Origin of the sequence: Mesorhizobium cantuariense (assembly GCF_042647205.1) — a bacterium.
Taxonomy (GTDB): Bacteria; Pseudomonadota; Alphaproteobacteria; order Rhizobiales; family Rhizobiaceae; genus Mesorhizobium; species Mesorhizobium cantuariense.
The window spans coordinates 7,870,098-7,927,768 of the sequence record NZ_JBHRVD010000001.1 but is presented as its reverse complement, the minus strand read 5'-3'; the positions used below and the strand labels follow the sequence as shown (position 1 = coordinate 7,927,768).

Genomic DNA, 57,671 nt, shown 5'->3' with positions numbered 1-57,671 from the left:
TTGATTCGCTGCAGCGTGGCAGCGTTACGTGCACGTGAATTGCGATTTTTCGGCTTTGCTCTTCACACATTCATCCAAATCTTTCTGATAATTCCGGTGAAAATCTACGCGCTGTGTACGTTGAGCAATAGTGATTGGTTGTCACGCAAAATTGGCACTGTGCAAAACAGGAGAAACAGGCAATTCATCGTGCAAATCACGATTGCTGTATCAAAGACTACAGCACGTCTCGCAATTACTGGGTCAACTGACAGGGAAGATCCTTCGCAATGCTCTGCGGGGCTGGCGACGTGTGGCGGCATTTGCCGCGACGAGTAAGACTAGAAGCTCTGACCCCAGACGAGCCGAGCTTCTCATCGAGCATGCGGAGCTCACAGGCCGAATAGCTTTTCGAAGGCTGACGTAAGCGCATGTCTAAATTTGCAATGGAACTCACCGGGGTAAAGAAGTCGTACGGCGACAAAATCGTTGTCGACGGGCTGTCGTTCACCGTTGCACCGGGAGAGTGCTTCGGCCTTCTGGGACCGAATGGCGCGGGCAAAAGCACGATCGCGCGTATGGTCCTCGGCATGATACCGCCAGACGCGGGCAAGATCACGGTTCTTGGTGAACCTGTGCCGTCACGCGCTCGCTGGGCCCGCATGCGCGTCGGCGTGGTCCCTCAATTCGACAACCTTGATCTCGAGTTTACAGCGCGCGAGAACCTGCTGGTCTTCGGACGCTATTTTGGCAAGAGCGCTCGCGAGCTTGAAGCGGTGATCCCATCGCTCCTCGAGTTTGCCCGCCTTGAGAGCAAGGCGAATGCACGTGTGGCCGAGCTATCCGGCGGTATGAAGCGGCGCCTAACGCTGGCACGTGCGTTGATCAACGACCCGCAGCTGCTCGTATTGGATGAGCCGACCACCGGCTTGGACCCGCACGCGCGCCACCTGATCTGGGAGCGCCTGCGTATCCTGCTGGCGCGCGGCAAGACGATTATTTTAACGACCCACTTCATGGAGGAGGCTGAGCGGCTTTGCGATCGGTTGTGCGTACTCGAGCATGGACGCAATATCGCCGAGGGCAGCCCTCACGCCCTGATCGATAAGCATATCGGGTGCCATGTGATCGAGATCTTCGGTGGCAATCCGCGGGAGTTGAGTTCGCTGATCAGGCCTTACGTTCAGCACATCGAGATGAGCGGCGAAACACTCTATTGCTATGCGCCCGATCCGGAACAGGTGCGGGTGCAGCTACGCGAGCGCGCTGGTCTGCGGCTTCTGCAGCGTCCCCCTAATCTGGAGGACGTTTTCTTGCGGCTGACCGGGCGCGAGATGGAGAAGTGAATGATGGACGAAGGTTTTGCGGCGGCTCTACCCGCCAACGCGTGGAATTGGCTTGCCGTGTGGCGCCGCAATTATCTGGCATGGAAGAAGGTGGCACTTGCGTCAATTCTCGGCAACCTAGCCGATCCGATGATCTACTTTTTCGGACTAGGCTCTGGCCTCGGAATAATGGTCGGTCGCGTTGAAGGTACCTCGTACAGTGCTTTCCTGGCAGCCGGGATGATCGCGGCAAGCGCGATGACCGCTTCGACCTTCGAAACAATTTACGCGGCTTTCGCTCGCATGCGCGACCGGCGCATTTGGGAAGCGATCTTGTACACCCAGCTCACCCTCGGCGACATCATTCTCGGTGAGTTGGCGTGGGCAGCCACCAGGGCCTTCCTGGCCGGTACGGCAATTACAATTATTGCCGCCATGCTGGGCTATGCGGCTTGGCCGTCCGTGCTCTATACGCTGCCGGTCATCGCCCTCACTGGCCTAACCTTTGCGAGTTTGGCGATGGTCGTCACCGCCCTTGCGCCGAGCTACGACTATTTCGTGTTTTACCAGACGCTCGTGATCACGCCCATGCTGTTCCTGTCCGGCGCTGTCTTCCCAATCAACCAACTGCCTGGCGCCTTTCAGCAGGTAACACGCTTCTTGCCGCTGGCACATTCGATCGACCTCATTCGTCCGGCAATGCTCGGTCGCCCGGTTGTTGATGTCGGCGTGCATATCGGCGCTCTTTGCATTTACGCAGTAGTAGCATTCTTCTTGTCGTCTGCATTGCTTCGCCGACGTCTGCTGCGTTGATACTGCTTGCGACTTAAAGAAGGAGACACGGGTGCAGCATCGCTACAGCCTGGAGGTAAGCGTGCTCGGATTGGAAGAAGTGGCGCGAGCGGATATCGAAGGCCGAGGCGCCGGCGCAACTGACGCACAACACCACCAGCGAAGATGTCACCTGTTATAGAAGGTCCGGATGGAATCGGAGCAGGTGCTGAGCGCTACGGAGCAAAGCCACCCCCCAGTTTGAAGAGCCGGCGGTGCCAGGATTCTTTGCTGGATCCTTCGCAAATGTTAATCGGAAACGCACTCAATGACCCATCTCCGCACTTCTCCTGAGCCATTTGCAATCCTGGCGATGCCAAGGAGTGGCACGCACTACCTGGAAGAATTGCTAAACGAGCATCCGAATGTGTTAAGCAACGGTGAGTTGCTCAATACATATGATACGAATTGGCCCGATAAGGATCGCCTGCTACGCAGCGATCGCGAACTCCTGGAGCAGGCCTTCTTGCACTACCCGACGAGAAGCGACAAGAAGGTGACGCATGTTGGCTGCAAGATCAACGAACCTCAGTTTTACGAGCGTCCGGGCTTTTTTGGACAACTGGCCCGTTGGGAGGGCCTCAAGGTCATCCTTTTAATTCGCAGAAACACATTGGAATCGCTGAGATCGCTAGTGCAGGCAAGACAAACTCGCCAGTGGCTTAAGTTCAGTTCGGACAAGAATACCGCTCCACCGTCACCCGTGACATTGTCACTCGCCGCCTGTGAGGCCTACTTCAAAGCTGCCGATGATTTCCACGCTCGGGTCGTGAGCGCCTTCGGGTTAACTAACATGCTCGGAATCGAGTATGAGTGGCTTCTTCGCGATCCCGGCGCTTGCGTGGCAACTGTCTTGGATTTCCTTGGCGTTCCAGCGCTTCAGCTCCCTGGTAGCGGCGTCCTTGAGCGCCAAGAAACGCGCCCGTTGCACGAAACGGTATGGAATTTTGATGAGTTGCGGGCACACTTCGCACATGGTCCTTATGCGAAATTCTTTGAGCTCGGTGCCGCCTGACTGGCTCCTCGCAGCCACTGGCGCGCTTACTCCCAGCGTCACATTGCATGCTTGTTGACGTAGCATTCCTTTTGCGGGAAGAGGCGCTCCGCTCTATTGTGTCAGCGCTTCAAGGCATTTGTCGGCCCGGTCCCAGTCTGCTTGTAGTCACCTCGAGGTCCATGTCAGCGCGGTCGAAACAGTTGACCAAGACGACGCCGGCATCGATGTGACGGGTAAAGGCGTGGGCGTTCCCGATGTCGCGCATCCAGATGGATGCCGAGCGCGACGGTTTTGTCGCGAAGCAAGGCTTTCGTCCTGATCTTGACGCCGAATTCGGTCACTCCACCAGGACCGGCGTCGCCATGTTGCCCAAGGCTTTGTTGTGATTTACCGGAGCATTGCCGTTTAGCGGCGAGCGGTCATCCCTTTGGCCTCCCTCACGCTGCCTGGCTGGGCTTACGGGGCAACCCGGTCGAGAAAGACATCGAATGCGGCAGCAACAGCGCGAATCACAAAGCGATGCTCCTGCCGCACGCGGATGAAACCCTTTTCGATGTCCACTATCCCGTCCTCGGCCAGCATCGCCAAGCGTTCAGCTGAATCGAGAAAGCGGCTCGGATCAGATCTATGGGCGGCGCAGATTGCCGGCACATCGGCCTCGAGATCGCTCATCAGCCGCTCGATGATTGCGGCTCGCACGCGGTCTTCGTCGGTGAGGCGGTAGCCCTTTGACGTCGCCAGATGCCCAGCTGCGATGTGCCTGGTGTAGGAATCCCGTGTAACCTCGTTCTGGACGTACCCCTCGCCGACACGGCCGATAGCCGACGCGCCGAACCCGATCAGGGTTTTGCAGGTGTCGGCCGAATAGCCCAGCGAGTTACGCCGCAGGCGACCGGTTTTTTGTGCCAGCGCGAGTTCGTCGTCCGGCAAGGCGAAATGATCGAGCCCGATCTCTCGGTAGCCTGCGGCAACCAGCGTCTCGGCTACGGCCGCAGCATGTTCGGCGCGAGCAGCGCTGTCCGGCAGCGCTGCCTCGTCGATCAGGCGCTGATTCTTTATAAGGGACGGAATGTGCGCGTAGCCGAACACCGCAAGCCGGCTGGGGCGCATGGCGATCGCCGCCGTCGCGGTTTCGATGCAGGACCGCACCGTCTGATGCGGGAGGCCCAAGATGAGGTCGAAATTGATGCGGCTTACTCCATGTCGACGCAGCATTTCGACGGCAGCGGCCGTTTGCGCCTCACTCTGGACCCGGTTGATCTCTTTTTGAACAATGGGGTCGAAGGTCTGCACGCCGAGGCTCGCCCGGTTCACGCCGGCTGCTCCTAAGGCTTCGGCCATCTCGGCCGTGAACGTTCGTGGGTCGATCTCGACGGCGACCATAGCCGTTTTCCTCAACGCGAAACCGCGGCCCAGGAGTTCCATCATGGCCAAGAACTCCGCTGGCCCAATGAGGGTCGGCGTTCCACCGCCGAAATGCACGTCGCTCACGGGCAGCGGTTGCGGCACTTGCTCCAAGACCAACCGGATCTCGTCACGCAGCACCGCGAGATACTTGATGATCGGGGCATCCTGCCGGGTGATGGTGGTAGGGAAGCCGCAATACCAGCACAACGATCGGCAGAACGGAATGTGGAGATAGAGTGACACCGATTCCTCGGCCGGCAGGTCCCTCAGCCATTCCTTGTATGACTCGGCACCGACCGCCTCGGAGAACTCCGGCACAGTCGGATAGATGGTGTACCAAGGCAGGCGGGCCTTGTGATATTTTGTCAGGATCGAGGTCCGCAACGGTTTACCGTCCTATGCCGATAACTGTCATTCTTACCGCTGCGGCTCTCCTGTGTCTTTGCGCTAAGTCAAATCCGTTCCGCTTTCGCCGCGAAACCGGCGTTTCGGCAACCTGCAAGCTCGCGCAACCCAGGTAGAAGCTAATACCGGGAGCGACCAATCGGACAGCGAATTCATGGTCAGCCAACTCGTGTCGTAATTTCGGATTGAATCGTCATTGCGGTGTATAGGGAAGCATCTAGCGGCAGATTCCCAAATGCCCGTTGACAAAGAAGCTAGTTGGAACCTGCCTCTTCCAACTGATCAAGCAGAGTCTTTCGCATAGACGGCCGATCCTACTACGCACAATTCACTCCCGATTGCTGCATCGAAGGTCAGCGGCAAGTTTGGCGGAGTCGCGATGGCATTAAGGTCGTGAACGAATCTAAAACTCCTGAGCCATCATTCGTAAGCAGGTGCGGCGAGCGAATACGCATCTGCTTCAGAACGCCCAATGACGACCATTCGGAGTAACAAGAAATGGCGCTTTAGCTTCGCTCGATCCAATTTCGAGAAATTGAGCACCTTGCATCATGTCAAGTTTGCAGTTGAACGAAAAAACTGGCGACATCCTCGCCACCCTATCGCCCGGGGGCAAGGAAAGCTCTGTAAATGAGCCCGAGGAGTTCAGACGATCCGTTACCTGCGATCACCTGATCCTTGGAGACGCCGTAGGCATTGGAGGCCGCCTCCCTCAAGCTGATGTTGCCGTCTTCTGGATACAGTTATTGGCGTTCGATGGCTGCAACCGCACTTTCCATTATGCGTGCCGGCAATGGAAATGGGTTCTCATTTGTGTTTTAGTTTGACGCAACCTAAATCCGGTGCTGGTCCGTTGGACGGCAGAGCTTCTAATTGTCTCGTCACTTGCAAAAGGGACGGAAGAACACTTTGCAGTTTTGCATCGCCTTAACACCTTGGTCAGGGCCCGACCGCCGTGAGGTCGGTCGGGCTGTCCTCGATCGGATGGACTGTACGTCGCGGCCGATCGGGCCCTGGTCACGGTCAAGCGCGAGAAACGGCCTGACGTATCACGTCGCAGACATTGCCGTTCCAATTCCATCTGCCGGGAAATTTCTGATGGAATGCTATCATAGACGGCTGGTTTCCTTTCACAAATGAAAGAGAGTTCGATTGACTCTCCTCCCTCATTCCGGTCTCCTAAATCAACGGGTGGTTGTTGGGCGGCAGAAGCCAGACAGCCAAGAACGACGGCCGCGCGTCATGGAAGGAAGGTCTGCCCAGCGCCTCCGCGGTCCCCGGCACGCGCTGACGGCCGAGCGCATACGCCTATTGAAGTAATGGCGGAACAGGTTATCGCTGCCGACGAGACTGGTGGGCTCACTGGCGTTGCTTGCGGCAACCGCCATTCCCCTCGTCATTGATGACGGAGAAGATACAGCAGGCGGTTTCGCGTGCGACGGCACGAAGTCGTCGAGCGCGGCGTCCTTGGGAGCGCGACGACTGCGAAGCCTCTTTTGAACCGCACCATCGCGGGTCGGGAACCAGCGGTCTCTGCTTCTAGACGTCCTATTTCAAAGTGTCGATTGCAGCGCGAGCGCGGCAAGGACACGGTCGCGTAAGGAATACGCCCTTTGCTGGTGCCAACGATGCGGCTCGTCGCAAAGACGACAAAAGCGAGGGGCGAGCAAAACCGCAAGCCCAAGAGGTCGACCGACGGCCGATCTGCCAGGGAACAAAAAGACCTGCTTGAAGGCGCGCCCTTATCAATCTTATGCATTCTTCAGACCGACCGTTGGCGAATCTTCGTGCGAGATTCCGCTAGGGGTGAAGGCAGACTGTGCGATTATCCGCACAAGGCCGCTTGCGCGGCGTGACAAAAGCTCGGGAGAGGACGTTGTGACACAGGTCTTCCATTTGGCACGGCACTTGCGGCGAGATGGCAGCAGCGTTCGACCGGCGCCGCGATGGGAGAAGCCTGTGAAGGGCATGAACAGCCCGCCCCAATCCGGTCAGGGAGAGAAACAGTGTCAGCCCCACAAGTCCCCAGCGCGAGTCCCGCGCCCCGCAAACCCTTCTATGCCAGGCTTTACGCGCAGGTGCTTGCTGCCATCATCCTCGGCGTCGCAATTGGCCATTTCTATCCGGAACTCGGCGAGAGCCTGAAGCCGCTCGGCGATGCCTTCATCAAGCTCGTCAAGATGATCATCGCCCCTGTCATCTTCCTGACAATTGCGACCGGCATCGCCGGCATGAACGATCTCCAGCAGGTCGGCCGCGTTGTCGGCAAGGCGATGGTCTATTTCCTCACCTTTTCGACGCTCGCATTGATCGTCGGCCTTATCGTCGCCAATGTCGTTCAGCCTGGCGCCGGCCTCAACATCGATCCGGCCTCGCTCGATGTCCAGGCCGTGAATACCTATACCGCAAAAGCCCACGAGCAGTCCGTGACCGACTTCCTGATGAATATCATCCCGTCAACGATCGTCGGTGCCTTCACGGACGGCGACATCCTGCAGGTCCTGTTCTTCTCGGTTCTGTTCGGCATTGCTCTGGCGATGGCCGGAGAGACGGCCACGCCGGTCACTTGCTTTTTCCAGGCGCTGATCGCGCCCGTCTTCAAGCTGGTCGGCATTCTGATGAAGGCTGCGCCGATCGGCGCTTTCGGCGCCATGGCCTTCACGGTCGGCAAATATGGCGTCGGTTCGGTCGTGAACCTGGCGATGCTGGTCGGGACGTTCTATTTCACCGCCTTCCTCTTCGTGTTCGGGGTTCTCGGCGCGGTCTGCCGTTACAACGGCTTTTCGATCTTTTCTCTCATCCGCTACATCAAGGAAGAGCTGCTGCTTGTCCTGGGAACATCCTCCTCGGAGGCCGCGCTGCCCTCGCTCATTGAAAAGATGGAAAAGGCTGGCGCCAAGCGCTCCGTGGTTGGTCTGGTCATCCCGGCCGGATATTCCTTCAATCTGGACGGCACCAACATCTACATGACGCTTGCGGCCCTTTTCATCGCGCAGGCGACGAATACGGATCTCTCGATCGGCGATCAGGTCCTCCTGCTGCTCGTCGCGATGCTCTCCTCGAAGGGTGCTGCAGGTGTCACCGGCGCGGGCTTCATCACGCTAGCCGCTACGCTCTCCGTAGTACCGAGTGTTCCCGTTGCCGGCATGGCTCTGATCCTTGGCGTCGACCGCTTCATGTCCGAATGCCGGGCGCTCACGAATTTCGTCGGTAACGCAGTGGCATCGCTCGTCGTGGCCCGCTGGGAAGGCGAATTGGACCAAGTGCAGTTGCAAGCCGCCTTCCGCGGTCACCAGATTGTCGAGACATTAAACCGGCCAACCGATCAAACGCCCATCGACCTGTTAGGTCGTCGCACTCGTCACAAGAAATAAACATCGAACCGCAGGCTCCAAACGGCGCTTCGCGAGCTCATGGAATCAGAGCGCTAATGCGGTGAGCGCAAAATTATGAGTGCCACAAGCAAACGAATCGTATGTTGATAGGCGCCCGGCTACGCTTGCAGTCCTGTTTGTCGATCACGGAGCATGCGCACGCCTTCATTTTTGCCGCCCGTGATCGTGGCCGAGGCGCGCTGGTCGATAGAGAGCCAACGGCATAAAACAAATCAGAATTGGAACATGGCCAAGCGTCCCACAATTGCCGATCTTGCCCGCGAAGCCGGGGTCAGCGTCGCAACAGTCGATCGGGTGCTGAACGCCCGCCATCCCGTGCGAGAGGAAACCGCGCGGCGGGTCCACGAGGCCGCCCGCGCCATCGGCTATCATGCTGCCGGTCTCATCAAGCAACGCCTGCAGCGGGACTTGCCGCACTATCGGCTGGGCTTCATCTTGAGAAAACCCGCCCAGAAATTCTACCAAGACCTCGCGCGCGAGCTCGAAGCCTCGGTCAGCACGGCCCAGTCCTTCCATGGTATTCCGCTCATCGAATTCGCGCCGTCACATGTGCCGGGCGACCTGGTCGCGCTCCTCAAGGATTTGGGCGCACGCTGCCACGCCATCGCCATGGTGGCGCCGGACCACCCGAAGATTACGGCTGCGGTCGAGGAGCTCAAGGCAAAAGGCATTCCGGTTTTCTCACTGCTTTCCGATTTCGCCACCGGCGTGCGCCAGGGCTATATCGGCCTCAACAACCGTAAGGTGGGGCGGACGGCCGCTTGGATGTTTTCCAGGGTCGCAAAACGGCCCGGTAAGGTGGCGGTGTTTGTCGGCAGCCATCGTTTCCAGGGGCACGAGCTCCGCGATGTTGGCTTTCGCTCCTATTTCCGTGAGAACGCGCCGACATTCGAGGTGCTCGATACGTTCATGAACCTCGAGAAACGGCAGATCACCTACGAAGCAACGCTGGATCTCATGCAGAGGGAACCTGAACTCGCCGGCTTCTATCTGGCCGGCGGGGGCATGGAGGGCGCCATCTCCGCGCTTCGTGAAGAGGGCCAAGGTCAGGATCTCGTGGCGATCGTGAATGAAATCACGCCGGAGTCACGGGCGGCGCTCGCAGATAACATCATCACGATGGCGGTCGCCACGCCACTTAGCCGGCTTTGCCAGGAGCTGATGACATTGGTAGTCCGGGCCATCGAGACCGGCACCGCGGAGACACCGGGGCAGACATTTCTGCCGTTCGACATCTATCTGCGGGAAAATATATGACCTGATGGAATTCTATCATCTGAGCTTCCTTTCACAAATGAAAGAAAGGTCGATTGACTATCCTCATTGCGGTCTCGTGAACCAACGGGCGGTTGGGGCGCGGCACAAGCCCAGACAGCCGACAACGGCGGCCGCGCGTTATGGAAAGGAAGGCCGAGCCATGCGCCAGGCATCGCCCTGCCCTGCACCCGATCACATGGCGGCGCATTTTTCACACAGCAGATTCTCGAAATCTCGCGGATGTGGTCTGGACAAAGTGTGCCGCTGCGTAAAGTCCGTTGCAAGTTCGATATCACGCCGGATCGCGTGATCGCCGAGGTGAACGCCTTAATGGATCATTGTAAAAAGGTCCGGGACAAACTTATCGTCGCCAGCGCTCACGACAATCACGATAGCCCAGTTCTGGGTCGCTGATGCATGTGTCAAACTCGCAACCTCGCAGCCTCAATTAGAAAAACACCAGTTCGCACCAAGGAGCGAAAGCATATGGACCGTCGTAGTCTGATCAAAGGGTTCGGCGCATGCCCGATTTGCGCTCAGGCCGCGGATGCGGCGAGCACCCATTGGGGATATGCTGGCCCGGTCGGACCCGAGTACTGGGCCGATCTGGATATGAAAAATTTCGTCTGCTCGGCGGGCACGCAGCAATCACCGATCGATATCAACAGCGCAGTCAAGGCGGATATTCCGCACATCTCTATTGGTTGGCACAAGGGCGGCGGCAAGATGGTGAACAACGGCCACGCCATTCAAATCAACATGCCGGAAGGCAGCACGCTAACCCGCGGGGGGGATCGGATCTACGAACTGATACCGTTCCATTTCCATGCACCGAGCGAACACCACGTGGCGGGCAAAAGTTTCCCGATGGAAGTGCATTTCGTCCATAAAGACACAGAACCGCGATACTCTGGGTGTGCTGGGCGTCTTTCTGACACCAGGCGCGACAAATGCCGGCTTTGCCGGCCTTGCCGAAGCTTTTCCCATGCGGCTAGGCGAGGAGATGGCGGTCGACGAGGTCGATCCCAACGGTCTTCTGCCGGCCTCGCTTGGCTACTGGACCTATGAGGGATCATTGACGACGACGCCCTGCACCGAAAACGTCGAGTGGATGGTGGCGATGGAACCGGTCCAGGTCGGCGCTGCAGATATCAAGCGATTTACCTCACTCTACCCGTCGAATGCGCGGCCGATCCATTCACCCAATCGGCGCTTTATCCTGGGCCTCTACCCCATGACTCTTGGTATAAGGTGGCCCGCGACGGTTCCGAACCGTCCGGCGGCAAGCCCGCAGCGTCCGCGGCGACGCTGGTCGGCAGAAGCTACGGCACGGTTTGAAGTAGCCGGGTGCGGACGTGTTGGCGAGCGCGCGAGAGGCTGGTCTGGCGGCCTCACTGTTGGACTGGCGGCCCAAGATGATCAAGCGCGATGCGTCACGACATCCGAGCGGGCGATGATGCCGATAGCTGTTGCCATCAATCAGCGTTCCGGCTTGTCGTCCCGTTCGATGAGAATCCGCTCGGCAGCTCCATCAAGATCCTCGTATTGGCCACTCCTCAGAGCCCAAAGAAAGCCAGAGAGCCCAAGCGCTCCGAGGAACAGAGCCACGGGTATGAGGTAGACGAGCGTCGTCATGACATTCGTGCCCATTCGCCGATGCGGGAGCGTCTGTTGTGCGGAGCAATTCTGGCCGGAGCGTTCGACGCAAATCCTTGCAAGCGCAACGCATTTCCGATGACCAGGAGCGACGAGGCGGACATCGCGACCGCCGCGATCAGCGGCGTGACATGTCCCAGAATGGCGATCGGCACCGCGACGGTGTTGTAGACGATCGCTATGGCGATGTTCTGGCGGATCAGCTGACCTGCCTTCCTGGAAATATCCAGCGCGAGGGGTACTGCCAGAAGGCTATCGCGCAAGAAGACAAAATCCGCCGCGTTGCGGCCAATGTCGGCGGCGGTCGCCGGAGCAATCGAGACATGCGCCGCGCCCAGCGCAGGCGTATCGTTAAGCCCGTCGCCGACCATCAGAACCTTATGTCCGCCTTTCGCCAGCGTCTCGATCCGTTCGACCTTGCCGGAGGGAAGCATCGCGGGAACGAAACGATCGACACCCAATGTTTCGGCCACCTCGCCGCAGGCCCTTGCCGTATCGCCCGACAGCATTTCCACCGACAGGCCGGTATCTTTCAGTTGCTTAACGGCTGCGCTGGCATCGGGGCGCAGCGCATCCTCGAAAGCAAAGGATGCGGTGATGATCCCATTCTTCGAGAGGACTGTCGCACCGAACCCGCCTAATTTGCCTTCGCCGCCGGTTCGGGCTTTCCATCCAGCCCATCCGCGCCGGCCAAGACGCCAAGTGTTTCCGGCGGCGCTGGCTTCGATCCCGAAGCCCGGATATTCGCTGACGGATTCGAGCTTGGGCTGGCCGGAAAACCCCGCAAAGCCGGCCATCGCCCTTGAAAACGGATGGCGGGAATGCGCGGCCATGTCGGCTGCGATCGCCAGCATCGTTGGATCGATGGACGATGCATTGACGAGCCGCGGCTGGCCGAGCGTGAGTGTCCCCGTCTTGTCGAATACCGCTGCGTCGATCGTCGCCAGGCGCTCCATGGCCGAACCGTCCTTGACCATGATGCCGTTCTCGAACAGGCGCCGCGCGGCGACCACCTGAACGATCGGCACGGCGAGGCCGAGCGCGCACGGGCATGTGATGATGAGAACAGCAATGGCGATGGTGATCGCCCTATGCCAGTCGCCGGTTGCCGCCATCCAGCCAAGGAACGTCACGAAGGCGGTCAGGTGAACCACAGGGGCATAGAGCGCCGAAACGCGATCGGCGATCCGGCGATAATGCGCCCGGCCGCCCTCGGCGGCCTCCATCAGGCGAACCATTTCCGCCAGGAATGAATCCTTCGCGGCGGCTGTCGCCTCGATCGTCAGCGAGCCGGTGAGATTGAGCGTACCGGCCTGAACCCGTTCCCCCGACGCCACGGTTTTCGGCGTGCTCTCGCCGGAAACCAGCGAGCAGTCGAGATCCGACGCCCCCTGAATGATCTTGCCGTCGACGGGTATCCTTTCGCCGGCTGCGATCAGCAGCAACATGCCTGGTTCGATCTCGCCAACCGGCAAGTAATCGCGTGCACCATCGCTGCGCAGGACCATTGCGCCACGCGCCGCCAGCTGCGACAGGCTTTTCACGGCGGTCCGGGCACGTTCCCGCATGACATGATCCAGCGTGCGGCCGATCAACAAGAAGAACAGCAGCGACACCGACGCATCGAAATAGGCGTGATCGCCATGGTTGATCGTCTCATAGAGGCTCATGGCGTAGGCGAGCGACACCCCGACCGCGATAGGCACGTCCATGTTCATGCGGCCGTGGCGCAACGCATTCCAGGCCGAGCGGAAGAAGATGCCGCCGGCGAAGGCGAGGGCAGGGATGGCGAGAAGCGCCGAGACCCAGTGGAACAGGTCACGGGTTGCACCTTCAGCACCTGACCAGACAGAGACCGAAAGCAGCATGATGTTGCCCGCCGCGAACCCGGCGACCGCTACGGCGCGGATCAACTCCGAAAGCGTCCTGTCCTTCGCGTCGGCCTCGGGAGCGAAGAGATGCGCCTGGTAGCCGACCCGCCCAATCGCGGCGACGAACGGTGGAACCTCGTCCCCACGCCACCGGACCGCGACGCGCTTCGTCGACAGGTTGACGCGCGCACCCTCGACGCGATCGAGCTTTCCCAACGCCGTCTCGATCGTCTGGATGCAGGCTGCGCAATGAACTGTCGGCACGGAAAGATCGGTCTGGCGAAGGTCATCGCCAAGCGATCGGCTCGCCAGCCTGATCTCCTCGCTAGACGGCAGGGCCGATGTGGTGCTCGAGACATCCAGCGCCATTTCAGCGCCCGGCGCACAACAGCTCATTGCAGCGCTCCATGGGAAATCATGATCCTGCGGACGTCGCGATAGGGTTTCGCCAGACCGGCATCGGCGTCGATCTCGACGATCCAGACGCCGTCCTTCGGCATGTGCTGCGCGGCAAACTCCTGGCCGGAGGCGAGCGTGAGCGTGACGGCCTTGTCCTCTTTTTCGTAGGCGGGATGGCGAAACAGCACCTTGACGCCACGCAAGGGAACAGGCTTGCCGGCGGAGTCGGTGAGCCCGTAGCGAACTTCGCCCCAAGCGATGGTCAGCTTGCCGGTCCAGCCGAGCGCTGCCTGCGCGCGACCCTCCTCGGCCTGCTTGTTGAATTGCTGGCTCGCCACATAGGTGTTTTCGACGACAAGGCCGGTCCAGCTCGTGTTGGCGAGCGTCGCCATGGTCAGATTGACCGCGATCACCACTCCGAAAAAGGCAAGGATGATGGCCAACATGTGCCTGCCGGTGAATTCGCGGGATTTCTGCGTATTCGCACTCATCTGGCGGTCTCCGGCGCGTTGAAAATGGCGGTGTATTCGTCCGCCTCGAAACTCGCCTTGTCCTCGACACGGAACTTGAAGGTCTGCGCTATGCCGCGGATCTGATCGACCGGCTGGCGCACGAAGACCTTCAGCATCTTCAGGCGGTCGGGCTCGACCGGAATGGCGAAGGAACGGCCTGCCGGGATGTCGTCGCCGACCACGTTCATTTCAGCCCCTGGCAAGCCTTGCATGGTGACGACGATCGTCCGTGGCTCGGGGATCATGTTCAGCAGCTTGACGGTGTAGCCGTTGCGGATAGAGCCGTCGGAGAGCGAGACGAATTGCGGGTTGCGATCATGCAAGACATTCAACTCGAGCCTCTCGCGTGTGAGCAGCGAAATGAGCAGCGCCAGTCCGACCGCCGACCATGCGCCGAGGTAGATGAAGGTGCGCAGACGGAAGATGTTGCGAAGTTGGAAGTGTGCCAGGCCGTCGGAAAATGCGCCTGTGACAGTCCGGACGAGTGCCGGGTTCACCGGGACGGTGCCGCCGGCAGTCGCAAGCGCCATGTTGGCATTGTAGTCCGAAAGCCTCGCATAGGAGATCAGCCCGCGTTCCCTGCCAAGCTTGTCCATGATGCCGTCGCAGGCGTCGATGCAAAGCGCACAGGTTATGCATTCGAGCTGCTGGCCGTCGCGAATGTCGACGCCCATCGGGCAAACGGCGACGCAGGCATTGCAGTCGACGCAATCGCCGACCGGCTGCCCGGCGGCAATAGCCTTCTTGGCATGACGCGAGCGCGGTTCGCCGCGCCAGTCATTGTAGGTGACGGTTAGCGAATTCTCATCCAGCATCGCCGCCTGAATGCGCGGCCACGGGCACATATAGGTGCAGACCTGCTCGCGCATCAGTCCGCCGAACGTGTAGGTGGTCGCCATTAGTACGGCGATGGTCACATAGGCCACAGGAGCGGCGGTGCCTTCTACGACGTCCAAAGCCAGCGTCGGGGCATCGGCGAAATAGAAAATCCAGGCGCCACCCGTTGCAACCGCGATGACCAGCCAGATAGCGTGCTTGGAGACCCGCAACACCAGCTTGCGCATTGTCCATGGCCCTGCATCGAGCTTCATGCGGGCGTTGCGATCGCCTTCGATCGCTCGCTCCACCACCAGGAACAGGTCGACCCAAACGGTCTGCGGGCAGGTATAGCCGCACCAGGCCCGGCCAACCGTCGATGTGATCAGGAAGAGAACGATTCCGGCCATCATCAGAAGGCCGGCGACATAATAGAATTCCTGCGGCCATATCTCGACGAAGAAGAAGTAGAATCGCCGATGGGCGAGATCGAGCAGCACGGCCTGATCCGGGGCGTATGACCCGCGGTCCCATCGAAGCCAGGGTGTCAGGTAGTAGATGCCCAGCGTAATCGCCATCACCAGCCACTTGAAGCGGCGAAAGTTGCCGGAGGCGCGTTTCGGGAAGATCTTCTTGCGCGCGGCATAGAGCGGCTGCCGCGTCTTGGCGGAATTGACCGCCTCGGCTGCGTGGGGCGCTACCTGCGTTTTCTTTAGCACGGGCATCTCCTCGCGCGCCGCCGATGGTATTGGCGTGCAACCGCACTCGTCTGCTTTGGGTAACGTCCAAGATGCTGAGCTAAGCATGTTTTGCCGCATCGACACGGAGCGCCCCATTAATCAGAACAATCGCCGCACGCCCGAATGTGTCGAGGCCCGGCGCGCCGGGCCTCGTCGCTTGGCGGGGAGGGCCGAGAATAGGCTTCCGATCCTATTCTCCGCCGCCAAGCGAATGGACATAGACTGTGAGTTCCTTGACTGCGGTCTGGCCGAGGCGCCCGGCCCATGCCGGCATGATGCCATGCTTCGGCTCGCGGACCTGGGCGGCGATGGCGGTCTCGCCGGATCTGTAGAGCCAAATCGCATCGGTCAGATTGGGCGCGCCGAGCTCCCTGTTGCCTTGTGCCTTGTCGCCATGACAGGCCACGCAGTTCTCGGCGAAGACCTTGGCGCCGGGCTCGACCAGGCTCGCGTCTTTGACAGCCCCCGATAGGCTGGCGACATAGGCGCTGACCTGAGTGATCTGCTCGGGCGTTATGATGTCGCCAAAAGCGGGCATTTCCGAAACGCGTGTATCCAGGTCGGACGCAAAGCGAATGCCATGCATAATCGTTTGCTGAATCTGCTCCGCCTTGCCGCCCCACAGCCAGTCGTCGTCGTTGAGGTTGGGAAAGCCCGCGGAACCTTGCCCGCCGGAGCCGTGGCACTGCACACAATTGACCTTGAAGGCGGCGCCACCGGCTGCGACGGCGAATTCGCGCAGTGCATCGTCGGCAACAATTTCGGATACGCTTTTCTGCTCGATGGCTGCGACGTAAGTGCCTTTGGCTGCTTCGGCAGCCGCAAGTTCGTTCTTGACGTCGTTTCGGCTGGAAAAGCCCAGAACGCCCTTGGTGGCGGAGCTGAGCATCGGCCAGGCGGGGTAGGCAATCGTATAGGCGGCTGCCCAGGCGATGGTGACGTAGAAGGTGATCACCCACCAGCGCGGAAGTGGGTTGTTAAGTTCCTTGATCCCGTCCCACTCATGGCCGGTCGTCGCGATCCCTGAGATTTCGTCGACTTGCTCGTTGCTCATCATCAATCCTCCTCGAGAGGAATCCGGGCGGCTTCATCGGCCAGCCCGCGGCTGCCGGGTCGGAGCGCAAATGCAATGCAGCCAATGAAGAACAGAGCCATGGCGAGCAGGCCCCAACTGTCGGCAAACTCCCGCATCAAATTGTAATCCATCGACATTCTCCTCAGCGGTAGCCGGCGGCTTCGTCGTAGTTTTTGAAATCAACAAGCGTGCCGAGCATCTGCAGGTAAGCGACAAGGGCATCCATTTCGGTGACCTGTTGGGGGTTGCCGTCGAAGTCGCCAAGCTTGGCCTTGGGGTAGCGGCCTTCCAGACCGGACGTGTCGGCATTGGGATCAGCCTGTGCCATCAGATCGGCATTTGCCTGGGCGATCATCTCGTCTGTGTAGGGGACGCCGACTCGCCTGTTCGCGATCAGATGCGTCGAGAAATCCTTCACCTCGATCGGTGTGCCCTTCAGGAAGGCGTAGCTCGGCATGATCGATTCCGGTACCACCGAGCGTGGCGCGTTGAGATGCTGGACGTGCCATTCGTTGGAGTAGCGGTCGCCAACGCGCGCGAGGTCCGGGCCGGTTCGCTTCGATCCCCACTGGAACGGATGATCGTACATCGACTCGGCCGCCAAGCTGTAGTGGCCGTAGCGCTCGACTTCGTCGCGGAACGGCCTGATCATCTGGCTGTGACAGAGGTAGCAGCCCTCGCGCACATAGATGTTGCGTCCGGCGAGCTCGAGCGGCGAGTAAGGCCGCATGCCTTCGACCTTCTCGATCGTGTTGTCGAGATAGAAGAGCGGTGCGATCTCAACGATGCCGCCGACCGTCACGACCAGCAAGGACCCGACGAGAAGGAGCGTGGCGTTCTTCTCGATGACTGCGTGTTTGTCCATCAAGCCCATTTCTGGCTCCTTATTCGCCGGGCTGGAGGGCGGGCACGGAACCCGGCAATGGCTGTTCTTTGCGCTGGTAACCGCGAATGGTCATGGCGACATTCCATGCCATGATCAGGGCACCGGACAGATACATCGCACCGCCGATGGCTCGCATGACATAGTAGGGATGCATGGCGGCGACGGTTTCGGCGAAAGAGTAGACCAGGAAGCCCTGCTCGTCGTATTCGCGCCACATCAGGCCCTGCATGATGCCGGACACCCACATCACCGCCGCGTAGACCACGATCCCGAGCGTCGCCAGCCAGAAATGCCAGGTAACGAGCCGCAGCGAATACAGTCGATCGCGGTTCCACAGCTTCGGCACCATGTAATAGATCGCACCGAACGAGATCATGCCCACCCAACCGAGCGCTCCGGAATGGACATGGCCGATCGTCCAGTCGGTATAGTGTGATAGCGAGTTGACGGTCTTGATCGACATCATCGGGCCTTCGAAGGTCGACATGCCGTAGAAGGCGACGGCCATCAGCATCATGCGGATGATCGGATCGGTGCGGAGCTTGTCCCAGGCGCCGGAGAGCGTCATCACGCCGTTGATCATGCCGCCCCACGACGGCATCCACAGCATGATCGAAAACGCCATGCCGAGCGTCTGCGCCCAGTCGGGCAAGGCGGTGTAGTGCAGGTGATGCGGGCCGGCCCAGATATAGAGAAAGATGATCGCCCAGAAATGGATAACCGACAGCCGGTACGAATAGACCGGACGGTTCGCCTGCTTCGGCACGAAGTAATACATCATGCCAAGAAAGCCGGCCGTGAGGAAGAAGCCGACGGCGTTGTGGCCGTACCACCATTGCGTCAGCGCGTCCTGGACACCGGAAAACGCGGAATAGCTCTTGGAGCCCAGGAAGGAGGCCGGCATCGACAGGTTGTTGACCACATGCAGCATCGCGATGGTCACGATGAAGGACAGGTAAAACCAGTTGGCGACGTAGATATGCGGTTCCTTGCGCTTCAGGATCGTGCCGAGGAACAGGACGAGATAGGCGACCCAGACGATGGTCAGCCAGATGTCCACATACCATTCGGGTTCGGCGTATTCGCGGCTCTCGGTGATGCCGAGCAGATAGCCGGTCGCCGCCATGACGATGAAGAGCTGGTAACCCCAGAACACGAACCAGGCGAGATCGCCGCCGAACAGCCGCGCGCGGCAGGTGCGCTGTACGACATATAGAGACGTGCAAAGCAGCGCGTTGCCGCCGAAAGCGAAGACCACGCCCGACGTATGCAGCGGCCGCAAACGGCCGAAATTGAACCAGGGCTGGATGTTGAGATCGGGGTAGGCGAGCTGCAGCGCGATGACCACGCCGACCAGCATGCCGACAACACCCCAAAACATGGTGGCGATGGCGCCATAGCGGACCGGACCGTCCATGTAGGCCGTGGGGTCGATCGGAGCGGCGGGCTTGAACTCCGTGTTGCGCATCAGGATCACGGTGAAGCCAGCCACGGTGAAGAACAAAACCCACATGTGCTGGCGAAAAGTTTCATCCACGCCGAAGCCGGCGGCCACAAGGGCGGCAAAAGCAAACAGGCTCAAAAGGGCGATCTCTGTGCCGAATTTCATCGCAAGTCCCGATCTCGAATTCCCGCGGACGCCAAATCCGCGGTGCATTACTTGCCGAGCCGCCGCGTGCCCGCCATGATCCAGGTCAAAGCCGCACGAATTTACTGGGCAGCATTGAGCTCGGTGCAATCAGAAGGTGGCGATTGACTGAGAAAACGCAGCACGAGCCGCCTGTTCGTGAGAGAGTCCGACGTCCCCGGCCCGGCCCGGCTTGGAGGCGATTCCGTACGATGTGATGAGAGGCGGCGTATCGGGAAAACTGAGGCTCTGCGACGCGCGCTGGAAAGCGTCAACAATGCCTTTCCGAACGTCTCAAATGTCTTGGCATAGGCAACGCGGGTCGTTCACTTCTCCGTGACGTTTATAGGTTCGAAGAGACGGTTCATTTTCCCGGCGTATGAGGCGTGCTTGACCTCGGCCGGAGTCGATCTTGCCTCCACCACCCGGTTGCTCGTCGAGTATGTCGAGGATCAATGCTTCGCCGACGAAGTGGTCGAAACACTCCTGGCGATCGGCCATGGACCCAATAGACAATGCGGAAGCTGTCGGGTTCATGCTACGCGGCTCCTTCAAAGGCTTGCGGCGGGAGATCGCGATCGAAGAAGAGGCATGTCCCGCCGCGGCTCGGAGTATCGGACGTAGGTTCCGTCACTTAGGTCTTATTGAAAGAGCGGTTGTCGCGCGCCTCAGCCGCCGCAGCGCTGTTCCAGCCGGCTCATGTTGTCCACCGTCACATGGCGATTGTTCTCGATCCGGATTATGCCGTCAGCCCGCAATCGCGTCAGCTGTCGGCTCACGGTCTCGAACCTCAGTGCCAGGAAGTCAGCAATGTCGACACGCGTCAGCGGCAGATCGAAGCGCGCCGACCTGGCCGCCGGATCAACAGTCCGATCGATATTCCGGGCGATCGTGAGCAGAAAGCTCGCCACCTTTTCTGGTGCCGTCCTGCGCCCCACAGTCACCATCCATTCGCGGGCTGCGTCGAGTTCGATCAACGTCTGCTTGAATAGGCGATGCTCGAGTTCCGGTGCTTCCTTCATAATCCGCTCGACCGCCGCCTTCGGAAACGAGCACAAGGAGACAACTGTAGCCGCTTCCGCGTTGATCGGGCTTTCCACCTTGAAGGGCCGTCCCAGAAAATCCGGTGCGAACTGGAGGCCGACGATCTGCTGCCGACCGTCCGAAAGGCTTTTCGTCAGCTTGACCACACCTGAAAGCACGTTCGAATAGCTGTCGACGGCCTCGGCGTCGCCGATCAGTTTGACCCCGGGCTCGATTTTGTGACGCCACGAGGTCTTGGCGAGCCCGACCAAATGGTCTGGGTCGAGCGCACCGCAGGCACCGCGATGCCGTGCCTCGCAAGACAGGCAAAGGACGGGAATACCGGAACTGTGAATGTCCTGCTGTACCGTCATTACGCTCGCTTTTATTGATCCCAAATGCCGGCAGGATAACAATCGGTGCGAGAGAAATCCTGCGGCAGTTTGTCCATGCCGAGGGTTGACCGAAATCAATGCTTTGGCTCAGCGATGCATCTAGGGTCCCGCGATGCAAACACGGTGGACCGCGATATGCGACCGGAATTAGCTGCCAGACTTGGCGAGAACGTCCCGCGCTATACCAGTTATCCGACCGCGCCGCATTTCCATGCGGGCGTCGATGCTGCCGTTTACCGCGTCTGGTCGCAGGCGCTCGGAAGCGGTGACGAGATATCGCTCTATCTTCATATCCCCTATTGCGACAAGCTGTGCTGGTTCTGTGCGTGCCATACCAAGCAGACGCGTCATTACGAGCCGGTGGCCGCTTATCTGCGATCGCTGCATGGGGAGATCACCACGGTTGCCGGTCTTGTCAGCGGCAAGGGTCGTGTCCGAGCGGTCCATTTCGGTGGCGGTTCGCCGACGATGGTGAAGCCCGAAGATCTAGTCGCATTGGGGGTTCGCCTACGGGACAGCTTCGATTTTCTCCCGGACGCGAAAATCAGCGTCGAAATCGAACCCAATGACATGGATGAAGCACACCTGGATGCACTCGCCGAAATTGGCATGACGCGGGCGAGCCTCGGCGTGCAGGATTTCGATTCGAAAGTGCAAAAGGTGATCAACCGCGAGCAAAGCTTTTTGCAGACCAAGGCAGTCGTCGACGGAGTTCGTTCACGTGGCGTCGAATCGGTCAATCTCGATCTGCTCTACGGCTTGCCGCACCAGACCAGGGGGAGCGTCTGTTCCACCGTAGCGCAGGCGCTGACCCTGGAACCGGACAGGATGGCGCTTTTCGGCTACGCTCACGTGCCCTGGTTCAAGAAGCATCAAACGATGATCGAAGAGGCATGGCTCCCCGGTCCCACGGAGCGGTTCGCACAATCGCAACTTGCCGCACGAGCGATTGTGGACAAGGGATACGAAGCAATCGGGCTCGACCATTTCGCCAAACCGGGCGATGCGCTGGCGGTGGCTGCCCGCACAGGGGCCCTGCATCGTAACTTCCAAGGCTATACAGAGGATCGCTGCGAGACATTGATCGGTCTCGGTCCTTCGTCCATCGGCCGTTTTCGTCAGGGCTACGTCCAGAACATGGCCTCGCCCGCCGAGTACGGACGCATGGTCGCGGATGGCGGGCTGGCCGCCGTCCGCGGCATCGCGCTTTCCGACGACGATCGCGTCCGTGGCTGGATCATCGAGCGGCTGATGTGCGACTTCGCCTTCTCGGCGATCGATCTGGTAGAACGCTTCGGCGAAGCCGGCCAGAGGCTCCTTCAGCAGTCGAGTTCCATGGCCCTCCACGGTCCGGTTCGATTGCTTGAACTTGATGGCGACAAATTCGTTGTGCCGGCCGCAAGTCGCCCTTTCGTGCGAAGCATCGCGGCCAAGTTCGACAAATATTTCGAAAGTAGTACAGCCAGGCACTCGGTGGCAGTCTGAGCACCGCAGACGAACGGTCATCGTTTTCAGTCGATCGCGAACCGATTGCCCTACGTTTGTGACCCTCCATCGGCGACCGTCGCATCAAGATAGGGTTTTGAGAACGGACTAGATGCGAGGGTCTTTGGCATAGGGCGACGATATCGCCGGGTCGTGTCTTCCTTTCGAAGCTCCTCAGTCGCCCGTGAAGAAAGCCATTCGGCACCGGCGTTGTAGGCGAGCCCCGTTTCAGAGGCTATTCCGGTTGAGCTGCGGAGGTCAGGCTGATCGTGGCTGGACCGGTGACGCCGCAGCGGTTGCAGCAGCGCCAAGAGGTAGGCAAACAAAAGCCTCAGCCAGTTGAGCAAGAGGCTGAAGTTGTAGCCGACGCCGGCGAGCATGGCGTTGTTGGCGTCGCTTCGGTGAAGGCCAGGAAGTTGCGGCCCATGCGGTGGTCCTGCTTGAGATGGCCGATGACCGGTTCGACAGCGGCCCGGCGTCGCAGTGCCCGCTTGATGGCCTTGGTGATGCCGCCCCTGGTAGCCGGCGACATGGACCTTGAACATCTTGTCCTTCGGCGCGTTGTGGCCGCGATAGCCGGCATCGGCGACGATCTTGCCGAGATTGGCACCGATAGCGGTTTCGATGGCGGGAATGACGGTGGCCAGTGTGTGGCCGTCATAGCGATTGCCGGGCAGCGCCTTGACATGGGCCGACGAACTGGCCGCCGCGGTTGCGCTGCAGCGTGGTGGCGACCGAGACCTCGACGCCGAACTCATAGGCTTGTGGGCCTACCCTTGCCGATGCATTCCACCTCGGGAGCGTGCAGGGAATAGACCTTGCGGCCGCGCTCGCGCTGCCGCTGGTCCCTGACGCGCCGGGCAAGCCAGCGGCAGGGCGAAGACCTGGGCAGTTCGGGCTGCCCGGCGAGCTTGCGGGTAATGTCGCGGATCACCGCGCCGAGCATGGTGCGCAGCCGCTTAAGCGCCCGGTTTGCGCTTGGACTGCTTGGCATGGGCATAACGCTGATGCTTGATCAGCGCGAACTTGCCGACCCGCGCATAGGACTGGCGCAGGCCGATGCCGCTTTTTTGGCCAACTTCACCAGCCACTCGCGGGCCCGATGCATCAGCTTGGCGTCGGTCGGAAAGGTGATGGCCTTCTCCTGCACTGTGGTGTCAACGATCACCGCACGGACGTCGGCCGGTTTGGCCGCCCCCCAGCCGCGTCGCTGCCGCAAGGCTCTCCTGGAGCAAGGCCATCAGCCGCTCCTCGCCCATGCGCAGACGTCAGCGAGCTGCGGTCGAAGGGGCAGGCGGTGCTGGAAGAACTCCTCGCCGCAGAACAGCTGGTAATAGGGGTTCTCAAGCCAGCGCTCGCACAGCGCCTAGTCGGATAGGTTGTGCATCGACTTGAGGATGGCCAGGCCCGCCATCAACCCGGTTGGCAGCGGCGGCCGGCCGGGGTCGTCGTCATAGACCGCGCCGAGCCGTTCTTCGAGGAAACGCCAGTCGATCGACCGGGCCAGTTTCACCAGCGCATGATCCATGTTGAGGATCTGGTCGAGCCGGGATCGCAACAGGTCGGTCTGTCCGCTTTCGCGTCGTTCCTTCGGCCGCATCGCTCGCTCCCTCGCAGCTTCGCATCAACCGTCGAATCACGCGTACGGGTACGCTTTCAATTTGCCGGAAATCGCAGCTCAAAGCCACGATTTTCGGCAAAATCAAACGCAAAGCTGTAGCAGAATCCTAATTGAATCAAAGCCTTCCGAGTTCGACAATGCGGCGCTTTCCGGACAGGTCGCCTAGTTGGGCCGATTGCGGACAGGCCGCTAAAGGCTTGGATACACGAGAAAGCGGGCAAACATCGTTATTGCAGCCTGCCCATCCTTGACGTTAAGCCTGAGGCACCTTGATGGCGCGCTTGGTCGAAGTTGAGAACTCGACGCGGATACGAGTTCTCAAACTGCTGGCCAACCAGCCGACCTAAAGGCATTCCTCCAAAAGGCGTATTTCCGTTCTCCCTGTCGATTCGACAACAACCACCCAATATCCCATAGTCAAGGACCGGTGTCGGGGGATGCCTTAATGCGTTGGGGTTTAGTGTCGATCGCGGTTGCCGCCTCTGTTATTTCGGGCTGTGCTGCCGACTATTTGAACAACTACGAGACGGTGACGCTGGCAGCGGGCGACTCGCTCAATCAGAACGAGTTGCTGCAAACGGTCGATCCGTTCAATCCGAACAGCAACAACACCAAGATCGAAGGCGATGGCCAGCGCATGACGACGGTTGTCCAGCGGTATCACGGCGTGGCGCCGCCTGCGGCCGCGCTCGGCCAGGTTCCAAACAGCAGCGTCGATCTGGACTGCGCTGGCGGCAAGGGGAACAACCCGGTTGTGCAAGGCCCGGTCGCGGTAGGCCCATCCGACCCAAATGGTCTCGATCGAGATCATGACGGCGTTGGGTGCGAGCGATAAGAATGCGCTCGAAACCGAATAGGTCGAAACATCCCCATAGGGGCAGAGTCCACCAATTAGCAGATAACCGGTACAATCGGCGAAGGTATGACCGTGGGCGCGGCGGTGACCGCGTGTCGTGGTGGGGAGTTGTTTTGTTTTTGATGATGCTAGCACTACTTTGGCAGATTTTTAGCAGCGGGCGCGTTTTTGGAATTCCCAAGAGAGAGTTTGCGTGATTCATGGGAGGTCGGCTTGTGGAGGGCCGATCAATGGATGTGGACTGGCAAGCCGATCTCGAGCACTGGCTTCAACCGTTTTTGGCAGGTCTTTCGCATCCAGCTCGGCGCCGGATGTGTCCGCTGTACATTGCTGGTCTGATCGGGCCGGGCGACCGTAAGAGCGTACAACCGATGGCCGCTCGAGCGGGCGATGTCGGCTACGATCAGCTTCATCATTTTGTCGCGGCAGGGGTTTGGGACAGCGCTCCGCTCGAGGCCGCCCTGCTGAAGGAGGCAGATCGCCTGGTCGGCGATGAGGCGGGTTTTCTCGTCATTGACGACACAGCGTTACCGAAGAAGGGACAACATTCGGTTGGTGTCGCGCCTCAATACGCTTCGTCGCTTGGCAAGACGTCCAACTGCCAGTCGCTGGTGTCGGTGACCCTGGCCTCACGCGAAGTGCCGGTGATGGTGGGCCTTCGGCTCTTCTTGCCCGACACCTGGACGAATGATCCCGAGCGGATGATGCGGGCGCGCGTCCCGAAGGATCGACAGGTCGCTCTGACAAAGCCGGAGATCGCCATCGAAGAGATCGATCGTGTCATCGCCTCCGGCGTGCGTTTCGGCTGCGTGCTTGCCGACGCGGGCTACGGGTCGAGCAGCTCTTTTCGTCAGGCTTTGAGTGAGCGCGGTCTGCTGTGGGCGGTAGGACTATCGCGACGCCAAAACGTCTATCCGGCCGATGTTGATCTGATCTTCCCGGTCGCGACCACCGGCAGGCGCCGCCAATATCACATCCCGGACCAGCCGCCGGTCTCTGCCGAGGTGATGCTGTCTGGTGAGAGATGGCACAAGATAAGCTGGCGGCGCGGCACTAAAGGTCGGCTGACATGTTTGTTTGCGGCTCGCCGTGTCCGCGTTGCGGATGGTCATAAGCACCGGATGCTCGACAATCGTATGCAATGCATGCCAGGCGACGAGGTCTGGCTCGTCGGCGAACGCCGGTCGACTGGCGAGCAAAAATACTATGTGTCGAACTTACCGGCCGATGCGAGCCTCAAGATGCTCGCCGCCACGATCAAGGCCAGGTGGGTCTGTGAGCAGGCACATCAGCAATTGAAGGAGGAACTCGGCCTCGACCACTTTGAAGGCCGATCATGGACTGGATTACATCGACACGCCTTGATGACCATGATCGCCTACGCCTTTCTCCAAGCCCGCCGCCTCAAAGCAGCGGGACGGAAAAAAACGAGTCGGCGGACCACCGCCACAACCGAGCATGCCAGCTGTTAGACAAGCCATTCTCGACCTCTTCACGCGGTCGCCACGCCGCAGATGTCCTCACTGTCAGAAGCTGCTCGCACACGCCCTCTAACCTAAACTGCCAAAGTAGTGCTTCTGTAATGGGCCTTCGTTCGTCAAGTCCCCTCTGAACGATATCTCGTCGCCAGGATCATGCTTCTGTCCGTGGTCAGCGCGAAGGCCGCCACACTATGCCATCAGATCCAGAGCTGACAGGTCAATCTAGGAAGCGTGGTTTGCCGAAGCATTCACAGCACTACACACGACCTTGCCAAGCCCTCGTCCCGGCGACGGGACCTCAGGAGAGCGGTGCCGTTTCGGCTCGCTCCGAACGCTCTATCTCCTATGCCATCGCTGCGGCCTTGCTCCAGCGGAAGTCGGTCGCATCCACCCACATGCGATGGAGCACGACGCCCAACTTGCGGGCAAGGGCCACCTTGGCGCGCTTCATGCCCCGACGTTTCGCCACGTCGAGCGCCCAGTGCTTCAGGCTCGAGAAGCGGATCGCCCGCGTCAGCATGACGTGCGCAGCTTCAAAGAGCGCAGTTCGCACCATGGCGTCGCCGACCTTGCTGACACCACCGTCCCGATCGGTCTCACCGGATTGATATTTTTTGGGCGTAAGCCCGAAGTAGGCTCCGACCGTACTGGATTTTCCAAACCGCATCGGGTCGTCCACCGCCGAGCGATAGGTCAGGGCGACCAAGGCCCCAACGCCAGGTGTGCTCATCAATCTCCGGCAGACCTTATCAGCGCGCGCGATCTTCAGCATCTCGCGATGGAGCTTGCTGAACTCGCACCACAACGCCATCCGCGCCGCCAGCATCGCACCAATCACCGTCTCCAAAGTGACGTGGCCTGCTGTCAGCTCCCGGATGCGCGTCTCAAACTTTCCACGACTGACCTCTCCGACCTTCAGCCCATAGCCGCGCAAGATCCCGCGGATGCTAAGTTCGACGTCGAGAAGCTTGCCTTGCAGAAGCTTGCGTCCAACAAGAAGGGCTCGGCTATCCTTGCAAGTCACCGATTTGGCATGAACCGGACGGTACCATCCCATCCTCAGCAGTTGGGCGATCCCGCGTGCATCTTTCCGGTCGGTCTTCACCGTCATAGCCGAGAGCGCCGCCTTCACGTGCCGCGTCTCGAGCAAAACCGCATCGCGTCCGGCGGCCACAAGCCCGGCATGCAGCCATTGCGACAATGGCCCGGCCTCGAGCCCAATGCGACTAACAGACAATTCCAGTTCGTCGAAATAGCGGACCAGCGCCTCCGGCTCGCTGGCGATCTTGACCTCGCGCATGATCGTTCCGGTCGCGTCAACAATGCACACGCTGCTCTCTTCCAGAGAGACATCGATTCCCGCATAATGTTCCATGGCTGTTCCTCTCATGATGTTTGGAGCCGATCGCTCGGACTCCGTTTCAACACCATCATTCTGAGGGACAGCCACCCAACCTGGCTATGCTCGCGAAGGCCGGCCCATTACGGCATCTAGGTTCGCGCCTGGGCGGTTTCTACGCCGCGGATTGCTGAAGGAGGGGTGGGCGCCAACGATTAGGGTGCTCGACATCGATGTTCGATCAAGATGCTCGGAGAGATGCTCTGAGAGCCAACTTCCGATACTTCCTTCCGTCGAGGAGGTCTAACTGCCATCCGTACGAGGTCCTATGCGACGGGCGAAGGCGAAGATACGTATCCACGCCGCCAGCAGACATATCCATCGCGTTGAGGAGAGCCCCTTTTGCCCATTTTTCAGCCGATGATCCGCTACCTCAAGTCTCGCGAGCTGTTCGCTGGCATCGACCGTATGCCGGCATTGGGCACGCCGGTTAGCGCGCGGACGTTCGAGGTCACTAGTCCATCGACCGGCGAATTGCTGGCCGAACTCCCCGACATGGGTGTCGAAGAAACGCGCGCCGCCATTGACAAGGCCCATTGCGCACAGCCTGGGTGGGCAGCCCTGACGGCCCGGGAGCGCAGCGATATACTCTGGCGCTGGCACCAACTAATCGTGGATCACGCCGACGACCTCGCTGCCATTCTCACCGCAGAGATGGGCAAGCCACTCGCCGAAGCGAAGTCGGAGGTAACCCATGCGGCTGCGTATCTGCAATGGTACGCTGAAGAGGCCAATCGCATCTACGGGGAAACGATCTCTGCACCATCAACAGACCGCCGCATGCTGGTGATCAAGCAGCCGATCGGCGTCGTTGGTACGATCACGCCATGGAATTTTCCCGCCTCCATGGTTGCGCGCAAGATTTCGCCGGCTCTCGCCGCCGGCTGCACAATCGTGCTGAAACCTGCTGAACAGACGCCACTCGTGGCAGGCGCTATGTTCGCCCTGGCGCAGCTGGCCGGTTTTCCCGAAGGCGTGGTCAACCTTATCTACGCTTCCGAAGGCGACGCTATCGGCCGCGAACTCTGCTCCAACGCCAAGGTCCGCAAGATCAGCTTCACGGGCTCGACCGAGGTCGGCCGGCTCCTCATGCGTCAATGCTCGGACCAGATCAAGAAAGTCAGCCTTGAGCTCGGCGGAAATGCGCCTTTCATCGTCTTTGACGATGCAGATATCGATGCTGCCGTTGACGGTGCGATCCAGGCGAAATTCCGCAATGCCGGCCAGACTTGCGTTTCTGCAAATCGCCTTTACGTCCAATCCGGCGTCCACGATGAGTTCGTCGAAAAGCTCGCCGAAAAGGTTTGCCAGCTTTCAGTCGGTGACGGCTTCGATCCGGGGGTGTCCATTGGGCCGCTCATCGACAAACGCGCTCTGGCAAAGATCGAATCCCATATCGCCGATGCCGTTGCGAAAGGCGGAATCGTTCGATGCGGGGGCGATCGCGTCGGTATGGAAGGCACACTTTTTCAACCGACTGTCCTCACCGAGGTTTCTCGCGCGATGACAGTGGCGCAGGAGGAGACCTTCGGACCCCTAGCACCTATCATTCGCTTCCAAGATGCGGATCAGGTTGTCCGCGAGGCCAATGACACAATCTACGGGCTCGCAGCCTACTTTTATGCCTCCAACCTGAAACGCGTGTGGCGCGTGGCCGAAGCTTTGGAATATGGCATGGTGGGCATCAATACAGGACGAATGTCCTCGGAAGCAGCTCCTTTCGGAGGAATGAAGCAATCCGGCATCGGGCGGGAGGGGTCCCGCCATGGGCTCGAGGACTACCTCGAAATGAAATATCTCTGTATGGGCGGAATTTGAAGCAGGGCACGCGCCGGCCGAAACAGGGGTCGGAGCCGGGCTCGTCTTCGGCCGCGAGGGGACGGGGGCTTTGTAGAGCTGAACGGAAAAAGCAGACTCACCTGTTACGTGATAACCACATACTGGTGATAAGAAAGCTTAGCGGTAGGCAAGGCCGGCTCTGAAACAGGAAGCCAGATTGGCAAACAACCAACATATTTCGTACGATTTGTATCAGCCCGGCCAGAACTACGACGGGGTAACATCCAAGCTCAAAGAGCTTGGGAACTGGGCCAAAATCCACAAGTCTTTCTGTATGTGAACCCGTCCTATACGGCCAGCCATCCGGCGGCGCACGTCTGGTCCGCTATGCATACTCGCAATACGTATATGTCGTCGACGCCATGAACAACGAAGCGGCATGCACAATCTGTCGGACGATGCTACCAACTATATTAAGAACCAGTGGTACAAGTAGTCCTTTTCGTCATTTCGCCCTTGTAACGAACCTCATTTTTCTTCACGTTCTCGGCATCGACAGAGGGGCCGCAGAACGAACCCATAGCGGAGATCCGCGCCAAGAGCTCGGATCGATGAAGTAGTCGCTCAAACGTGCGCTTCACCGGCAAGACGCGCAACGGATCGCCCGATGCAAACCCGTGTTAACGGGGTCGAAATGGTAGCAGCGGTCGTAGCAATGGGTGTAGAAGTACACTGGCGCGGCGGCCCGGCGGCTGACACCACGCCGGCGCCCGGACCGCTTGTGCGACGTGGGGCCGGCCACCCCGGTAATAGAGCTACAGGGCGACCAGCTCGGCGAGCTTGGCCGCGACGTCTGCCATCAGATTTTCTGCAGTACTCAGCCCGCTTCGCGAACCGAGCAGGGGGCTGACTTCGCGGAGAGCTTCGTACGTCGTGTCGTGCACAATGGGGACGAGCAGGTCACGCGCTAGTGGATGGAATCCAACGCTTGGTGCCCGCGTTTAACGGCAGCGATGATTTTGTCTGGGTCGGCGGCCCAAGTGAAGGGCTTTGGTTTCTGGTTGTGCTCAGCGAGAAAGCGGTTGATTGCCGCCTGGAGGTCGACGACCGAGTGGAAGACGCCTCGCTTGAGGCGCCGCTTCGACAGTTTGGCAAAGAAGCCCTCGACGGCGTTGAGCCACGAGCACGAGGTCGGGGTGAAGTGGAAGGTAAAGCGTTGATGGCGGTCGAGCCAGGCACGCACCTTGGGATGCTTGTGAACGGCGTAGTTGTCGAGGATGACGTGGACGGCCTTGCCGGCCGGCACTTGCGCCTCGATGGCGTTGAGGAAGCGGATGAACTCCTGGTGGCGGTGGCGCTGCATGTTCTTGCCGATGACGGTGCCGTCCAGCACGTTGAGGGCGGCAAACAGCGTGGTCGTGCCATGCCGTTTGTAGTCGTGCGTCATGGTGCCGAGCCGTCCCTTCTTCATGGGCAGACCAGGCTGCGTGCGGTCGAGCGCCTGGATCTGGCTCTTCTCATCGACCGACAGCACGATGGCGTGGGCCGGCGGATCAACATAGAGGCCGACGACGTCGCGCAGCTTGTCGACGAATTTCGGATCGTTGGAGAGCTTGAACTGCCGCCAGCGATTTGGCTGCAGCCCGTGCGTCTTCCAGATGCGGCGCACCGCGCTGGCGCTGATGCCGGCCGCCGTCGCCATCATGTCGGCGGTCCAGTGCGTCGTCTCGCCCGGCGGGTCTGCAAGCGTCAGCGCTACCACGCGCTCGGCCACCTCGGGTCCGAGTGGCGCAATGCGCGAGGGCCGCGTCTTGTCGCGCAGCAGCCCTTCGAAGCCTTCGGCGGCGAAGCGCTCCTGCCAGCGCCACACGCAGGTCTTGGACTTGCCGGTTTGCCGCATGATCTCGACGGTGCCCACGCCGTCGTCACTCAACAGAACGATCTCGGCGCGCCAGACATGCTTCTGCGGCGCATTACGATCCCTGAGCAGCGCCGTCAGGCGCTGGCGATCGATCGGCGAAACGGTCAACGAAATTCCTGTACGCATGCGCCAGACTCGCATGCACGCCCACCAAAGGGAATCCCAAACAGGACTCTTATGTCAGGAGGAAACCACTAGGAGTGCCGATAATTCTTTGTCGGCGATGCCCTCTCCTTGGAGGCGGCGCAGCAGCGCAGGGGTCACCAGCACGATCCCGACTCGCGACTTCGTCGCCCTTGTCGATTTCGCGGAGCAACCGCGTGCCGAGGGCGACGTCCTTCTCGCTGAACCAGACCGAGACACCGCGCAACTCGAGCAGATCGTGCAGTTCCGTGGCGGCCCCTCTCCGGTCGTCCCACGCATGGCAGAGAAAGACGTCCCGAAGGTCAGGCCGGGGCGCTCGCTTTTCGACGCTGTCGCGGACCGGCGTGAGTGCCCGCACCTCGGCAAGCGTGTACGCCACGGGCGAACCGGCTCGCGACCATCTCGGCCAAGGAGCCGCTTGCCGCCCTTTTAGGCCTTCGATCCGTTTGCGATGAATGGCAGCTTTCGAAAGTCAGAGAAAGACTTGGTAACGGCCGATTATAGGCGCGAAGCGGGCCAAATGGGTTCATCCAAACCGCGGTTCTTGCAAAAACCCTCTCGGCAATATAGCCCCACAAACGGCACAAACGGGACGTTAATGGAAAATGAAAGCACGATGACTGCATCCGACGAGCAGCACGACAACGCCGACTTGGTATCACTCTCCGCCGACATAGTTTCTGCATACGTGTCGAATAATCTGATACCAGTCCCGGAAAACGTAACCCGTCGTTGTTGGTACAATCCTCGCGTTCCGCCAGACATGGAGGCATGTCTCCATCGATAGATTCAACTCATCAGCCATCCGCCAGCTAGGCCAATGAACGCGTCTCGGTCCCTGGCCGCTTGGGGTATTTCCAACCGCATCGCACCGAGAAGCATGCGCATGTTGGTAGCGATCAAGTCCGCCAAACTCTTCACCTGACGCTTTTCAAGAGCACCGAGACAGTCCGCGAGGCCTAATGCAATCTCGGACGGATAACGCTGGTGCATGCGTTTGCGTGCCGCAGCACTTTCTATTCCCAGCGCCAGGAGAAACGCATTAAGCTGTTCTGGGGTAACTTCATCGAGCGTTTCCGCCTCACCGATCCTGTAAGCGAGCTCGTCGGTCAGAGTGTCGTCGAGCCTGGTCGGCAAGATATCGTAACGCGGCGCAAAGTGGATTCTGCCTCCAGGTTCATAGAGCAGGGCGAAGTTTTTTGCATGTCCATCGTTATTGCCTATCAGGAGATCAAATATCGTGGCCCTGATGAAGGTTTCCTTCGCCTGGGCGGGATCGACCGTCGCCTCAAGTATCCTGCGGATGCCCGAAACGTCGAAGCGCCGGCCTGCCTTGCCACGCCTTTCGTACTTCATCGAGACCGGCAAACCGAGGGCCTGCGCGAAATCCTCCTGATGAAGACGCACGATCCTGTTCTGTCGGTCTCTGCCTCGGTCGAAGCGGGTCACGAGTAGGGTCTCGATCCCGCCAATCGGCACTACAGAGACTTCGGCCGTGTCGAACCCCAGCGCCCCGGAAAGCCTCATCGCCTCGGCCTCATACCGGGCATCCTGCTGATGATCGCGATCGGGCACTTTCAGGATGTGTGTCGTCGGGCCCCCCGATCCCCGCTTCGGCTCGGCAAACCTACCGTCCGGCAGAACAGTCAGGGCTATCTTGCTTTGCACGCCTGCCAAAGGGGACGGATCTTCAGTTCCGTCCGGCAGGCGTTTGCGCTGATGGAGTGCTTCGACGATCGCGATCATGCGATCCTGCGGAATGGGTACATAGTCGCTTTCGTAGTCGCCCGGGACTTTTGTCGGCGGCGATCCTGACGGAAGAACGGAAAGTGCTCCGGCACAGTCTTTTCCAAGGTGATATAGCAGGCCAGCTATGTCATCGCGGGTCAGGCCTTCTCGTGCCAGCACGTCGGTTGCGCTCCTGCAGAAGGTTGTCGAAGAATGCTCGCGCTATAACGTCACGGTAAGGTTCTTCGGCAAGCGGAAGGGATAGCGATAAGGCGGTCGCATCTGATCTTCGAAGGTAGTCTGCCTTGTAGACGAAGGCGACTGAGCCGTTTTCGTCACGCACGAGGGCGCCGATCGGATCGACGAAACCGTCCAACCGCACATCAAGGGCAAGCACCTCCATTGTATCAGCGCACCTGAGCAAGCAGCGATATGCCGGCTGCTTGCGCGACCTTCAGGACCTTACCCAATTCAAGTGTGGGTTTGCCGTTTTCCAGTTCGGATAAAAACCTGCGCCCCACTCCAGCAAGGTCAGCGAAACTTTGCTGCGAGAGATGTCGGGCCTCGCGGGCGCGCCGGACTAGCCGCCCAATATCTGAGGCAGAGACGATCTCCAGTCCTAAGGTATCCGTCCCGCTATGGCGCGGTGAGGCCGCGCCGGCGTCCTCGTCCTCGTCGTTAGTCTCGCTGCCGCGCAGCAGATAAGCGTCGGGAAGCGTTCTGGGCAGGGCAACCGTGATGAGTTGTGAAACACCAGGAAGCTTCAGGTTGACCTGCGGTATTGCGCCGGTCAGTTGTTTGGTCAGGTCCCCCAGAGCGTTGACGCGGGAAAGTGCCTCGACGGTCCCCGTCGCATTGACTGATTTCCTGATCGTCTCATTACGATGCAACAAGTCCTTGCTGGCCGCTTCGAGCGCTTCACTGGAAGCATTGATGTGTGCGATGTGTTTCGCCAGGTCTTGAGAAGAGGGAATCTGGGAAAGCGCCTTAGCGATCTCTCCCGCCTGCAAAGAGTTCTTGATCGTGGCATTGTGGCGCGACAGGGCCCGAGTGGCGTTTCTAAAGGTATCGTCAGACGATTTGAGATCCGTGAGAAGCTTCGTCAGATTCTGGGCAGGACCCGCCTGCGCAAGCAGCTTTGCGATGTCTGTCGCGCTGCCAGCGCCCGTAAATTGCATTCTTTTGGCCATGCTTTGCTCCCGAGCGGGAACATAGCCTTGCTTCTTCAGACTTTCAAGAAGATTCGCTCCCGAACGGTATCATAGCTCATATTGATCCCGAACGGGTTCAGGCGCTTTTAGTGAGAACATTCTAACGCCGTCTGATACCGTTCGGGTGCATAAGTAGTCGAGGGCCGATTGTCCATGCCTGCGGGCCGACCGTCCGATGTCGGACTGGAGCACGTCGGCGATATTCCTAAAATGTGGGATCGATTTGTCTGGCAGGCTACCAATACATGGTGCATAACAAGTAGAAAGCTCAATTTTTTCAACGGCATGGCGAGAAATCGAAAGACGCTTCCCCCGCCAGTCAATCCCTAAAAAAGGCCGGGAACCATGGGGTTTGGCGATTTTCGCTTAGTGACCAACTAACCAATCTACTAATCAACCGTTCAGGCAGCACAATCACTTCCGATTGTCGCCGTGGGCGGTATTTAATCCGCGCGGGTTTGGGAAAGGGTGTCGGATGATGCGTGGGCGATTTGGCACGATCCCAGCAACATGTTTAGCCAATATGTCGAGGCACGATTGTTCCTAAGACGTTTCTCCCGGCTATCGGCTACGTGATCGTTGAAAAGTCGCGACGGCGCTGGGTGCGAGGTACCATCCCCACCAAGCCCATCCAGTCGTGCAATTGAGGATTGGGGCCGTTTGTGCTTGGATGATCGATGGGCATATGGGAGGGCGACATGAGCGCAAACCAGCAGTCACCTTGGGAACGGTTAGACGCGGCTGCCACGGATCGATTGATCGAGCGGCTTCTCATGGGAGTTGGCCTTGCCGGTATTGTTGCGGTCGTTGCAGTAGCAGTCTGGCTGTACAGCGGCGTTGGTTTCGGCCATTGGTTTGGCTATGTCGTGGCGGTTTTGGTCGCCGCCGGCCTTGCATCAATCCGCATTGGGGGGATAGGCATAGGCCTTTTGGTGACAGCGCTGGCAGCGTTCCTCTTTGGCGTGCTGGGGTTGATTGGCGGCTTGATTTTTACCGTCCTGTTCTTGTTGGCCAGACGGTAGCCCGCAATGCGAATTTCGGATGCTGACTATTACACCTTGGGCCATTTTATCTCCGCAGTCCTAACAAGGGTGCGAGACGGCCACTGTTCTGCCGGCGAAGGTCGCTCCGCAATAATGCACACGTTGACAGCGTGGGATCGCGAGAACTGGCAAGAATTCGGGCCGTGGATGACGATGATGATGGAACAATGGAAATCCGACGACACCAACCGGACCTAGAAGGCCAGAATTCCTTTGCCGATTTGCGATTGCGGCTAATTCGAATATCTGTTGCTCACTTTAGTCTGGTCATTGAACCACTTTCGGCGAAGCCGATGCCGCGTATGTTGCGGCCAACGCCGCAAACCCATCCGGGTCGGACGCTCTAGCCGTCGCGATAAAGTAAAGTTCCTCGCCCTGCGCCTAATCTAACCCACATCCTCAGCTCGGCTTTGTACGTTCTGGTCAGGTCCAGCTCCAGAAAAGGCTGTTGGTTGCGATGTGGCTGAGCGCCTGATCGAGGGGCAGGACACAGCCGCCCATATCGTCGATGTCTTCCCATTTTCGGCGGTGTGACCAGTAGGCGATGCTGACCTCATCGCCTCTGCCGGTCGGCTTGAGACGGGCGATCGGCGCCTCGGTTGCCAGCAGGTACAGGTGGTAGGCACCTTTGTCCTGGTAGCAGCCAACGCCGCCACCATTGGCCTCGTCGAACGCTTCGATGCCAGGGCCACGTCGTCCTTTTCCATTGTGCAGTCATAGCTGCCGCGGGCCCGGGCAGGCCTGATTCACTTCGCCGCACGGTCATTGCCTTGCAACATGTGCTGGCCGGGATTCGAAGCATGGGATGCTGCACCATCCCAGCGCCGCTGTCGGCGATGCCGTTCCCCAGATCCTGCGCCAGTGGCTTCAAGCGTTGCGCACCTGCTTCACAGCGCCCAGTTGGGAACATGTCCTTGTTCTGATCATGGGAGCTTTGCTGGCGCCGGGCAAGCGGACCGTCAGTTCCTGCCTACGCATGACCGGCCGGGTCGAGGCCGCCAACTTTGCAAGCTACCACCAGATCCTCAACCGAGCCTGCTGGAGCCCCCGCAGCATTGCCAGGCGATTGCTGGGCCTTATGGTCGAACGGCTCGTGCCAGATGGCTTCATCGTCATTGGCATGGACGACACCATCGAACGACGATGGGGACGCCGGATCAGCGCACGGGGCATCTACCGGGATCCAGTGCGCTCCAGCCATGGCCATTTCGTCAAAGCCAGTGGCCTGCGCTGGTTGAGCTTCATGGTGCTAACCCCGGTGCCATGGACAAGCCTGGTAAAGGCCTTGCCGGTCTTGACCCTGCTTGCTCCGTCCGAGCGATCCGACCATCAACGCGGGCGGCGCCACAAGCTGCTGACCGACTGGGCGCGGCAGGGCGCACTGCAACTCTGTCGCTGGCTGCCGGGGCGCCGCATCATCTTCGTGGGCGACAGCAGCTTTGCCGTCCATGAACTGGCCCATGCCATCACTGCCAGGGCAACGCTCATCAGCCGGCTGCGACTGGATGCCAGCCTGTTTGCGCCGCCGTCAAAGCGGACCACGCGCACCGTCGGTCGGCCAGCGCAAAAAGGTCCAGCGCTACCAAAGCTCAAGACACTCCTGTCCAACCCCGCCACGACCTGGGCCAGGATCATCGTGTCCGCCTGGTATGGCCATGTCGAAGGCAAGACGCTCGAGATCACGTCTGATACCGCCTTGTGGTACAGGCCCGGTACCCCGGTAATGCCGATCCGCTGGGTGCTGGTCCCGGATCCCGATGGCAAACGCGCCCCTCAAGCCTTCTTCAGCACGGACATCCCCTCGAGCCCGCCGAAATCATCGCCCTGTTCGTCCGGCGCTGGCAGATCGAGGTCACGTTCGCTGAGACCCGTGCCCATCTTGGCGTTGAGACCCAGCGGCAATAGTCCGACAAGGCCATTGCACGAACCACCCCGGCATTGCTCGGGCTCTACAGCTTCATATCGCTATGGGCCTGCGATCTGCTCACCGGCACTACCACCCCATACACCGCAGCGTGGTACCGAAAAACCAGCCTGACGTTCAGCGACGCCATCGGCGCCGTCCGCCTCGCAATCTGGATCGGCGATATTAATCAACACTCCCCGCCAAACCGGGAGCGACAAAATATCCCGCAAGAGCGCATCCTGCGAATGGCCCAAGCCCTGTGCTTCGCCACCTAACGTACAAAGTCGAGCTCAGTTCGTCGGGTGTCGAAACCAATCGCATCAATCAGGATGGCACCCGGGAAGAGGCAATGCTCAGCCGCCTGCTAGGCGAGTTCCGGGAACCGCTTTTGCAGATCATGCCTGCCGCTCTGATTGACGAGATAGATCTCTTGTTCAACTTTCGCGGCGGACCCCCGATACGCCATGAACTTGCACACGGGAAAATGACCGATGGCGAATTCTGGAGCCCGGACGCTACCTATTCGATATGGTTGGTTCTCCACATCGTGATTTTGCCAACGCTGAGGTTCTGGGATGATGTTGCGGCAGAAATAACGCATCGCGGCCGACGCTGGTTCTGCATCAGCCTCGTTCCTGCTCTGGTTTTTGCACTGGAATTTGCTCATGATGGAAAGTTATTGATCTTTCTATCGCAAGAAATCGGATTGAATCCCGCTCTGCCATGTCAAGGGGCACAGAGGTCATAACTGAATACGATCGACTGGACAGCAAAGGAATTTCCCATCGGGAGAATGGCCGTACCGGAGGACCTTCGGATCGATCCCCACACCCCATCGGGTGGTGATCTAGTCTAGGCCAAAATCTAGTAGCACGGCGATCGGTTTCCGAGTTGAAGTGTATGTGCGGTTGCGTTGAGTGAGGCAATATTCGGGAACCGAACCAATCCACAGAAATATTTTGTTGGTATTTTTGTTGGTTGGTGCTGTCGCTGTGCGAGTTCCAAGCGTTTGAAAACAAAGCTAGATTTTCTTGGCTTGGATTCCGCCTCTGGGCACCATTTTTCAACAATATCAATGGGTTAACTATTGGATGGTGGGCCGCCTCGCGCGCTGCTGAAACCCTGTCCTCTACGTCAATGCGACCACCTTTCCGGCCTCAATTCTGATCGTCTGGCTACCGACGCCCGCGCACTCGGTCAAATCTCCTTGGCTAGGTCCAAGCAGCACCCGCGCTGCCCACTTGAAATCCTGAGTGTCAACTGTCATATTTGACGCGACAGTTGACACAGGAGGCGCACATGGCGACTACGGCGGATAAGGTCGTTACGGAAACGAGAAGCGGCGGTCTCCAACGGGTGGAGGCACTGCTCGGCGGGTCCCGTATATTGTCGCGTCGATTGACCAGTGCACTTGATGCGCATGAACTGCTTCTAAGCGGTCTGCCGGCCTCGGCGCTAAACCATCTCGTCGGACAACTGGTCTTCATTGACAAGACGGCGTCGCTCGAAAAGGCGGTTGGTATGAGCCTGCGAACCTGGCAGCGTCGCAAAGACGCTCCATCCAAGCCCCTTAGCCAGGAGCAGAGCGGACGGACTTGGAAATTCGCAGAGATCCTGGCGAAGGCGACGGATGTCCTCGGCACGCAGGCGGAAGCTGAACAATGGTTGGAGCGCCCGGCGATCGGTCTCGACCAGCGCCGTCCGATCGATCTGCTGGGCACTCCCGCCGGCGTGGAGCTGGTCGAAGACTATCTCGAGCGGCTTGAATACGGCGTCTATGCATGACGCCTCTGCCAATAGCGCTCGGAGGAACGGAACTCATTGCGTGGCGGCTCGACCAGGCCGTCCATGCCGCGACATGGAATAGTGGCGAAGGTGCCTATCGGGTCGGCGGCCGCTGGAACAGCAAGGGCGTAAGAGCTGTGTACTGCTCGATCGATCCCGCCACGGCTATCCTCGAAGTCGCCGTGCATAAGGGTTTTCGCGCCCTCGACGCAGTTCCCCACACGCTAACGGCCGCTGTCATCAGCGATGCATCGGCTATACATGTCGTCGATCCTGCAAGCGTGCCCAATCCGAACTGGCTGCGCCCCGGCATACCAAGCGCGGGTCAGCAGGCATTCGGGAATGACCTTCTGATGAAGCATCGCGTGGTGGCGATGCCGAGCGCGGTCTCTTCATACAGCTGGAACTTGATCTTCGTGGCGAGCGTAGCGGCAGGTACCTATGCGCTGAGGCTCCAGGAAACTTTTGCTCTTGACACAAGGCTGCATCCCCCGGCCGGCCGCTAATCTGGCCGCGTGGGCGCTATACTCAAATCGCCGGCTCACCCGGGCGTCGCAGCCAAAATATCTGCGGCTTGGAGCGGCCAGCAGGGTAGCCATCAAAGCTGGCCAACGTCACCGCACGCATCATCGGCCGAAACAAGTTTGCGCTGATCGGCCCGCCAGCGGATTTGATTTTCTTGGTGATCGCCCATCCTTAGGGCAAACTGCCTGCCGGGGCGCCAGGAGGAGAAATGAGAGCACGCGCAGCAACGCTTGGGGATCTGGAGGATGTCTTTCGCGGTCTGTCCAAGCGGATGTCGGACGAATACGTGGCCGCCGGCAAGGACAGCAAGATCGCCTACGACAATCTGATGATGAATTTGAAGGAGGGCCGTGCTCACGCGCTTGTCGAGGGCGACAAGGCCGTGGCGATCATCGCCTGGCATGAGAACAGCGACGCCGCCGATACGCTGTTTGCCGCGCAGGAGGATTTCTTCCGTGCGGCGACCGTCCGCTTCTGCAAGCGGCATATCAGGCACATCCAGGCGCTTGCCGGCAACCTCCCCATCCACTCGCGCAGCTGGCTCCAGGGACCTGACGTCGCCAGATGGTTTGGCGTCATCGGCTATGTCGATCGCGGCCAGGAGAACGGCGCCACACTGTATGAGCTGCCGCCGGCTCGCATCGGCTAAGGATCCCTGGCTGGTGAAGGTCTCACCCTGGCAGCAAACGCCGCCTCCACCTCGCCATCGCCCGCACAGGTTCGTCGACGCGGGTCACCGTCTTCGGCTCCAGGCGCCGTTGCTCGGCGGCCTTTTGAACTGCCTACGCAAGCGGCTTGCACCAGGCGCCGATTGGCGGGATGTTATAGGAGGGCAACCGGGGGGCAAACCGGCACGCCGAGATCGATATGGCTGCTGGAAAATGTCACGAGCTTGCTTCGCCTTTCTTGCCTTTGTTGCCTTGGTGAGGCCGGTAGAGGCAGGCGACTGGATGTCTCATCTGCTTGACCGCTCAAGCCTGGCGACCGCCTATTTTCGCCAAGCGGATCTTGTGACCGCATACACGACCGCAATGGCGCGCTTCCGTCTGCAGCTCGCAGGGCGTGCCGGCGAAACCAACCTTGCGGTCCCTCTCGAACCACTGCTTTTGCGGGCGGAATTCCGTGCGCGGACATGGCGCTCGGCGGACGGCAGCCTGTTGCAAGGCTTCGCCGGCAAGGGCGGCTTCCGGCTGACTATCGGGAACTGCCTGGCGCTCATCTGCGCTGCCAGCGAATGCAGCGATGCCGGTTGGCCGGTTTACGCCTGCAGCGACGGAGGCAAGCGCAAGATGTCCGTCACGGACTTTGTGACGGCAAACTTCGGCGGCGTCTCCTACCGCCGATTGAGCGCCTCCCCTTCACAGGAATGACAGCGTGAGGCGCCGACCGTCTTGCTGCAGCGTTCAGCAAAGGGCGGTATCCTTCTCCCTCACTGCAAACGCCGCCTGCACCGCGCGATTGACGGTGACCGGCAGGATCGACATGTGGTTTTCGCCGGCATGCAGTTCGAAGCTCGCGCGCATGCCCGGGAGAGCATCAAGGCGCTCCGCCATGGCCCGTGCGAATTCGTCGGTGCGTGTCACCTTCTTCTGCTGCAGGCGCTTTTCCTCGTCCTCGGCACCAATCTGGAACGGCGCCAGCTTCTCCGTCTCGTATTCGCCAGCCGACAGGATCATGGTCGCCGTCAGGCCATCGGGAACGGCGGCCTCGAAGGCTTCGAGAAAGCGGTCGATGGCACGGTCTTCCCAATAGAAGGCGGGGCTCGCCGCGATCCAGGTCTGGAAGGCAAAGGGCCGCGTGAACAAGGCGTAGAGGGCAAACAGGCCGCCGAAGGAATGGCCGTAAAGCGCCTGGCGGCTTGCATCGACCGTGACCCGACTGGCGACCCATGGCTTCAGTTCGTCCTCGATGAAGGCAAGGAATTCTCCTGCCCCACCGGTCCGGACTTCGGGCGTGCCCTCGTAGAAGGGCGGATAGGTCTTGCCCGGCGGCGGGCCGAGATTCCATGAGCGGCGCAGCGGATCATAGGCGCCCTCGATGGGATAGCCGATGGCGACGATGACGCCCCAGCCGACATTGGTGCCCGTGGGATAGAAGGCCTGCGCGCGCATGGCGTCGACCGCTGTGCCGATGACGGCGTTGCCGTCGGTCATGTAGAGCACAGACCAGCCAGCCTCGGGCACTGGCCCGGACGGCACATGCAGGAATATCCGCCAGGGCGCGCCGCCCTGCGCCGGGACAAAGTCGTGGACTGTCGTGTCGGCGATCAGGGCTGGCATCGACTTGGACATGGATATCTCCACAGGGCAAAAGGTCAGCGGCGACGCAGCAGCCACATCAGCACCGGGCCGCCGATCAGCGTGGCGACGAGACCGGCCGGGATCTGACGCGGGAAGATGGCGGTGCGACCGATCCAGTCGGCGGCGACCATGATCAGCGCGCCGCCGAGCACCGCGCCAATGGCCTGCGGCAGCGCACGGGAAAGGCCGAGACGACGGGCAAGATGCGGCGCCATCAGGCCGATGAAGGTCAGCGGACCGACGATCAGCGTCGAGGCGGCGGTGAGTGCGGCGACCACCAGCAGCACGAGAAGCCGCGTCCTCTTCAGGTCAATGCCGAGGCCCTGAACGGCGGCGGGGCCGAGCGGCAGGATGTCGAGCCAGCGCATGAAGAGAGGCGCGAGCGCGAAGAGGCAGACGGCGAGGCCGCCGGTCAGCAGGGCGGCGCCGACATCGACGCCATAGGTCGAACCGGTGAGCCAGTTGAGCAGCAGCATGGCGCGAGGATCGCCGGTGGCGGTGAGCACCAGGATCAGCGCGTCGAACAAGGCGGTCAGAGCAACGCCGGCGAGCAGCAGCCGCTCCGGCGCATAGGCGGCACGGCGGCCTGTCGCCAGCGTCACCAGCAACGCGGCGAAGGCGCCGATGGTTGCTGCCGCCGTCTGAAGCGGGCGTCCTGCATCCGAGAGCGCAAACAGCGCCACCATCATGCCAAGGGCGGCGCCGGCGCTGATGCCCAGCACTTCGGGGCTGGCCATCGGATTGCCGGTCAGCCGCTGCATCATCAGCCCGGCGAGTGCCAGCATGGCGCCGGCACTCAGCGCTGCAAGCACGCGGGGCCACCGCCACGACAGCAAAGGCCGTAGCTCGTCGCCGAAAGCGAAGGTCCAGCCATGCGGCCCCGGCCCATAGAGCAAGGCCAGCCCGAGCAGCAAAAGCAGAGCCAAGCCGATCGCCGCCAGCAGGAGGCCGGGCCGGTTTGCGCGCGGCAGGCGCACGGCCGCCAAAGCCGGGGTTTCCAACCCAAGCGCAAGACGCGGCAGCAGCCAGAGCAGCAGCGGCGCACCGAGAAGTGCTGTGATCGCTCCAGTCGGCAGCAGGTCGCCTTGCGGTCCAGTGGCGATCTGCACGGCCTGGTCGGCAGCCCACAGCAACGCGCCGCCGATAAGCGGCGCCATCACCAGCTGCTGGCCCAGCCGGCGGGCGCCACCAATGCGCGCAAGGGTCGCCGCTGCCAGGCCAACAAAGCCGATGACGCCGACGGCGGCAACGACAAAGGCGATCAGCGCGACGGCGGCTGCCAGTCCGGCGAAGCGATAGGCGCCGAGCGGCACGCCAAGGCTGCGCGCGCCTTCATCGTCAAGGCCAAGCAAGGTCAGCGGCCGCACCATGAGAAAGATCGCCAGCGCGGCAGTGCCGATGCGTGGCAACAGCCACAGCGTCGTCGACCAGTCCTGCTGGCCGAGCGAACCGGCGCCCCAGATGAACAGGCTGGCCAGCCATTCATGCCGCAGCACAATGAGAGCAGCACCGATGGCGCCGGCATAGAGGCTGACCACAAGTCCCGCCAGCACGACCGAAAGCGGCGACAGGCCCTTGTGCCAGGACAGAGCGAAGACGGCGGCAAGAGCCATGAATGCGCCGGCCAACGCCACCCATTCGCGGCCGAAGGCAAGCAGGGACGGCGACAGCAGCGTCGCCAGTGCCAGCGCCAGATAGGCGCCGGCCGAGACGCCGACCGTTTCGGGCGAGGCGAGCGGGTTGCGCAGAACCTGTTGCAGGACCGTTCCAGCAAGCCCAAGTGCCGCGCCGCACAGAAGGCTGACGGCAAGCCTGGGCAGGAAGGCGTAGTGGACGAGCACCTGTCGCATATCATCGATGTCGGGGGCGGCGAGCGATTGGAGCCAGAGCGCCGATGGCAGCTGCACCGTGAGGTTTGAAACGGTTGCCGCTGACGCCGCCGCGAGCAGCATCGTGCAAAGCAGAATCGCGCCTAGCGGCTGATTGCCAAAAAAGCTCCATGGGGAGGCCCGGCCGGCCGACGCAGGCTTCCCCCCTTGGGCAACGGCCACAGCATCCTCAGCCACGGGCGGCCTCCGCGGTCATCGCCGACGCCAGGACCCGAGCAAAACGGGTGGCGGACGGAAGCGCGCCGAACATATGGACGGCGGGAAGGCGCATGATCGAGCGGCTGCGCACGAAAGGCATGGCGTTCCAGACCGGACTTTCGGTCAGCGTGCCGCCGGCGCCCTCGGGCAAGGGTTCGAGATAGACGAGGCGCGCGTCGCTGGATGTCGCCAGCCCGTCGATGCCGACGGTCGAAAACCCCCAATAATTGGTCTCGGCCGTCCAGGCGTTGCTGAGCCCGATGCGGTCGAACACCTCCTGAAACAGGCTTTTCCGGCCGTAGACGCGCACATTGCGCGGGTCCATGAAGCTAACGACATAGATCGGCCGCGCCGAAAACGGCGCCAGCTGCTGCTTGATCTCCAGGAAACAGGTCTCCGTTGCCGCGATCAGCGCCTCGCCTTCGCTTTCCTTGCCGACAAGCCTGGCAAGCTGGCGCGTTGCCTCGACGGCGCGCTGATAGGGCTGCCCGGCTTCGGTATAGAGCCCGATCGTCGTCACCGGCGCCACGCGTTCGAGCAGCGGCTTGATGCCGTCGAGATAAGGCATGGCCAGGATGATGTCGGGCCTGAGCTGCTGCAGCAATTCGAGATTGGGTTCGAGCAGCGTGCCGACATCGGCGATCTCGGGCGGCAGCGGCGGTTCGACCACCCAGGTCTCCCAGATGTCGCGACCGGCAATGGCGACCGGGCTGACACCGAGCATGAGCAAAGTCTCGGCCAGTCCGTCATCCAGGCAGACGATGCGCAGCGGCTTCGCCGCGGCAGATGGCGATGCAATTGCGGCGAAGGGCAGAACGAAAAGTCCCAGTGCGCCGCGCCGGGTGATCCGGCCGCGGAGACGGTCAGCCCTGTGGGATTCAAGGACCGCCATTACCGCGCAGCGCCTGTGCGGAAAGCCGGCTGGGCGTGGATTTCAGGCACGGTTTTTCTCCAACACGACGCGGTTCAAAAATCTGGCTGTCGGCAGCCGATGGCCGGTTGACTATGAAACATGACTTTAATAGTCAACATTGAAGATGACTAAGCGAGTCAACAATTTGAAATTGGCGCAGGGCGGATCGACCCTGCGCGCATTGCAGGCATGAGGGGTATCGAGATGGAGTTGAGTGCATATCGTGTGGCGCGTCGGCGAAGCCGGGCCCAGGGCCTCGTGGTCGCATCGCTTTCCACCCTACTTTGCACCCAGGCCCTTGCCCAGGATGCCGCGACCGAGCTCAACCCGATCAATGTCGAGGGACAGAGCGACAGCCCGGTCGGACCGGATGACGGCTATATCGCCAGGAACACCACCACCGGCTCGAAGACCGCCACGCCGCTGAAGGAAATACCGCGCTCGATTTCGGTGGTGACCCGCAAGCAGCTCGACGACCGCCAGCCGGGGCAGCTTGAGGACGCCTTGTCCTATCTTGCCGGCGTCACCATTTCGCCATGGGGCATCGACGATCGCTTCGACCAATGCCTGATTCGTGGCTTCGACCTCTGCACGTCGGCGATCTATCGCGACGGGCTGCCGCAGAAGGTGATCGATTTCTCAGGCTTCAAGATCGAGCCCTACGGGCTGGAGCGAATCGAGGTGCTGAAGGGACCGTCCTCGGTGCTCTACGGTGAGAACGAGGCTGGCGGCATGGTCAATGCCGTCACCAAGCGGCCGACGGACAAGCCGATCTATGACGGCTTCCTCAGCTATGGCAGCTTCAACACGGTCGAAGCCGGGCTGGATATTGGCGGCCCGATCGACGATGCCGGCGTGTGGTCCTACCGGCTGACCGGTCTGGTTCGCAACGGCGAGCTCGAAACCGATTATTCCCGCAACGACCGCATCTTCGTCGCGCCGGCGCTGAAGTGGCAGCCGGATGCGCAGACCTCGCTGACCATCCTGGCCAACTACCAGTGGGACAGGCTGACGCCGATTCAGTTTCTGCCGGCGCGATATGGCAATCTGCCGCGTAATTTCTTCACCGGCTCGCCTGGCTTCGACCGTTTCGATGCCAACCACGGTTCGATCGGCTACCAGTTCAGCCATGAGTTCGACGACCAGTGGACGGTGCGGCAAAACCTTCGCTACTCGCAGCAGGACACCGACTACCGGCAGCTCTATTATGGCGAATGGCTTGGTGGCCCGGACATGATCGACGACCATACGATGTCGCGCACCCTGTTCACGGTGGACGAGACCGCAAGGCTGTTCAACGTCGACAACCAGGCCGAATACAAGGCTGACTTCGGCGCGGTCGAGAGCAAGCTGTTGTTCGGTCTCGATTACAGCAGGCAGTCGGTCGACGGGCGCAACGGCTACGGTGAGGGTCCGCCGCTGGACACCCAGAACCCGGACTATTCGATCCCAGTCACGCCGCCGAGCCTCATCATTACGGATCGCGTGGAGACGATCGGCCAGGTCGGTCTCTATGCACAGAACCAGTCCAAGATCGCTGATCACTGGGTCCTGACCCTCGGCGGCCGGCAGGCCTGGATCGACCACACCAATTTCGACCGGCTCGACGATGCGAGCAGCTACGATCAGAAGGACCATGCCTTCACCGGCAATATCGGCATCGGCTATCTCTTCGACAATGGCCTGACGCCCTATGCCAGCTATGCCGAGTCCTTCACCACCAACATCGGTCAGTCGATGTTCGGAGGCTCCTTCCAGCCCTCGCTGGGAAAGCAATACGAGGTCGGCGTGAAATACGAACCGACCTTCTTCCCCGGCTTCATCACCGGTTCACTGTTCGATTTGCGCAAGACCAACGTCGTGACCTCTAACGGCCTGTTTCAGGTCCAGACCGGAGAAGTCCGCCATCGCGGCCTCGAAATCGAGGCCAACGCCGATCTGGCTTCCGGCCTCAGCATGACGGCGGCCTACACCTATCTCGACGCGGAGATAACCAGCGATGCCGCCGCCGTCATCGGCAATCGCCCGGCCAGGGTGCCGGAACACCAGGCATCGCTATGGGCCAATTACGAGGTTGGCAGCGGCGCGCTCGAAGGCCTGAGCGTCGGCGCCGGCGTGCGTTACATCGGCGCCAGCTTCGGCGACAATGCGAACACAGTGAACGTTCCCGGCCACACGCTGGTCGACGCGGCCCTGCGCTACAAGAAGAATGGCTGGCAGGCGGCGCTCAACGTCTCCAACCTGTTCGACAAGACCTACTATTCGACCTGCTATGAGGCCGGCAGCAACAAAGACCTCAGCTGCATCTATGGCGAAGGCCGCGTCATCAAGGGCAGCCTCAGCATGAAGTTCTGATGCAGGCCGGCCAGCCAGCCTGCCTCGATTGGCCGTGAGTGATGCGTAATCTGTCGGTGCTGGCAGCAAGGCGATTCGGCCCGCCGCAGCCCTGTGCGACGTCACGCCCACCGAAAATCGCTGCCGGCGAAGCCCCAATCCACGTCCCGCATCATTTTTCCTCCACGAATGCATTCCAGGATGGACGGTCCCACAGCCGCCTTCGGGCAGGCGCGCTCTGGATTGGATTGCCTGAAAAGGCAACGAATCAAAAAACCGGCGGCGGCCGTCGCCAGAAGGTGTAGAAGACCGTACCGAACGCATTGAAGGGAGTGCGATCGGGTTGCGCTCGGCAAGGCTTGATGGTTTGTTGCCGCCATACGGAGAATGAATGATGCGAGAGCCTGCCGGTCAAGACGAATATGGGTCGACGAATCCCTTCGATCCGGACGACCTGCCGACGTTGAACGCGATCGGTCCGAGCATGGGAAGCGGCAACGATTTCGAAAAATACGCCGTGGCCGTGATCATCGTGTTCGGTGCGCTGATCATTGGCGGGCTGATGGCCGCGTCAATGGTCTTCGGGCACCGCAACGGCTTCCTCTTCGCGCTTGGCGGCGCTACGTCTGCCTGGATATCCGGAAACGCGCTGCTGCTCGACCGGCCGCGCATCTATGCGCTGTTCGTCGGCATTGCCGCCTTGATGCTGGTTGCGTCCACCCTCACGCTGGTCTTGTGACGACCCAACCGGTTGTGAGCCAATCCACTTGAGCAGCGGGCGATCAACCCGAATCGCCGCGCTGCTCCAAGCCCTTCCTCTGAGCTATCTCAGCCTTGCCAATCTCAATATCCGAGCGCCTCGCCAGAGGCCGCGCGGCTGTCGATAGCGCCGTTGTAGCGCGCGCCGCCGCCCTTCTCAATCTCCGCCAGGCTCTTGCCGCCGACCAGGATGCCGGCAGCCTGACCCCAGGTCTGGTCAGCGAGATCGAGGTGATAGCCCATGCCGGCCAGCAGCTTTTCTGTGTCCGGCGACAGCCCGAACGGCTCGACATAGACCTTGTCGGGCAGCCATTGATGGTGGATACGCGGCGCGTCGATCGCCTCCTGGATGTTCATGCCGTAGTCGATGACGTTGATGATCGCTTCCAGCGTGATGGTGATGATGCGCGAGCCGCCGGGGCTGCCGATGACCATGAACGGCTTGCCGTCCTTGGCCACCACGGTCGGGCTCATCGATGACAGCGGCGTCTTCTTCGGCTGGATGGCATTGGCCTCGCCCTGGACCAGGCCATAGAGGTTGGGCACGCCGGGCTTCTGTGTGAAATCGTCCATCTCGTTATTGAGCAGGATGCCGGTGCCGTCGGCGACGACGCCGGCGCCGAAGGAGCCGTTCAACGTGTAGGTGACCGCTACCGCATTGCCGTCATTGTCGATGATCGAATAGTGGGTCGTCTCCTTGCTTTCGCCAAAGCCCTTCGGCATCAGGTCCTGCGACACGCCGGCCCGGAACGGGTCGATCTTGTCGCGGATATCCTTGGCATAGGTCTTGTCCAGCAGTTTCGAGACCGGGTTGTCGACGAAATCGGGATCGCCGAGCGCTGAATTGCGGTCGACATAGGCGTAGCGCATCGCCTCGACCATGACATGGACCGTCTCGGCGGAACCCGCGCCGAGATAGGATAAGGGATAGCCTTCCAGCACGTTGAGGATTTCGCAGATGATGACGCCACCTGAGCTGGGCGGCGGCGAGGAGGTGATCTCGTAGCCGCGATAACTACAGGTCACGGGCTTCAGTTCGCGGACCGCATATTGCTCGAAATCCGGCTTGGCCAGGATGCCGCCCTTGGCACCACTCGCCTTGACGATGGCATCGGCGATGGCGCCTTTGTAGAAGGCATCCGGGCCCTTTTCGGAAATGGCGGCGAGCGAGGCGGCAAGATCCGGCTGGACCAGGCGCTCGCCGATGCCATAGGGCTTGCCATCGGGTTTCATGAAGATGGCGGCCGCCGCGGGATCCTTCGCCAGCCTGTCGGCACTGTTGGCAAAAGTGGCGGCGTCGCCCTGATTGAGGATGAATCCATCCTTGGCATAGCTGATCGCCGGCGCCATCAGATCCTGGCGGGACAATTTGCCGTATTTTTCGCGGGCCATCTCCAAACCGGCCACCGAGCCCGGCACGCCGACCGCGAGATAGCCGTCGAGGCTGGCGCCCTTCACCGGGTTGCCATCCTTGTCGAGATACATGGTCTTGGTTGCTGCCAGTGGCGCCCGCTCGCGGAAATCGAGGAAGGTTGATTTGCCGTCCTTGAAGCGGATGGTCATGAAGCCGCCGCCGCCGATATTGCCGGCATTGGGGTAGACGACGGCGAGCGCATAGCCGACGGCGACCGCCGCATCGACAGCATTGCCACCCTTCTTCAAGACCTCGATGCCCACTTCGGACGCCAGATGCTGGGCCGTAACCACCATGCCGTGCTCGCCCTTGGCCGGCGCCGGTGATGCAGCGAAGACGCTCGTCAACGGCGCCAGGACGAAGGTGATGGAAAGACTGGCGGCGATCAGTGTTCGACGGTTGAGAGGCATGGCGGTTCTCCGGGCGGGGGTGCGCCTAGAAGACCGTGTTGGAATGATCGAGTCCAATAACAATTGAAGGAGCGTGAGAAAGAGCCCGTACCCGGATTGCCAACTGAATTGCGAAGGGCAATTCGGGGCAATCCGACCTCTCCCCGAGGGGAGAGGAGGTCACCAATGCGGACGCGCATCTCTTCTCCCCTCGGGGAGAAGGTGGCCGCGAAGCGGTCGGATGAGGGGGACCGGCTCGGCCTTAAACAATCCCGCCCGAACCGCCGGCGACCGCCGGGCGTTCCGCCGCGACCTTGGCGCGATAGCCCGCTGCCCGATAGGCGGCAACGGGGTCGATGGCGCCACCGGTCTTCAGCCGTGCCATGGCCAGGATCGGCTCGACGTCAGTGCGATAGGCGGCTTTCAGCGTCTGCGTCGCCATCAATGCGTCGTTGCTGTCCTGGTAGCCTTCCAGCGCCTTGCGGTCGACCAGCAGCGCCTGCGCATAGGCGCGCTGCACCTCGACCGCCGACAGCATCAAGCTTTCGATCGGGTCGGTGACGTTGTGGCTCTGGTCGAGCATGTGGGCGGGGTCGAACCCCTCGGCGCCGGAAAGTTCGGCATCGACCAGTTCGTTGAAGACAAGGAACAGCCGGTAGGGGTCGATCGAACCGGCATCGAGATCGTCGTCGCCATATTTCGAATCGTTGAAGTGGAAGCCGCCAAGTTTTTTGAACTGGATCAGCCGCGAGACGATCATCTCGATGTTGACGTTGGGGGCATGGTGGCCGAGGTCGACCAGGCAGAACGCCTTGTCGCCCAGCTCCTGCGCGATCATGTAGTTGGTGCCCCAATCCTGCACGACGGTGGAGTAGAAGGCCGGCTCGTACATCTTGTGCTCGCTGAACAGCTTCCAGTCGGCGGGCAGTCCGGCATAGACCTCCTTCATGGCGTCGAGATAGCGCTCGAAGGCTCGCGCGAAATTGACCTGGCCGGGAAAATTCGAGCCGTCGCCGATCCACACCGTCAGCGCCTTCGAGCCCAGCGTCTTACCGATCTCGATGCATTCGAGATTGTGCTCGACCGCTTGCCGGCGCGTGCCGGCATCGGCATGCGACAACGAGCCGAATTTGTAGGAGAGCTTCTGGTCCTTGGCGTCGGAAAAGGTGTTGGAGTTCATGGCGTCGAAGCCGAGGCCGAAGCGCGAGGCCGCCTGCTTCAGCCGTTTCGGGTCTGCCTTGTCCCACGGAATGTGCAAGGAGACGGTCGGCGTCGCCTGCGTCAATTGCTGGATGACGGCGCAGTCCTCGATCTTGTCGAAGATGTCGCGCGGCTCGCCGGCGCCGGGAAAGCGGGCAAAGCGCGTGCCGCCGGTGCCGACGCCCCAGGAGGGGATCGCCACCGCGAACTTCTCGACCTTGTCGCGGATAGCGTCGATGGCGATGCCGCGACGGTCGAGCCGCTCGCCAAGAGAGGCATAGTCGCGCTCGAGATTGGCCTTGCGCGCGGCATTGTCCTTGTCGACGAGATCGGCGGAGATGATGTGTTCCATCGTCCTCCTCCGCTCAGCGCGTGAACGACTGGGCGTTGCCCGCGTCGACATTGATGATGTTACCGGTCGACTTGGCCGACATGTCGGAGGCGAAGAAATAGATCGCCTCTGCGATGTCTTCCGGGAAGACCGAGCGCTTCAGCATCGAACGCGAGCGATAGTGCTCCTCCAGATCGTCGGTGGACATCTTGTAGGCGGCGGCGCGCTGTTCCTTCCACTCGCCGGTCCAGATCTTCGAGCCGCGCAGCACCGCATCCGGGTTGACGACATTGACCCTGATCTGGGCTTCCGCGCCCTCCAACGCCAGGCAGCGGGCGAGATGGATCTCGGCGGCCTTGGCGGTGCAATAGGCGGCGGCGTTGGGCGAGGCGGCAAGGCCGTTCTTCGACGCGACGAAGACGACGTTGCCGCCGATCTTCTGCACCCGGAACAGCCGGAACGCTTCCCGCGAGACCAGGAAATAACCGGTCGACAGGATATCCATGTTCTTGTTCCACAGCGCCAGCGTCGTCTCCTCGATCGGCGCCGAGGAGGCAAGGCCGGCGTTCGACACCAGAATGTCGATGCCGCCGAACTCGACCGCTGTCTCGGCGAAGCCCGAAATGACCTGATCCTCCGAAGTGACGTTGATCAGCACCGGGCGGACGAAATCCTTGCCATAGGCCTTGGCCAATTCGTCATTGGCGTTGGCGAGCGCTGTCTCGTCGATGTCGGCCAGCACGACGCAGGCGCCTTCGCGCAGCAGGCGGTTGGCCGTGGCGCGGCCGATGCCGCCGGCGCCACCGGTGACCAGCGCGATCTGGCCGGCAAGCGCCTTCGGCTTTGGCATGCGCTGCAGCTTCAGGTCCTCGAGCAGCCAGTATTCGATGTCGAAGGCTTCCTGTGCAGGCAGACCGACATAGGACGAGACGGTGGAGGCACCGCGCATGACGTTGATGGCGTTGACATAGAACTCACCTGAAATGCGCGCCGTCGCCTTGTCGCCGGCGAAGGTGAACATGCCGACGCCGGGCATCAGATAGACGACGGCATTGGGATCGCGGATGGCGGGCGAGTCCACATGCTTGCAGCTGTCGTAGTAGGCCTGGTAGCCAACGCGATAGGCAGCGATGTCGTCGGCAAGCCGCGCGATGACCGCATCGACATCGGGCTTTGCCGGATCGAACTCGATGACCAGCGGACGGATCTTGGTGCGCAGGAAATGGTCCGGGCACGACGTGCCGAGTGCTGCAAGCGGACGCAAATCCCTGGAGTTGACGAATTCGAGCACGGCGGCGGAATCATCGAAATGACCTGTTTTGTGGCTCTTTTCCGAGATCAGGCCGCGAATTCTGGGCATCAGTTTTGCCGCGATGGCACGGCGCTCAGTGGCGTCGAGCGACTTGACGACTTCACCGCCGAAGATGGCGAGGCCCTCGGAGCGGCGCTCGAACCATTCGATTGCCTGATTGATGACCGAGATCGTCGTCTCGTAGCATTCCCGGGGGGTGTCGCCCCAGGTGAACAGGCCGTGGCTTTCCAGGATGACACCCTTGGCGGCCGGGTGTTCGAGGCAGAATTTCTCCAGCCAGAGGCCAAGTTCGAAGCCCGGGCGCTTCCACGGCAGCCAGCCGATGGCGTCGCCGAAGATTTCTTTGGTCAGCGCCTTGGAATCCTTCGCGGCGGCGATGGCGATGATGGCATCGGGATGCATGTGGTCGACAAAAGGCTTCGGCACATAGGCATGCAACGGCGTGTCGATCGAGGCCGCGCGCGGATTGAGGTTGAAGGTGCAGTGCGGCAGGAAGCCGACCATTTCATCTTCGTGCTCAACGCCGCGATAAAGGCCTTTGAGCGCGCGCAGCTTGTCCATGTAGAGCGTGGCGAAGCCATCTGTTTTAATCGAAGCACTGTCGCCGCCCGACCCCTTGACCCAAAGCACTTCGGCGTTCTCGCCGGTGAGCGGATCTTTCTGCCAGATCTTGGAGGAGGTGTTGCCGCCGCCATAGTTGGTGACACGCTTGTCGGAGCCGAGTGTGTTCGAGCGATAGACCAGAAGCTCAGGGTCGCTCATCCCCAGGACTTTCGCATCATCCCACAAATTGGCGAGGCGCGAGCCGGAGCGCTTGTCGAGCATAGATATCCTCCCTGGGACGCAAAAAGCCGCAGTCCATTTTGGCGGGAATGTCTACGGAAGCAGCCGGTTTGTCAATCACAAACGATCAATATCGATCATATTGCACTGCACAATGAAATTATATGATCGGAAATGATTGACACTGCGCGTTTTGGGTGCCTAGATGCTTGGGCAGGGAGGAACCATGCACGAAAAAGAGCGCCACAGGATTATTCTGTCCGCCGTCCAGGAAAAGCCTGTTGTGACGGTGCAGGAGATGGTCGACCTGACGGAGTCCTCCGAGGCGACGATCCGGCGCGATATCGCGGCTCTCCATGTCCAAAAGCGGCTGCGCCGTGTGCGCGGTGGCGCCGAGGCGATTTCGCCACCGCAGTTCATCGGGCTGGCCGGCCGGCCCTTCTCCGTCAACGAAACCATCAACGCCTCGCAGAAGCGCGCGATTGCCCGCGAAGCTGTCGAGCTGTGCAAGGATGGCGAACCGATCATCATCAATGGCGGCACCACCACCTTCCAGATGGTGCATTTCCTGACCGGCCGCCGCATGCCGATCTTCACCAATTCGTTCCCGATCGCCGAGCATCTGCTCAAGCATTCCAAGAACACGGTGATGCTGTCTGGCGGCACGATCTATCGCGAGCAGAACATCATCCTGTCGCCCTTCGACAATGACGTGACGCGCAATTTCTATGCGCGCCGCATGTTCATGGGCGCTCAAGGGTTGGGGCCGCTCGGCCTGATGGAAGGCGATCCTCTTTTGATCCAGGCGGAGCAGAAACTGATCGACCAGGCCGACGAACTGGTAGTGCTGGTCGATTCCTCGAAATTCCGCAAACGCTCAAGCCTGATCCTGTGCGGCCTGTCGCGCATCGCCACCGTCATCACCGATGACGGCATCGAGGATCGCGAAGCAAAAATGCTCGAAACCGCTGGCGTGACGCTGATCGTCGCCCGCACATCCGCAACCAACAAGGAAGAATCTTCACTGCAGGCCTGAGGCCAACTCACGCCCGCAGCGGCGATGGAATGCAACGCTCAAGGGAGGAAATTCGATGAGCTTCTTGAAGAAATTGATGGTGACGGCGGCATTCTCGGCCGCCATGTTCGTGAATGCTGCCTATGCCGAAAACGTCAAGATCGCGCTGGTGGTGAAGTCGCTAGGCAACGGCTTCTTCGATGCTGCCAACAAGGGCGCCGAAGAGGCGGCCAAGGAACTCGGCGATGTCGACATCATCTACACCGGCCCGACCAAGGCGACCGCAGAAGCACAGATCGAAGTGGTCAATTCGCTGATCGCGCAGAAGGTCAACGCCATCGCCATTTCGGCCAATGACGCCGACGCGCTGGTGCCGGTGCTGAAGAAGGCCATGGAGCGCGGCATCACCGTCATCTCGTGGGATTCGGGCGTCGCCAAGGAAGGCCGTCAGCTTCACCTCAACCCGTCCGACACCGGCCTGATCGGCGAGACCATCATCAAGCTCGCCGCCGACTACCTGCCGGAAGGCGGCGACGTCGCCATCCTGTCGGCCTCCTCGACCGCAACCAACCAGAACGCCTGGATCGATGCGGCCAAGAAAATCCTGCCGGAGAAGTTCCCCAAGATCAAACTCGTCGCCACCGTCTATGGCGATGACGATTCGGCCAAGAGCACCGATGAGGCCAAGGGCCTGTTGAAGTCCTATCCGAACCTCAAGGCGATCATCGCGCCGACCACCGTCGGCGTCGTTGCCGCCGCCCAGGTCGTCACCGATGAGAACTTGATCGGCAAGGTCAATGTCACCGGTCTGGCGCTGCCGTCCGAGTTCAAGAAGTTTATCGACAACGGTTCCAGCCAGGCGGTTGCGCTGTGGAATCCGATCGACCTCGGCTACTCGGCCGTCTACCTCGCCCATGATCTGGCGGTGAAGAAGGAAGAGGCGAAGCCCGGCGCCACGCTGTCGATCGGCCGCGTCGGCAAGGTCACGCTCGACGACACCAACTCGGCCGCGATGGCTCCGCCGTTCCAGTTCGACAAGTCGAACATCGAGAAGTTCTCCAAGATCTATTGATCTGGAGCCCTCTAGAGCTGACGCGGCGGGGCTCACGTCCCGCCGCGACTTTAAACGGACCTTGTTTCAGGGCTTGATACGACTATGGACACGACAGCCCAACCCGGCACGGTAAAGGAGCGGCCTCTGGCCTCGGCTCCACGCCTGACGCTGTCCGGCATCTCCAAGAGCTTTCCCGGCGTGCGCGCGCTGCACAATGTCAGCCTGTCGCTCTACCCCGGCCAGGTGACCGCGTTGATCGGCGAGAACGGCGCCGGCAAGTCGACGCTGGTCAAGATCATGACCGGCATCTACCAGCCTGATGCGGGCACAATCAGCATCGACGGCCAGGCTGTCACCCTGCCCAGCGCGCATGCCGCCTTCGGGTATGGTGTCACCGCCATCCACCAGGAAACCGTGCTGTTCGACGATTTGACGGTTGCCGAGAACATCTTTCTCGGTCACGCGCCACGCACGCGCTTCGGCACCATCGACTGGCGCACGATGCGCAAAAATGCGCGCGAAGTGCTCGATACCATGCATGCCGGCCACATCGACGCCGACGCGCGGCTGAAGGACCTCGGCATCGCCAACAAGCATCTGGTCGCAGTTGCGCGTGCCATGTCGATCGACGCGCAGATCGTCATCATGGACGAGCCGACCGCCGCCCTTTCGATGAAGGAGATCGAGGAGCTTTTCCTGCTCATCGAGTTCCTCAAGAGCGAAGGCAAGGCGATCCTGTTCATCAGCCACAAGTTCGACGAGATCTACCGTATCGCCGACCGCTACACGGTGTTCCGCGATGGCGAGATGGTCCGCGAAGGCCTGATCAAAGATGCCGGCCAAAGCCAGATCGTGCGCCTGATGGTCGGCCGCGCGGTCGACCACATCTTTCCGCAGCGCAAGGCCGAGATCGGCGCACCGGTGCTCTCCGTTTCCGGCCTGTCGCATCCGACCGAATTCAACGACATCGGCTTTGAACTTCACAAGGGCGAAATCCTCGGTTTCTACGGCCTTGTCGGCGCCGGGCGCAGCGAGGTGATGCAGGCGATATCGGGTATTACCCGCACCTCAGCCGGCACGATCACGCTGGAAGGTAAGACGATCGCGCCGAAATCGGCGGCGGATTCGATCGATGCCGGCATCGTCTACGTGCCCGAAGAACGCGGCAAGCAAGGCGTGGTGATCGGCCTGCCGATCTTCCAGAACGTCTCGCTGCCGTCGCTCAAGCGCACCTCCAGATCCGGTCTGCTGCGGCTGGCTGAGGAGTTTTCGCTCGCCCGCTCCTACACCGAGCGGCTCGACCTGCGCGCCTCCTCGCTCAGCCAGGATGTCGGTACGCTGTCGGGCGGCAACCAGCAGAAGATCGTCATCGCCAAATGGCTGGCGACCGCGCCCAAGGTGATCATCCTGGACGAACCAACCAAGGGCATCGACATCGGCTCTAAGGCCGCCGTGCACGGCTTCATGGCCGAGTTGGTGGCGCAAGGCCTGTCGGTGATCATGGTATCCTCCGAACTGCCCGAAATCCTCGGCATGTCCGACCGCGTCGTGGTCATGCGCGAGGGTCTCGTTGTCGCGGTCTACGACAATAAGGGGCTGGACGCCGAGACGCTGGTTCGGACGGCAGCGGGGATCGCGGCATGAAGGCTTTCCTCAAATATCGCGAAATCTGGCTGTTCGCGGCCATCGTCGTGCTGATCGGATTGATCTCGACGCGCTTTCCGGCCTTTGCCGACCCCGGCAATCTGCGCCAGGTGTTCAACGACACCTCGATCCTGATGATCCTGGCGCTGGGCCAGATGGTGGTCATCCTGACCCGGTCGATCGATCTGTCGATGGCGTCCAACCTCTGCTTCACCGGCATGGTGGTGGCGATGCTGAACGCCGCGCATCCGGCAATCCCGATCCCGCTGCTGATCGTCATCGCACTGGCCGTCGGACTGGTGCTGGGCGCCATCAACGGCCTGCTGGTCTGGCGGCTGAACATCCCTTCGATCGTGGTCACGTTGGGCACGCTGACCATCTATCGCGGCGCCACTTTCGTCCTGTCCGGCGGTGCCTGGGTCAATGCCGACAAGATGAGCCCGGACTTCATCGGCTTCCAGCGCGCCGCCTTCCTCGGCATTCCGGTGCTGTCGTGGATCGCCATCCTGGTCATTGCGCTGTTCTTCGTCTTGATGACGCGCACTGCGCTCGGGCGCTCAATCTATGCCATCGGCGTCAACCCGACGGCTTCGGTCTATGCCGGCATCGATGTCGGCCGGACGAAGTTCATCGTCTTCTGCATCTCCGGCATGATC

The 57,671-nt window shown here is 60.7% G+C and carries 46 protein-coding genes and 5 pseudogenes (2 of these 51 cut by a window edge); 25 read left to right on the top strand and 26 right to left on the bottom strand.

Features of this window, described 5'->3' with window-relative positions:
- The 5 genes from nodC to ACFOJ9_RS38510 all read left to right on the top strand — a co-directional run.
- A protein-coding gene (gene nodC / locus ACFOJ9_RS38530; protein ID WP_378976335.1) for a chitooligosaccharide synthase NodC crosses the window boundary here: on the top strand, positions 1-318 show its final stretch. It extends 1,038 nt beyond the left edge of the window; 318 of the gene's 1,356 nt are visible here — the last part of the coding sequence; its start codon lies beyond the left edge, outside the window; its stop codon occupies positions 316-318.
- A 92-nt stretch (positions 319-410) separates the two neighbouring features.
- Positions 411-1,325, top strand: coding sequence for a nodulation factor ABC transporter ATP-binding protein NodI (nodI, locus tag ACFOJ9_RS38525; RefSeq protein ID WP_378976333.1), 915 nt, complete (start codon positions 411-413; stop codon positions 1,323-1,325).
- 3 nt (positions 1,326-1,328) lie between these two features.
- Complete coding sequence (locus ACFOJ9_RS38520) at positions 1,329-2,117, top strand: ABC transporter permease (protein WP_378987468.1); 789 nt, start codon at positions 1,329-1,331, stop codon at positions 2,115-2,117.
- Positions 2,118-2,403: 286 nt separating this feature from the next.
- Positions 2,404-3,150, top strand: a complete 747-nt coding sequence (locus tag ACFOJ9_RS38515; protein WP_095082100.1) for a sulfotransferase — start codon at positions 2,404-2,406, stop codon at positions 3,148-3,150.
- 236 nt (positions 3,151-3,386) lie between these two features.
- Positions 3,387-3,518, top strand: a complete 132-nt coding sequence (locus ACFOJ9_RS38510; protein WP_378921994.1) for a hypothetical protein — start codon at positions 3,387-3,389, stop codon at positions 3,516-3,518.
- Positions 3,519-3,588: 70 nt separating this feature from the next.
- Here the strand turns inward: ACFOJ9_RS38510 and hemN (ACFOJ9_RS38505) are convergent, their stop codons facing one another.
- From hemN (ACFOJ9_RS38505) to ACFOJ9_RS38495, 3 genes and pseudogenes are all read right to left on the bottom strand, one after another.
- Positions 3,589-4,923 (bottom strand): oxygen-independent coproporphyrinogen III oxidase, encoded by a 1,335-nt coding sequence (hemN, locus tag ACFOJ9_RS38505; RefSeq protein ID WP_095082102.1) that lies wholly within the window; start codon positions 4,921-4,923, stop codon positions 3,589-3,591.
- A 179-nt stretch (positions 4,924-5,102) separates the two neighbouring features.
- Positions 5,103-5,436: pseudogene (locus ACFOJ9_RS38500) on the bottom strand (LLM class flavin-dependent oxidoreductase); the annotation flags it as partial.
- Between the two features lie 16 nt (positions 5,437-5,452).
- Positions 5,453-5,859 (bottom strand): annotated as a pseudogene (locus tag ACFOJ9_RS38495) (histidinol-phosphate aminotransferase); the annotation flags it as partial.
- A 1,091-nt stretch (positions 5,860-6,950) separates the two neighbouring features.
- On the opposite strand from ACFOJ9_RS38495, the gene ACFOJ9_RS38490 reads away from it, so the two are divergent.
- The 3 genes and pseudogenes from ACFOJ9_RS38490 to ACFOJ9_RS38480 all read left to right on the top strand — a co-directional run.
- On the top strand, positions 6,951-8,318 hold the full coding sequence (locus tag ACFOJ9_RS38490) for a dicarboxylate/amino acid:cation symporter (RefSeq protein ID WP_245331020.1): 1,368 nt from the start codon (positions 6,951-6,953) through the stop codon (positions 8,316-8,318).
- A gap of 246 nt (positions 8,319-8,564) precedes the next feature.
- Positions 8,565-9,596 carry a LacI family DNA-binding transcriptional regulator gene (locus ACFOJ9_RS38485; protein WP_095084249.1) on the top strand — a complete coding sequence of 344 codons (1,032 nt, stop codon included), beginning with the start codon at positions 8,565-8,567 and terminating at the stop codon, positions 9,594-9,596.
- A 486-nt stretch (positions 9,597-10,082) separates the two neighbouring features.
- A pseudogene (locus tag ACFOJ9_RS38480) lies at positions 10,083-10,824 on the top strand (carbonic anhydrase); the annotation flags it as partial.
- Between the two features lie 251 nt (positions 10,825-11,075).
- Here the strand turns inward: ACFOJ9_RS38480 and ccoS are convergent.
- The 10 genes from ccoS to ACFOJ9_RS38430 all read right to left on the bottom strand — a co-directional run bounded on the left by ccoS (position 11,076) and on the right by ACFOJ9_RS38430 (position 20,575).
- On the bottom strand, positions 11,076-11,231 hold the full coding sequence (gene ccoS, locus ACFOJ9_RS38475) for a cbb3-type cytochrome oxidase assembly protein CcoS (RefSeq protein ID WP_095082106.1): 156 nt from the start codon (positions 11,229-11,231) through the stop codon (positions 11,076-11,078).
- Positions 11,228-13,519: a cation-translocating P-type ATPase gene (locus tag ACFOJ9_RS38470; protein ID WP_378987465.1), complete on the bottom strand. Its 2,292-nt coding sequence runs from the start codon at positions 13,517-13,519 to the stop codon at positions 11,228-11,230. Before ACFOJ9_RS38470 ends, ccoS begins: the two co-directional genes overlap by 4 nt.
- Entirely contained in the window at positions 13,516-14,013 is a 498-nt protein-coding gene (locus ACFOJ9_RS38465) for a FixH family protein (RefSeq protein WP_378976331.1), read from the bottom strand. The genes ACFOJ9_RS38470 and ACFOJ9_RS38465 overlap by 4 nt, the downstream gene beginning before the upstream one ends.
- Positions 14,010-15,575, bottom strand: a complete 1,566-nt coding sequence (ccoG, locus tag ACFOJ9_RS38460; RefSeq protein ID WP_378976329.1) for a cytochrome c oxidase accessory protein CcoG — start codon at positions 15,573-15,575, stop codon at positions 14,010-14,012. Before ccoG ends, ACFOJ9_RS38465 begins: the two co-directional genes overlap by 4 nt.
- A 205-nt stretch (positions 15,576-15,780) precedes the next feature.
- Positions 15,781-16,644 (bottom strand): cytochrome-c oxidase, cbb3-type subunit III, encoded by an 864-nt coding sequence (gene ccoP, locus ACFOJ9_RS38455; protein WP_095082114.1) that lies wholly within the window; start codon positions 16,642-16,644, stop codon positions 15,781-15,783.
- 2 nt (positions 16,645-16,646) lie between these two features.
- Positions 16,647-16,796: a cbb3-type cytochrome c oxidase subunit 3 gene (locus tag ACFOJ9_RS38450; protein ID WP_095082116.1), complete on the bottom strand. Its 150-nt coding sequence runs from the start codon at positions 16,794-16,796 to the stop codon at positions 16,647-16,649.
- Between the two features lie 11 nt (positions 16,797-16,807).
- On the bottom strand, positions 16,808-17,539 hold the full coding sequence (gene ccoO / locus ACFOJ9_RS38445; protein WP_095082120.1) for a cytochrome-c oxidase, cbb3-type subunit II: 732 nt from the start codon (positions 17,537-17,539) through the stop codon (positions 16,808-16,810).
- A 10-nt stretch (positions 17,540-17,549) separates the two neighbouring features.
- Positions 17,550-19,160, bottom strand: coding sequence for a cytochrome-c oxidase, cbb3-type subunit I (ccoN, locus tag ACFOJ9_RS38440; RefSeq protein ID WP_095082122.1), 1,611 nt, complete (start codon positions 19,158-19,160; stop codon positions 17,550-17,552).
- Positions 19,161-19,472: 312 nt separating this feature from the next.
- Positions 19,473-19,715, bottom strand: a complete 243-nt coding sequence (locus tag ACFOJ9_RS38435) for a hypothetical protein (protein ID WP_378976327.1) — start codon at positions 19,713-19,715, stop codon at positions 19,473-19,475.
- A gap of 131 nt (positions 19,716-19,846) precedes the next feature.
- Positions 19,847-20,575 (bottom strand): Crp/Fnr family transcriptional regulator, encoded by a 729-nt coding sequence (locus tag ACFOJ9_RS38430; protein ID WP_095082125.1) that lies wholly within the window; start codon positions 20,573-20,575, stop codon positions 19,847-19,849.
- A 156-nt stretch (positions 20,576-20,731) separates the two neighbouring features.
- On the opposite strand from ACFOJ9_RS38430, the gene hemN (ACFOJ9_RS38425) reads away from it, so the two are divergent.
- The gene (hemN, locus tag ACFOJ9_RS38425) at positions 20,732-22,081 is read left to right on the top strand and encodes an oxygen-independent coproporphyrinogen III oxidase (protein ID WP_095084250.1); all 1,350 of its coding nucleotides are present in this window, start codon (positions 20,732-20,734) and stop codon (positions 22,079-22,081) included.
- Positions 22,082-22,374: 293 nt separating this feature from the next.
- Here hemN (ACFOJ9_RS38425) and ACFOJ9_RS38420 read toward each other — a convergent pair.
- Positions 22,375-23,681, bottom strand: a pseudogene (locus ACFOJ9_RS38420) (IS5 family transposase); the annotation flags it as partial.
- Positions 23,682-24,162: 481 nt separating this feature from the next.
- Between ACFOJ9_RS38420 and ACFOJ9_RS38415 the strand changes: the two are divergent.
- Together ACFOJ9_RS38415 and ACFOJ9_RS38410 are read left to right on the top strand one after the other, a co-directional pair.
- The gene (locus ACFOJ9_RS38415) at positions 24,163-24,537 is read left to right on the top strand and encodes a calcium-binding protein (RefSeq protein WP_245331022.1); all 375 of its coding nucleotides are present in this window, start codon (positions 24,163-24,165) and stop codon (positions 24,535-24,537) included.
- Between the two features lie 214 nt (positions 24,538-24,751).
- Positions 24,752-26,030, top strand: a pseudogene (locus ACFOJ9_RS38410) (IS701 family transposase).
- Between the two features lie 352 nt (positions 26,031-26,382).
- Here ACFOJ9_RS38410 and ACFOJ9_RS38405 read toward each other — a convergent pair.
- A complete protein-coding gene (locus ACFOJ9_RS38405) occupies positions 26,383-27,414 on the bottom strand; it encodes an IS110 family transposase (protein ID WP_378987462.1) in 1,032 nt (343 codons plus the stop codon).
- A gap of 384 nt (positions 27,415-27,798) precedes the next feature.
- Here ACFOJ9_RS38405 and ACFOJ9_RS38400 point away from each other — a divergent pair, with 384 nt between their 5' ends.
- On the top strand, positions 27,799-29,256 hold the full coding sequence (locus tag ACFOJ9_RS38400) for an NAD-dependent succinate-semialdehyde dehydrogenase (RefSeq protein ID WP_378922012.1): 1,458 nt from the start codon (positions 27,799-27,801) through the stop codon (positions 29,254-29,256).
- Between the two features lie 928 nt (positions 29,257-30,184).
- On the opposite strand, the gene ACFOJ9_RS38390 is transcribed toward ACFOJ9_RS38400, so the two are convergent.
- The 5 genes from ACFOJ9_RS38390 to ACFOJ9_RS38370 form a co-directional block, all read right to left on the bottom strand.
- Positions 30,185-31,264, bottom strand: coding sequence for an IS630 family transposase (locus ACFOJ9_RS38390; protein WP_378987459.1), 1,080 nt, complete (start codon positions 31,262-31,264; stop codon positions 30,185-30,187).
- Between the two features lie 49 nt (positions 31,265-31,313).
- A complete protein-coding gene (locus tag ACFOJ9_RS38385) occupies positions 31,314-31,640 on the bottom strand; it encodes a toll/interleukin-1 receptor domain-containing protein (protein ID WP_449288657.1) in 327 nt (108 codons plus the stop codon).
- 431 nt (positions 31,641-32,071) lie between these two features.
- Positions 32,072-33,190 carry a HipA domain-containing protein gene (locus ACFOJ9_RS38380; protein WP_378987456.1) on the bottom strand — a complete coding sequence of 373 codons (1,119 nt, stop codon included), beginning with the start codon at positions 33,188-33,190 and terminating at the stop codon, positions 32,072-32,074.
- Positions 33,159-33,413 (bottom strand): HipA N-terminal domain-containing protein, encoded by a 255-nt coding sequence (locus ACFOJ9_RS38375; protein WP_378987453.1) that lies wholly within the window; start codon positions 33,411-33,413, stop codon positions 33,159-33,161. Before ACFOJ9_RS38375 ends, ACFOJ9_RS38380 begins: the two co-directional genes overlap by 32 nt.
- Before the next feature lie 4 nt (positions 33,414-33,417).
- The gene (locus tag ACFOJ9_RS38370; protein WP_206073678.1) at positions 33,418-34,200 is read right to left on the bottom strand and encodes a helix-turn-helix transcriptional regulator; all 783 of its coding nucleotides are present in this window, start codon (positions 34,198-34,200) and stop codon (positions 33,418-33,420) included.
- A gap of 719 nt (positions 34,201-34,919) precedes the next feature.
- Here ACFOJ9_RS38370 and ACFOJ9_RS38365 point away from each other — a divergent pair.
- From ACFOJ9_RS38365 to ACFOJ9_RS38335, 7 genes are all read left to right on the top strand, one after another.
- Positions 34,920-35,243, top strand: coding sequence for a hypothetical protein (locus tag ACFOJ9_RS38365; RefSeq protein WP_143748679.1), 324 nt, complete (start codon positions 34,920-34,922; stop codon positions 35,241-35,243).
- A gap of 826 nt (positions 35,244-36,069) precedes the next feature.
- Entirely contained in the window at positions 36,070-37,302 is a 1,233-nt protein-coding gene (locus ACFOJ9_RS38360) for an IS701 family transposase (protein WP_378987450.1), read from the top strand.
- 217 nt (positions 37,303-37,519) lie between these two features.
- On the top strand, positions 37,520-37,918 hold the full coding sequence (locus ACFOJ9_RS38355; RefSeq protein ID WP_143748680.1) for a hypothetical protein: 399 nt from the start codon (positions 37,520-37,522) through the stop codon (positions 37,916-37,918).
- Positions 37,919-38,469: 551 nt separating this feature from the next.
- Positions 38,470-38,955: a type II RES/Xre toxin-antitoxin system antitoxin gene (parS, locus tag ACFOJ9_RS38350; protein ID WP_378987447.1), complete on the top strand. Its 486-nt coding sequence runs from the start codon at positions 38,470-38,472 to the stop codon at positions 38,953-38,955.
- On the top strand, positions 38,952-39,461 hold the full coding sequence (locus tag ACFOJ9_RS38345) for an RES family NAD+ phosphorylase (protein WP_378987444.1): 510 nt from the start codon (positions 38,952-38,954) through the stop codon (positions 39,459-39,461). Before parS ends, ACFOJ9_RS38345 begins: the two co-directional genes overlap by 4 nt.
- A gap of 227 nt (positions 39,462-39,688) precedes the next feature.
- Complete coding sequence (locus ACFOJ9_RS38340; protein ID WP_378987441.1) at positions 39,689-40,129, top strand: hypothetical protein; 441 nt, start codon at positions 39,689-39,691, stop codon at positions 40,127-40,129.
- 301 nt (positions 40,130-40,430) lie between these two features.
- Entirely contained in the window at positions 40,431-40,850 is a 420-nt protein-coding gene (locus tag ACFOJ9_RS38335) for a hypothetical protein (RefSeq protein ID WP_378987438.1), read from the top strand.
- Positions 40,851-40,883: 33 nt separating this feature from the next.
- On the opposite strand, the gene ACFOJ9_RS38330 is transcribed toward ACFOJ9_RS38335, so the two are convergent.
- The 3 genes from ACFOJ9_RS38330 to ACFOJ9_RS38320 are packed head-to-tail and all read right to left on the bottom strand — an operon-like array spanning position 40,884 to position 44,759.
- On the bottom strand, positions 40,884-41,771 hold the full coding sequence (locus tag ACFOJ9_RS38330; protein ID WP_378987435.1) for an alpha/beta hydrolase: 888 nt from the start codon (positions 41,769-41,771) through the stop codon (positions 40,884-40,886).
- Between the two features lie 23 nt (positions 41,772-41,794).
- Positions 41,795-43,846 (bottom strand): Fe(3+)-hydroxamate ABC transporter permease FhuB, encoded by a 2,052-nt coding sequence (gene fhuB, locus ACFOJ9_RS38325; protein ID WP_378987432.1) that lies wholly within the window; start codon positions 43,844-43,846, stop codon positions 41,795-41,797.
- A complete protein-coding gene (locus ACFOJ9_RS38320) occupies positions 43,839-44,759 on the bottom strand; it encodes an ABC transporter substrate-binding protein (RefSeq protein WP_378987429.1) in 921 nt (306 codons plus the stop codon). Before ACFOJ9_RS38320 ends, fhuB begins: the two co-directional genes overlap by 8 nt.
- Positions 44,760-44,984: 225 nt before the next feature.
- Here ACFOJ9_RS38320 and ACFOJ9_RS38315 point away from each other — a divergent pair, with 225 nt between their 5' ends.
- Positions 44,985-47,135 carry a TonB-dependent siderophore receptor gene (locus tag ACFOJ9_RS38315; protein ID WP_378987426.1) on the top strand — a complete coding sequence of 717 codons (2,151 nt, stop codon included), beginning with the start codon at positions 44,985-44,987 and terminating at the stop codon, positions 47,133-47,135.
- Between the two features lie 370 nt (positions 47,136-47,505).
- Entirely contained in the window at positions 47,506-47,853 is a 348-nt protein-coding gene (locus ACFOJ9_RS38310) for a hypothetical protein (RefSeq protein WP_378987423.1), read from the top strand.
- A 104-nt stretch (positions 47,854-47,957) separates the two neighbouring features.
- On the opposite strand, the gene ggt is transcribed toward ACFOJ9_RS38310, so the two are convergent.
- The 3 genes from ggt to ACFOJ9_RS38295 form a co-directional block, all read right to left on the bottom strand.
- Entirely contained in the window at positions 47,958-49,697 is a 1,740-nt protein-coding gene (gene ggt, locus ACFOJ9_RS38305; RefSeq protein WP_378987420.1) for a gamma-glutamyltransferase, read from the bottom strand.
- A gap of 241 nt (positions 49,698-49,938) precedes the next feature.
- On the bottom strand, positions 49,939-51,228 hold the full coding sequence (gene rhaI, locus ACFOJ9_RS38300) for an L-rhamnose catabolism isomerase (RefSeq protein WP_378987417.1): 1,290 nt from the start codon (positions 51,226-51,228) through the stop codon (positions 49,939-49,941).
- 13 nt (positions 51,229-51,241) lie between these two features.
- Positions 51,242-53,344, bottom strand: coding sequence for a bifunctional rhamnulose-1-phosphate aldolase/short-chain dehydrogenase (locus ACFOJ9_RS38295; protein ID WP_378987414.1), 2,103 nt, complete (start codon positions 53,342-53,344; stop codon positions 51,242-51,244).
- A gap of 184 nt (positions 53,345-53,528) precedes the next feature.
- On the opposite strand from ACFOJ9_RS38295, the gene ACFOJ9_RS38290 reads away from it, so the two are divergent.
- The 4 genes from ACFOJ9_RS38290 to ACFOJ9_RS38275 form a co-directional block, all read left to right on the top strand.
- The gene (locus ACFOJ9_RS38290; RefSeq protein ID WP_023813909.1) at positions 53,529-54,338 is read left to right on the top strand and encodes a DeoR/GlpR family DNA-binding transcription regulator; all 810 of its coding nucleotides are present in this window, start codon (positions 53,529-53,531) and stop codon (positions 54,336-54,338) included.
- 55 nt (positions 54,339-54,393) lie between these two features.
- Complete coding sequence (gene rhaS, locus ACFOJ9_RS38285; RefSeq protein WP_109666611.1) at positions 54,394-55,389, top strand: rhamnose ABC transporter substrate-binding protein; 996 nt, start codon at positions 54,394-54,396, stop codon at positions 55,387-55,389.
- Between the two features lie 84 nt (positions 55,390-55,473).
- Entirely contained in the window at positions 55,474-57,015 is a 1,542-nt protein-coding gene (locus tag ACFOJ9_RS38280; protein WP_378987410.1) for a sugar ABC transporter ATP-binding protein, read from the top strand.
- On the top strand, positions 57,012-57,671 hold the 5' portion of the coding sequence (locus ACFOJ9_RS38275; RefSeq protein ID WP_378987407.1) for an ABC transporter permease. It continues 321 nt past the right edge of the window; 660 of the gene's 981 nt are visible here — the first part of the coding sequence; its start codon is at positions 57,012-57,014; the stop codon falls past the right edge of the window. The genes ACFOJ9_RS38280 and ACFOJ9_RS38275 overlap by 4 nt, the downstream gene beginning before the upstream one ends.

What these genes read in the sequence shown, in the direction of transcription:
- ACFOJ9_RS38360 (WP_378987450.1), top strand. Translation starts at nt 36,070, where the DNA reads ATGCTGCACCATCCCAGCGCCGCTGTCGGCGATGCCGTTCCCCAGATC.
- hemN (WP_095084250.1), top strand. Translation starts at nt 20,732, where the DNA reads ATGCGACCGGAATTAGCTGCCAGACTTGGCGAGAACGTCCCGCGCTAT.
- ACFOJ9_RS38485 (WP_095084249.1), top strand. Translation starts at nt 8,565, where the DNA reads ATGGCCAAGCGTCCCACAATTGCCGATCTTGCCCGCGAAGCCGGGGTC.
- ccoS (WP_095082106.1), bottom strand. Translation starts at nt 11,231, where the DNA reads ATGACGACGCTCGTCTACCTCATACCCGTGGCTCTGTTCCTCGGAGCG.
- ggt (WP_378987420.1), bottom strand. Translation starts at nt 49,697, where the DNA reads ATGCCTCTCAACCGTCGAACACTGATCGCCGCCAGTCTTTCCATCACC.
- ACFOJ9_RS38340 (WP_378987441.1), top strand. Translation starts at nt 39,689, where the DNA reads ATGAGAGCACGCGCAGCAACGCTTGGGGATCTGGAGGATGTCTTTCGC.
- ACFOJ9_RS38510 (WP_378921994.1), top strand. Translation starts at nt 3,387, where the DNA reads ATGTCGCGCATCCAGATGGATGCCGAGCGCGACGGTTTTGTCGCGAAG.
- ACFOJ9_RS38515 (WP_095082100.1), top strand. Translation starts at nt 2,404, where the DNA reads ATGACCCATCTCCGCACTTCTCCTGAGCCATTTGCAATCCTGGCGATG.
- ACFOJ9_RS38290 (WP_023813909.1), top strand. Translation starts at nt 53,529, where the DNA reads ATGCACGAAAAAGAGCGCCACAGGATTATTCTGTCCGCCGTCCAGGAA.
- ACFOJ9_RS38470 (WP_378987465.1), bottom strand. Translation starts at nt 13,519, where the DNA reads ATGAGCTGTTGTGCGCCGGGCGCTGAAATGGCGCTGGATGTCTCGAGC.
- ACFOJ9_RS38310 (WP_378987423.1), top strand. Translation starts at nt 47,506, where the DNA reads ATGATGCGAGAGCCTGCCGGTCAAGACGAATATGGGTCGACGAATCCC.
- ACFOJ9_RS38315 (WP_378987426.1), top strand. Translation starts at nt 44,985, where the DNA reads ATGGAGTTGAGTGCATATCGTGTGGCGCGTCGGCGAAGCCGGGCCCAG.
- ACFOJ9_RS38465 (WP_378976331.1), bottom strand. Translation starts at nt 14,013, where the DNA reads ATGAGTGCGAATACGCAGAAATCCCGCGAATTCACCGGCAGGCACATG.
- ACFOJ9_RS38345 (WP_378987444.1), top strand. Translation starts at nt 38,952, where the DNA reads ATGACGCCTCTGCCAATAGCGCTCGGAGGAACGGAACTCATTGCGTGG.
- ACFOJ9_RS38295 (WP_378987414.1), bottom strand. Translation starts at nt 53,344, where the DNA reads ATGCTCGACAAGCGCTCCGGCTCGCGCCTCGCCAATTTGTGGGATGAT.
- ccoN (WP_095082122.1), bottom strand. Translation starts at nt 19,160, where the DNA reads ATGAAATTCGGCACAGAGATCGCCCTTTTGAGCCTGTTTGCTTTTGCC.
- ACFOJ9_RS38320 (WP_378987429.1), bottom strand. Translation starts at nt 44,759, where the DNA reads ATGGCGGTCCTTGAATCCCACAGGGCTGACCGTCTCCGCGGCCGGATC.
- ACFOJ9_RS38435 (WP_378976327.1), bottom strand. Translation starts at nt 19,715, where the DNA reads ATGAACCCGACAGCTTCCGCATTGTCTATTGGGTCCATGGCCGATCGC.
- ACFOJ9_RS38370 (WP_206073678.1), bottom strand. Translation starts at nt 34,200, where the DNA reads ATGGCCAAAAGAATGCAATTTACGGGCGCTGGCAGCGCGACAGACATC.
- ACFOJ9_RS38430 (WP_095082125.1), bottom strand. Translation starts at nt 20,575, where the DNA reads ATGACGGTACAGCAGGACATTCACAGTTCCGGTATTCCCGTCCTTTGC.
- ACFOJ9_RS38375 (WP_378987453.1), bottom strand. Translation starts at nt 33,413, where the DNA reads ATGGAGGTGCTTGCCCTTGATGTGCGGTTGGACGGTTTCGTCGATCCG.
- nodI (WP_378976333.1), top strand. Translation starts at nt 411, where the DNA reads ATGTCTAAATTTGCAATGGAACTCACCGGGGTAAAGAAGTCGTACGGC.
- ACFOJ9_RS38280 (WP_378987410.1), top strand. Translation starts at nt 55,474, where the DNA reads ATGGACACGACAGCCCAACCCGGCACGGTAAAGGAGCGGCCTCTGGCC.
- ACFOJ9_RS38390 (WP_378987459.1), bottom strand. Translation starts at nt 31,264, where the DNA reads ATGCGTACAGGAATTTCGTTGACCGTTTCGCCGATCGATCGCCAGCGC.
- ACFOJ9_RS38330 (WP_378987435.1), bottom strand. Translation starts at nt 41,771, where the DNA reads ATGTCCAAGTCGATGCCAGCCCTGATCGCCGACACGACAGTCCACGAC.
- ccoP (WP_095082114.1), bottom strand. Translation starts at nt 16,644, where the DNA reads ATGAGCAACGAGCAAGTCGACGAAATCTCAGGGATCGCGACGACCGGC.
- ACFOJ9_RS38520 (WP_378987468.1), top strand. Translation starts at nt 1,329, where the DNA reads ATGGACGAAGGTTTTGCGGCGGCTCTACCCGCCAACGCGTGGAATTGG.
- ACFOJ9_RS38450 (WP_095082116.1), bottom strand. Translation starts at nt 16,796, where the DNA reads ATGGATTACAATTTGATGCGGGAGTTTGCCGACAGTTGGGGCCTGCTC.
- rhaS (WP_109666611.1), top strand. Translation starts at nt 54,394, where the DNA reads ATGAGCTTCTTGAAGAAATTGATGGTGACGGCGGCATTCTCGGCCGCC.
- ACFOJ9_RS38365 (WP_143748679.1), top strand. Translation starts at nt 34,920, where the DNA reads ATGAGCGCAAACCAGCAGTCACCTTGGGAACGGTTAGACGCGGCTGCC.
- ACFOJ9_RS38405 (WP_378987462.1), bottom strand. Translation starts at nt 27,414, where the DNA reads ATGGAACATTATGCGGGAATCGATGTCTCTCTGGAAGAGAGCAGCGTG.
- ACFOJ9_RS38355 (WP_143748680.1), top strand. Translation starts at nt 37,520, where the DNA reads ATGCTCAGCCGCCTGCTAGGCGAGTTCCGGGAACCGCTTTTGCAGATC.
- ccoO (WP_095082120.1), bottom strand. Translation starts at nt 17,539, where the DNA reads ATGGGCTTGATGGACAAACACGCAGTCATCGAGAAGAACGCCACGCTC.
- parS (WP_378987447.1), top strand. Translation starts at nt 38,470, where the DNA reads ATGGCGACTACGGCGGATAAGGTCGTTACGGAAACGAGAAGCGGCGGT.
- ACFOJ9_RS38400 (WP_378922012.1), top strand. Translation starts at nt 27,799, where the DNA reads ATGATCCGCTACCTCAAGTCTCGCGAGCTGTTCGCTGGCATCGACCGT.
- ccoG (WP_378976329.1), bottom strand. Translation starts at nt 15,575, where the DNA reads ATGCCCGTGCTAAAGAAAACGCAGGTAGCGCCCCACGCAGCCGAGGCG.
- rhaI (WP_378987417.1), bottom strand. Translation starts at nt 51,228, where the DNA reads ATGGAACACATCATCTCCGCCGATCTCGTCGACAAGGACAATGCCGCG.
- ACFOJ9_RS38335 (WP_378987438.1), top strand. Translation starts at nt 40,431, where the DNA reads ATGTCTCATCTGCTTGACCGCTCAAGCCTGGCGACCGCCTATTTTCGC.